Below are 57671 nucleotides of genomic sequence, written 5' to 3' on the forward strand. Positions count from 1 at the left end.
TCGGGGAGGGGGGTCAGGGTGGGGAAGTGGGCGGCGACGGTGGTGTGGAAGTGGCGGGCGAGGTTGAGGGCCTCGGTGTTGTCGGGGGTGTGCAGGAAGATGGTGGGGGAGCGGCCTTCGGTCAGCCATTGGATGGTGAGGGCGACCAGGTAGGCCCAGCCGTCGACGGTTTCGGTGACTGAGTCGCGGCCGATGTAGCGGACGATCGGGTGGGCGGTCAGGGCGCGGGTTCGGCGGGTGACGCGGGGTTTCTTCATCCAGGCGTCGCGTTCGGCGAAGCTGGTCGGGCGCTGGGCGAACAGGGTGCCGGTGTCGAACGGAATCCATTCCGCGTTGACGCGGGCGAGGACGCGTTCGAGGTTGGTGGCGGCCTGCTGGTCGTCGAAGAACGCCCGGTGCCGGACCTCGACGGCGTACTGGTGGTCGCGGGGTGCCTGGTGCAGGAACGCGGCGAGCGTACCGAGGTCGGTGGGGGCGAACGCGGCTGGGAGCTGAATCCACACCGCGTGGTTGCGCGGGCCGAGTGGTTCGATCGCGTGCAGGAAGTTGCGCAGCTCGCCGTCGGCGTTCGTCAGCCGGCGTTCGTGGGTGATCAGCTGTGGAAGTTTCACCACGAAACGGAAGTCGGGCGGCGTCTGCGCGGCCCAGTTCTCGACGGAGCCTCGTGACGGCGTCGCGTAGAAGGTCGTGTTGCTTTCCACCGCGTTGCACCACGAGGCGTACGCCCGAAGTTTGTCCCGGGACGGCTGCGGCCAAGCAGGATGCGTCCACTGCGCGCACCCCACGTGAAGAAGCATCTGCTCAACCTATAGAACAGCCCCGCAACCAGGACGGTTGCGGGGCTGCCGTGGATCAGCGGGGGATCAGTGGTCGATCTCGCCGCGGATGAACTTCTCCACCTGCTCGCGGGCGACGTCGTCCGCGTACTGCTCCGGCGGGGACTTCATGAAGTACGACGAGGCCGACAGGATCGGGCCGCCGATGCCGCGGTCCTTGGCGATCTTGGCGGCGCGGATCGCGTCGATGATGATGCCGGCCGAGTTCGGGGAGTCCCAGACCTCGAGCTTGTACTCGAGGGAGAGCGGGACGTCGCCGAAGTTGCGGCCCTCGAGGCGGATGAACGCCCACTTGCGGTCGTCCAGCCAGGCCACGTAGTCGGACGGGCCGATGTGTACGTTGCGGTCCTCGATCTCGTCGCGCAGCTGGGACGTGACGGACTGGGTCTTGCTGATCTTCTTGGACTCGAGCCGCTCGCGCTCGAGCATGTTCTTGAAGTCCATGTTGCCGCCGACGTTCAGCTGGTACGTACGGTCCACGGTGACGCCGCGGTCCTCGAACAGCTTGGTCAGGACGCGGTGGGTGATGGTCGCCCCGATCTGGGACTTGATGTCGTCACCGACGATCGGCAGGCCGGCCGCGGTGAACTTGTCCGCCCACTCCTTCGTACCGGCGATGAACACCGGCAGCGCGTTCACGAAGGCGACGCCGGCGTCGATGGCGCACTGCGCGTAGAACTTGGCGGCCTGCTCCGAACCCACCGGCAGGTAGCAGACGAGTACGTCGACGGCGGCCTCGCGCAGCGCGGCGACCACGTCGACCGGCGCGGCGTCGGACTCGGTGATGGTCTCGCGGTAGTACTTGCCGAGGCCGTCGAGGGTGTGACCGCGCTGCACCGTGATGCCGGTCGGCGGTACGTCGCAGATCTTGATCGTGTTGTTCTCGCTGGCGCCGATGGCGTCGGCGAGGTCCAGGCCGACCTTCTTGCCGTCGACGTCGAACGCGGCAACGAACTCCACGTCCCGGACGTGGTAGTCGCCGAACACGACGTGCATCAGACCGGGGACGCGTTCGTCGGCCTTCGCGTCCCGGTAGTAGTGCACGCCCTGGACGAGCGAGCTTGCGCAGTTGCCGACGCCGACGATCGCCACGCGGATCGAGGTCATCTGGAATCTCCTTGGGTAGGCGGTTGGTGCTGGTCAGGGGGCCGCTGCTGCCTCCGCTCGCCGTCGATCAGCTCGTTCAGCCAGCGGACCTCGCGCTCGGCCGACTCCAGGCCGTGCCGTTGCAGCTCGAGGGTGTAGGCGTCGACTCGTTCCGCCGTCCGGGTCATCGCGGCCCGGAAGTTGGCCAGCCGCTCCTCCATCCGGGCCTTGCGGCCCTCCAGGATGCGCAACCGGGTGGCCGGATCGGTCCGGCCGAAGAACGAGAAGCGGACGCCGAACGTGTCGTCCTCCCAGGCGGACGGCCCGGCTTCGTGCATCGCGTGCGCGAAGTAGTCCTTGCCGTCGGCGGTGATCGTGTAGACGATCTTGGGCCTGCGGCCGGCCTCCGGCGTCCCGGGGTCGGCCGTGATCAGGCCGTTGCGGAGCATCGCCTTCAGACACGGGTACAGCGAACCGAACGACAGCACGCGTCCCCAGCCGAACTGGGCGTTGACGCGCTTGCGGAGCTCGTAACCGTGCATCGGCGCTTCGTGCAGCAGACCGAGTACGGCGAGCTCCAGGACCCCACTGCGGTTTCCCATGAGCCACCTCCCTCGGTCCAGTTTGTCATGACCTGATGTATCGGTTCGATACATCGCACCGCCACTGTAAGCAGCCCACGTGCCTGTGGACAACTCCTGACAAAGGCGGACTTTGTCACCTAGGTCACACGGGCGCGCCGGGGAACCTGTTACGTCAGGCGCCGATCGGCGTTAATCGAATGACACGCAGAGTCGCGGTCGACGAGCGGAGGGTCATGACCGACACGCATGGGAAACACGCCAGGTCCGACGTCGAAGCCGAGGGTGTACTGGCCCGGCTGGCGCTGCGATTCACCGCGTTCACCGAGAAGTGGCTGCCGGATGCCTTCGGGTTCGTCCTGGTGGGTACGTTCGTGGTGCTGCTGTTCGGTCTGGTCACCGGCGAGCGGCTGCTGAAACGCCCCGACGACCCGGCCGCGACCAAGGGTTTCGGCCTGATCGATGCCTGGGGCATCGGTTTCTGGTCGTTGATCACCTTCACCCTGCAGATGGCGATGATCATCATCGGCGGATACGCCGTCGCGACCAGCCGGCCGGTCGCGCGTCTGATCGCGCGACTGGCGCGGATTCCGCGGACCCCACGGACGGCGGTCGCGTTCGTCGCCGCGGTCGCGATGCTCGCGTCGTACCTGAACTGGGCTTTCAGTCTGATCTTCGCGGCGATCCTGGCCCGGGAGGTGGCGCGCAACGTGCCGAAGGCGGACTACCGGGCGCTCGGCGCGATGGCGTTCCTCGGGCTCGGAACCGTTTGGGCGCAAGGACTGTCCGGCTCGGCGGCCCTGCAGGTGGCGAGTGCGAGCAGCAGTCCGCCGCCGGTGCAGGAGGTGATCAAAGCCGGCGGTCACGCCAGTGGGCTGATCCCGTTGAGCGACACGATCTTCACCTGGCAGGCGATCCTGGCGACGCTGATCGTGTATGCGGTCGGCGTGGCGATGGCGTGGTTCATCGCGCCGGGCGAAGCGAATGCGCGTACGGCGGACCAGCTCGGGATCGAACTCAAACCGTTGATCGGCCGCGGCTCGACGTACAACGGAAAGCAGGACAACGATCAGCGCCGGCCGGGTGACTGGCTCGAACACTCGCCGGTGTTCAGCCTGCTGATCGTTCTGCTCGGTACGGTCTATCTGGTCCGCTACTTCAGTGGGAAGAGCTTCTTCAACGCCCTCGACCTGAATACGGTCAACTTGATCTTGTTCCTGCTCGCGCTGTTGCTGCACTGGCGTCCGTGGCGAATGGCCCGGGCGGTACGGGACGGCGCGCCGGCCGCGTCCGGCGTTCTGCTCCAGTTCCCCTTGTACGGCGGGATCTTCGGCATGATCGCCTACACCGGGATCTCCGCACGGCTGGCCGGCTGGCTGGTGCAGGCGAGCAGTCAGTTCTTCTTTCCACCGCTGGTCGCGATCTACTCGTGCATCCTCGGCATCTTCGTACCGAGTGGTGGCAGCAAGTGGGTGATCGAGGCGCCGTACGTGTTGCAGGCGGCGAACGAACTCAAGGTGGACGCCGGCTGGATGGTGGTCGTGTACGACCTCGGTGAGGCGAGCGCCAACTTGCTGCAACCGTTCTGGATGCTGCCGACGCTCGCCATCCTCGGCCTGAAGGCCAGGGACATCATGGGCTACACGTTCACGATGTTTCTGGCCTGCTTCCCGGCCGCACTGATCGCAGTGACGCTACTCGCGCCGCACGTCACCTCGTAACGCGGAAGTAGTCGAACAGCGCGGTCGCCTTGCCGTACTGGGCATCTGTTTGGGCGGATGAGCCCTGTGACACGAGTCCGATTCGCGGCGTCGTACCAGCTGGCAGAGTCCAAGCGGCGCCCCAGACCCAGTGCTTGCCGTCGGTACTCGATGCTGCGCGGTACCGGTGCTCACCGGTCTGCGGTACGACGTCATGTGCGAGTCGCAGCCAGGTCGTTTCGGCCGGCGGACCGATCATCGCGCCGCCGAAGGTGACGACTGACGGAGCGCCGACGGGTGTGAACCGCATCCGCTTGCCGAACTCGATGAACCGACCGGTACCGCCCGCAACGTGGTCGAGCCGCATCCAGTTCTCGTCGTCGAGGTACACGAGCAGTCCGGCCTGCTGGTAGTTCCGCACGGTGTCAGTACCGACGTTGAGGTGCAGCTTGGTCTCCACGACGAAATTGCCTGTCGGCTGGTCGCGCAGCAGCAGCGATGCTTTGGCGGCTGTGTTGTTGTCGGTCAGGTCGTTCGCCTCGGTCTTCCACTGCAGTGCGCCGTTGGCGACCGTGGCGTCCGGACTGACGTTGCGCCAGGTCCACCCGGCGCCCAGTCCGCGAGTGAACTCGTCGGAGTAGCGCGAGTCCACCTTGCCGATCCGCGGTGTCGGTACGGCTCTGGTGACCGGCTTGTAGAGCGGTGCGATCGAGAAGTTGCCCGCACCGCCAACCGGAGCAGCGGAACCACTGCCGGCGGACATAGGTAGCTGGAGCGTCGCCAGCGGATCGCCCAGTCGGTCCTCACTGAACTCCGCCGTCGCCTGGTTGCCGCGGATCTCCAGTGCGATCGTGCCCGGTACGTTGAGCGGCAGCTGCACGGACCGGCTGAGTCCGAAGCGGTTGGTCAGTCGGAGCCGGCCGTTGTCGATGACCGCGCTGACCCGTCCGCCACGTGCCGATACGCCCTGACCCGTGCCGGTGACGTCAGCTTCGACTCGGACGTCTCCGGTGGCCGCGCTGGAGGTCGTGACCGGTGAGACCTTGCTGGACTCGCTCGGACCGGCTCCTGCGTTGACGACCGGCCAACCGTCGCTCCAGTCGAGGCGGTCGAGCAGCATCGGCCGTAGCAGCCAGCCGTTGCTGTTGGTCACGAACGGGTCGGTGCGGTCCACCGCGTGGTACGCGAACCACTGCTGACCACTCAGGTCCGTGACCATCGATGAGTGTCCGGTACCGACCCAACGGTTGCCGTTCGACGCGACGACCGGCGTGCCGCCAGTACGAGATGCATTCAGGTCGTTGCCGAGGCGGTCCACGAATGGGCCGAGCGGACTGCGCGAACGACCGGCGAAGACGGCGTACCCTGTGGTTGGGCCCGCGCAGCAGTTCGAGGACGAGCCGAACAAGTAGTAGTACCCGCCGTGCTTCACGACATACGGGCCTTCGAAGCGATCACGCGCGACGTTGGTGACCGCGCCGACCGTACGTAGTCCGTCAGCGGTGAGGCGGACGGCATGGATGCCGCCGTTGTAACTGCCCCAGTACAAGTACCGCGTACCGTCCGTATCGGTGAACTCGGCCGGATCAATGGTCCACTCGAATCCACCTCCAGCCGCTGGACGTGGCGCTACTACTGGTGCACCGGAGTCAGTCCATGGACCGGCCGGAGTCGGTGCAGTCGCCGCGCCGATCGCGTAGTCCCAGTTGTCCGGCGTCGTAGTGGTGTTGTGGACGGTGAAGTACAGGACGTACTTCCCGTTCAGGTAGCGAATGTCCGGCGCCCAGAAGCCACTGGCCGGGTCGGCCCAGGTGGGGCGGTTGTCCGCGCCGAAGACCGAGCCGACTTTCTCCCAGTGCGTCAGATCGCGGGAGCGGGCGATCTTGTACGAGTCGCCGTCGTGCCCGTCCTTCGCGTACGGGCCGCCGGTCGAGTACGCGTACCACCAACCGTCGCGGCCCTTGATCATCGACGGATCGGGGAAGTCGGCGGAGTACCCGGCGGTGACGGGGTTCGTGTAGCCGGCGGCCGGCGGGGCCGCGGCGTGGGTCAGTGCGGTCGTGAGCAGGGTCAGACCGGCGGCAAGCAGTGAGAGGCGGATCACATCGGTCAGCCAAGCCGAACTTTGCAACGTTGTAAATAGTCAGCCCGGAGATGTGTGTGGACCACTTTTCACCTGGCCGGCCCGAGGTTGCTAGCATCCGATGCGGATTCGGGCCTGTTACCACACCCACCGTAGTCTGTGGGGCAATGACTCCCGCGAGATCGTCGAGGATTGCACTGTGAGTGAAGCTCGTAGGAAGGCCGCCAAGCCTTCGCGCCGGAAGAAGCACTGGGCGCTGAGGTTGCTTGGCTGGCTGGCCGCGCTCATGTTCCTCGGCATCATCGGCGCGGTCGCGGCGTTCTTCGTCATGTACCAGACGACGAAGATCCCGGACATCAACAAGGAGTTCACCACCAACACGACCACGGTGACGTACGCCGACCAGCGCAACCCGCTGGGATCGTTCTACGAGCAGAACCGGAACACGGTTCCGCTGTCGCAGATCCCGAAGCGGGTGCAGGACGCGGTGATCGCGGCCGAGGACCGGTCGTTCTGGACGAACCCCGGCATCTCACCGTCCGGCATGGTCCGGGCGGCGGCGAACATCCTCCGCGGCGAGCAGTTGCAGGGTGGCTCGACGATCACCCAGCAGTACGTGAAGATCATGTACCTGACCCAGGAGCGGACCGTCTCCCGGAAGCTCAACGAGCTGTTCATCGCCACCAAGCTGGGCCGCTCGCAGGACAAGAGCAAGACACTCGAGGGGTACCTCAACACCATCTACTTCGGTGAGGGCGCGTACGGCATCTCCGCCGCGGGCGACGCCTACTTCGGGGTCAAGGACCCGAACAAGCTCACCGTCCAGCAGGCGGCGCTGCTCGCCACCGTGCTGAACAACCCGAGGCTCTTCGACGTCAACGACCCGGACCCGCGGACGAAGAAGCGGATCATCGAGCGCTACCACTACGTGCTTCTCGGCATGCAGCAGATGGGTACCATCACCGCGGCCCAGGAGACGCAGTACGGCAACAGCCTGCCGAGCCTCGCGAACATGAAGAAGAAGAGCAGCCGGTACGCCGGCGCGAAGGGCTTCCTGCTGGACATGGCGCGCAAGGAGTTGCTGCAGCGCGGGTTCACCGAGGAGCAGATCAGCGGCGGCGGCCTCAAGGTCACCACAACGTTCAACTACGGCCAGCAGAAGAAGATGCTCACCGCCGCGGAGAACGAGCTGCCGAAGAAGCGGGACAACTTGCACGTCGGAATGGCCGCGGTGCAGCCGGGCACCGGTCAGCTGCTGGCCATGTACGGCGGGCCGGACTATCTGAAGAGCCAGCTGAACTGGGCGACGAGCAAGGCCAGACCGGGTTCGTCCTTCAAGCCGTTCGCGCTGGCGGCGGCACTCGAGGACAAGAAGTCGATCTGGGACACCTTCCAGGGCGACAGCCCGATCGTGATTCAGGGCCTGAAGCTGAACAACGAGTTCAACCAGGACTACGGCGACGTCAGCCTGCTGAAGGCGACCGAGCAGTCGATCAACACCGCCTTCTACGACCTGGTCGACAAACAGATGGACGACGGTCCGAACAAGCTCGTCGACGTCGCCGAGGCGGTCGGTATCCCGAAGACCAAGTACCTGGAGGCGGGTCGGCACAACCCCTCCACGGTGCTCGGCCCGGACCCGTACGCGTCCGCGGTCGACATGGCGTCGGCGTACGCGACCTTCGCCGCTGAAGGCAAGTACGTGCCGCTGCACGTCATCAAGGAGGTACGCGGGCCGGACGGCAAGGTGCTGTTCTCGGATGCGAGCCTGATCAACAAGGCGGTGCAGGCGATTCCGGTCGAGACCGCCCAGATGGTCAACTACGTCCTTCAGGACGTGGTCCAGAAGGGCACCGGTAACGGCGCCAAGGATCTGGACCGCCCGGTGGCCGGCAAGACCGGCACGGCGGGTGGCGTCGCGGTCGAGGACCGGGCCAAGAACAAGGCGTGCGGCGGCTGTAAGGACGGCTCCGCGACGCTGACCTCGTGGTGGACCGGGTACACGCCGCAGCTGTCCACCTCGGTCGTGTACCGGGCCGGCAAGGACGGCGAGAGCAACCTGGACGACTACACGAACGAGAAGGCGTTCTTCGGTGGCACCTGGCCGCTGAAGACCTGGCTGGCGTACATGAAGGGCGCGCTCGACGGCATCGACGAAACCCCCTTCCCGGAGCCGACCGAGGACGCGCTCTCGAACGGCAGTCCGACGCCGGCGTACACCCCGCCGCCGAACACGCCGACGAACACGCCGGCCAGCACCCCGCCGCCGAACACGCCCGCCAGCACCCCGCCGCCGAACACGCCGACTCGCACGCCGCCGCCGGACACGCCGACGCCGCCGAAGCCGACCAAGACCAGGCCGACGAAGACGCCGGACTTCCCGACACTGCCGACCGGCGGTCCGGGAACACCGACGGATCAACCGACGGAACCCGCCGGCGGGCAGTAGTTCCGCTCGCCCGGTCCGGCCCCTGGTACCCGGATGGGAGACGATAGGGGCGTGACTCGGGCGGAGTTTGATGTGCGGTGCTGTCGTGTTTGAGCGCTCGGCTGCTGATCAGCCGGGCGCTGAGGCCCCGTCCGGGAAGGGGCGGGCGCGGCGGGCTCGGGTTGATGGAAGCTGGTGGCGGCGGTGGTCGCCGGGTACGCAAGCGCGCGAGGTGCTTGGGTGGTGGCTGGTCACGCGGGCCGCACTGTTCGTGCTGTCGGTGTCGGCGCCGCTGCTGCTCAACCGGGGTAACGACTACCCGAACGTCTGGCGGGCCTGGCTCCAGTGGGACGTCTGGCATCTGAAGGCGGTCGCTGAGTTCGGCTACAACCACGGGGAGCCGTCCGGGGCGCCGTTGGCGGCGTTCTTCCCGGGGTTCCCGTTGCTGATGCGACTGGTCAGCTACACCGGCATTGGGTACGTGGCCGCGGGCATCGTGGTGTCAGCAGTGGCCAGTGCGGTAGCGGGCGTGTACTTGGCGAGGCTGGCGCAGTACGAGTTCCCGGAGCTCAAGGGCATCGGTCCGAACGCAGCGGTGCTCTGGTACGGCGCACCGGTCGGCGTGTTCCTGGCAGCCGGGTACACGGAGGCGCTGTTCTGCGCATTCGCCTTCCCGGCCTGGCTGGCGGCGCGGCAGGGGCGCTGGGCCCGGGCGGCGGTTTTCGTTGCACTGGCGTCGACCGTGCGGGTGTCAGGGCTGTTCCTGATCTTCGCGCTGCTCGTGGAGTTCGTGACGTCGAAGAAGCGGGACTGGTTGTCGCTGCCGTGGCTGGCCCTGCCCGCGATACCAGTGCTCGGCTTCATGGCGTACCTGAAGCAGGTACACGGCTCCTGGTTCGCCTGGCAGGAGGCGCAGGAGAAGGGGTGGGCGCGGCAGTTCACCTGGCCGTGGACGTCGATCAAGCACACCGTCGAGGCCGCGAGCAAGGGGCACTTTCCAGCGGACCACAGTGACTGGACCTGGATGTTCCGGGCCGAGCTGGTCGCGCTGTTCATCGGATTGGCGCTACTGGTCTGGCTGTTCTGGCGGAGGTCCTGGGGCGAGGCTGCCTGGGTCGCGGCGACCATCGGCGCGTTCTGCACGTCGTTCTGGATCTACTCGCTCACCCGGGCCACGCTGCTCTGGTGGCCGCTCTGGATCGGTCTGGCCGTCCTGGCCAGGCGAAAACCATGGCTTGGCCGCCTGTACCTGGCCATAGCGATCCCGCTGGCCGCGCTGTGGGCCGCAGGGTTCTTCACCGGCCGCTGGTCAGGCTGAGCGGACCCAGTTTGTCCGGAATATGGACAGTTTTCGGTGGAGGCAACCCCTGGCCGAGTTCGCGCGTCGTTAGGGATGAAGGGGTGGCAGTCCGGGCGGGGACCGCCACCCCTCACATCGACTCCGGCGGAACCTTTCAGGGGCAGGCTCCGCCGGGTGGTCCACCGAGGGCGGCGATCGCGACGCCGCCCTCGTCATGTCCGCACCGAAAACCGCCGTGCAACCTCCGGCCGGGCTCACCCAGTAGTTCCAGGGTGGGAGATCACCGACCAGGGAGGGCAGATCGTGAGTGACCGGGACACGGAGTACCTCGAGTACGTGACCGCGCACCGCGGCCGGATGCTGCGGACCGCGCGCCTGCTCACCTCCGGCGACGCGCACTGGGCCGAGGACCTGGTCCAGGTCGCGCTGACGAAGCTGTACGTGCACTGGGCGAAAGTACGGCGTGAGGACGGCCCAGCCCGGTACGCGGACCGGATCCTGGTGAACGCCTTCCTGGACGAGCGCCGCCGGATGTGGCGCCACCGCGAGTCCACCACCGAGGTGATGCACGACGCGGAGCCGGTGCCAGGCCAGGACCAGGCCGAGCGGCTGACCGTCCTGGGTGCGCTCGCGAAGCTGCCGCGCCGGCAGCACGCGGTCGTCGTACTGCGCTACTTCCGCGATCTGGATGTCCAGACCACCGCCGAGCTGATGGGCTGCTCGGAAGGCACGGTCAAGTCGCAGACGTCGCGGGCCCTCGCGACGATGCGCGATCTCCTGCATGAGCCCCTCGAAACCATGGAGAGCGTGCGATGACCGATCTCAAGGATCTTCTGGACGACGCCGCCGGCCCCGAGCCCGCCGTCTCCACCGATGACCTCACCGCGGACCTGGCCCGCGGCCACCGGGCGGTGCGCCGCCGCCGGATCGCCGGTCTCGCTGGAGGCGCGCTGGCGACCGCGCTGGTGGCCGCAGTGGGCTGGTCGGTGCTACCCGGTGCCACGACAAGCAGCCCGGCCCCAGCGGTCAAACCCACCGTGATGCCGACGACCAGTGCGACACCCACGACCGGTGTGAAGAGCTCTCTTGAGCACCCGGTTCCGCCCAGTAGGCAGCAGGACCCGCGCCCCATCGCGCCCATGCCTGCCCAGCCGGTGCGACTGGTCAAGAACACAACGGCGTTCCCCGGGCCGATCACTTGCACCTTGATCCCGGAGGGCTGGGCCGTACGGACCAAAGGCAGCGCGCAGGAGCTCTACGATCCGAAGCTGAAGAACCCGAGCCCTTACCGCGACCTGACCTACACGATGCTCCTGCAGTCGACGGAGCTGACGCCGGGCCCCGGCGGCGGCCGCATCGATCGGGTCCCCGGCATTCCGTGGCATCAGGTGGGCATGGAAAGAGCCGGTAAGAACCGTGCTGCCATCTTCGCGATCAAGGACAGCAGCGGCGCGGGTCTTCCGTCGGAAGCGGACGTGTACGTACAACAAGGCGCCACCGATCGGCTGATCGTAGTCAGCAACTACGCCCAGCCGCTGGGTTGGAGGACCTATCCGACGCTGCTGCAGTTCGCCGATTCCTGCCACTACAAGTGACAGGAACCGGCGGAACCATCAGCCGTAGTTGCGGTCGATGGACTGCGACGGAGTCGGGCTCGGCTTCGTCTGGGCGACGCGCTTGTCGCTCGGATGCGTACCGGGCTCGACGCCCTTCAACGTGCCGAGCAGCTCGAGCTCAGCCAGCGTGACGCCGTCAGCTGACCCGGTGAACACGAGGCGGTACTGCGTGTACGCCTTCGGTGCGGCGACGCTGAAGGAGCGGGTGTACGACGCCCACGCCCACGTCTCGTTGGTACGCCGATCAACCGTGCTCCACGTCGTACCGTCGTTCGAACCCTCCAACGTCCACGCCGACGGCGCTGTACCGGTGGCGCCGCTGGTGAGCGTGTACATGCCGACCGGACGGCCTTGTGGCAGCGCGACCGTGACGGACGGCTGCGCTCCGGTCAGCGTGACCTGCGTCTTCGCGTCGTTGTCGATCAGCTTGGAGACGTCCGCGCCGCCGGCACCGATGACCGCACCGGTGTCGGACGTGGAGTCCCGCCAGGTCGTCGGGTCCTGACCGGGCGTGGTGATCGACGGCGGCGCGTCGTTGCGGCCGGTGCCCCACTTGGTCGGCTGATCGGTCATTTCGAACTCGATCTTGCCGCCGTTCGCGATCAGGTCGTGCGGTAGTGAGGTGGACGTCCACGCCCGCCCGTTCACTCGTACGCTCTTCACGTAGATGTTCTTCGCGGAGTTCTTCGGCGCACTGACGACCAGCTTCTTCCCGCCGGCCAGCCGGACAGTCGCCTTGGTGAACAGCGGTGAGCCGATCGCGTACGCCGGTGATCCGACCTGCAACGGGTAGAAGCCGAGTGCGCTGAACAAGTACCAGGCCGACATCTCGCCGTTGTCCTCGTCACCCGGGTACCCCTGGCCGATCTCCGAACCGGTGTACAACCGGGACAGCACTTCGCGGACCTTCTCCTGCGTCTTCCACGGCTGACCGGCCACGTCGTACATGTAGGTGATGTGGTGCGACGGCTGATTGCTGTGCCCGTACTGACCCATCCGGACGTCACGTGCTTCGAGCATCTCGTGGATCGTGCCGCCGTACCCGCCGGTGTGGGTCGCGTCCTCGGGCGTACTGAAGAACTCGTCGAGCTTCTTCGCCAGCCCGTCCCGCCCGCCGTAGATCGCGGCCAGGCCGGCACCGTCCTGCGGGGTCGAGAACGCCATGTTCCACGCGTTCGTCTCGGTGTAGTCATGGCCCCAGTCGCGCGGGTCGAACGTACTCGGCGAGTTGCCCCACACGCCGTCCGGTCCCTTGCCCTGGAAGAACCCGATCCCCGGGTCGAACAGCGTGACGTAGTTGCGGGCCCGGTTCAGGAAGTACTTGTAGTTGTCCAGGTACTCCTGTTTGCGCGGGTCGCTCTTCTTCGCCTTGTCGTACAGCGCCTTCGACAGGTTCGCGATGCCGAAGTCGTTGATGTACCCGTCCATCGACCAGCTGAAGCCCTCGCCGGTGGTGTTGGCGGTGTAGCCGTTGAACGTGGACAGGTCCATGCCCTTCCGGCCGACGTTCTGCGACGGTGGTACGACGGACGCGTTCTTCACCGCCGCGTCGTACATCGCCTGCACGTCGATTCCCTTGATGCCCTTCAGGTACGCGTCCGCGAAGGCCACATCGGACGACGTACCGACCATCAGGTTCGCGTACCCCGGTGACGACCAACGGGAGATCCAGCCGCCGTCCTTGTACTGCTGGACGAACCCGTTCACCAGTGCGGCCGCATCGTCGGAGGAGAACAGCGAGTAAGCCGGCCACACCGTCCGGTACGTGTCCCAGAAGCCGTTGTTCACGTACGTCTGCCCGGCGACGATCTTCGAGCCGGTCGTGGCCGGCGTGTCCGTACCCACCTTCGCGGAGGTCGGCGACGCGTACGTGATCACCGGCTTCGACGCGGTGCCGGTGTTCTCGGAGCCGTTGTTCGGGTAGAGGAACAGCCGGTAGAGGTTCGAGTACAGGGAAGTCAGCTGATCGGCCGTCGCGCCCTCGACCTCGATGGTCCGGAGCTTCTTGTCCCACTGCTCCTGCGCGGCGTCCTTCACCTTGTTGAACTTCGAGCCCGCGGGCAGTTCGAGTTCCAGGTTCTTGCGGGCTTGCGCGGTGCCGATCAGCGAGGTGGCGATCCGCAGCTGCACCTGGGTGGTCTTGGCGTCGAAGGTGAAGTATCCACCGACGTTCGCGCCACCGCCGTTCGACAGTTTGCCTGCGGCAAGTACCTTCTGGTCCACCACGCCGTACACGAACAGTCGGCCGGCGCCTGTGGACAACCCGCTCTTGACGTCGGAATAGCCGGTGACCACCCCGGTCTCCGGGTCGAGCGTCAGACCCCCGCTGTTGTTGACGTTGTCGAAGACCAGCGACGCCTTGCCGGCCGGGAAGCTGAAGCGCAGCATCGCGGCGTGGTCGGTCGGCGCGATCTCGGCCGCGTTGCCGTTGTCGAACGTGACACCGTAGTAGTACGGCCGGGCGATCTCGTTGTCATGACTGAACGACCAGGCGCGGGCCTTGCGATCAGCCGTCGGTGTGTCCGCCGTTGACGGCATCACCTGGAAGGTCTGCCGGTCACCCATCCACGGGCTCGGCTCGTGGCTGATCGACAGCGCCTGCATGGTCGGCCGGTTGGCCTCGTTGTTGCCCTTGGCATAGTCGTACAGCCAGGACGTCGAACCGGCGTTCGTCACCGGCGTCCAGAAGTTGAACCCGTGCGGTACGGCCGTCGCCGGGAAGTTGTTGCCACGCGAGAACCCGCCGGTCGCGTTCGTACCGCGCGTGGTCAGCGCGAGATCCGACGGGTGCTTGGCAGCGGTCTTCCGGGCCGCGCGATCCGGGTTGATCGCGGCGGCGATCCGGATGTCGTCGAGCCAGCCGCGGAAGTCGGCCGGTCCGGACGGCTTGTCGTACCCGACCAGAATCCGCTTGATCGTCTTGCCGGCGGCGACCTTGCCGAGATCGGCCTCGACGTTGTTCCACTGGTTCGTGTACAGCGCCTTCGAATCACCCTGGCCGCGCGGACTGAGCTCGAAACCGTGATGGTCCTTGGCCTTCAGATCACTCAGGTACGTGCCGTCGTCGAACGCGAGGTCGAGCGCGGCGTACGTACTCGGGTAGCTGAGATCACCCTCGACGTGCTCGGGGAAGATCTTGTACGACAGCCGGGTGTCCTTGCCGACCTTGAGGTCGACGTCGGAGATCTTGTTCCAGGTGTACCCGCGGCCGGCCGCGTCCTGGTGACCGGCGTACCGGAAGGACTTCACGCCGGTGAAGCCGACCCGGGCGCGGGCGTTGTACGCGCTGGTCGGGCCCGAGTCCAGACGCGACTCGGCGACCGGTCCGGGTGGCGGGAGCGGGTCGCCGTTCGACAGGTACCAGTCGGCGAGCTGGACGATGTTCTCGCCGTGGTTCAGCGTGATGTCCAGCTTGTAGTAGCCGTACGCCGTGGTGTTGGCGAAGCTGTACTCCTTGGTCTGGAACCGCTGCTCGAAGTTCTGACCGGTCTGGGTGTCCAGCGTGGTCCACGTGGTCCCGTCGTTCGACCCGGAAACGGTCCAGTTCTTCGGGTCGCGGCCGTCGGCGTCGTTCGCCGAGGTGAGCGCGTACTTCTTGATCACCACCGGGGCAGACGTCTGGTACGTCAGCCATCCGGCCGGTTCGAAAACCAGCCACTTGGTGAACTTGTCACCGTCGGCCGCGTTGGTGGCGATCTCACCACCACCGGTGTTCTCACCGTTCGCGGTCACCTTCGTGACCTTGTCCATCTCACTGCCACCGATCCCGGTCGGCGTCGGCCCACGCACCCCGTCGGCGCGCGGCTTCCCGTCCGTCCCGGTCTCGACGGCATCGGTGTACCCCGGCTGCGGCTGGCCGGGTTCGAACGAGGTGAAGTACGACGAACCGTTCACGACCTCCCGCGCGGCACTCCGCGCGGCGGCCGGGACGGCATTGGCTGGCGTCATGGCAGTAGACATTGTCACAACAAGCCCGAGCGACACGACGAGCGCTAGCGTCCGGTTCCGCAAAGCTTGTGGGCGGTGGAGATCCATCTACGCTCCCTGCACATCCGGCCGGTGGCCCCGATCCACCGGAATGGTGCGCGGCCCCGATGACAAGGTTGTCAGCCCGCGCCGGCCGGAATCGTCTCCCGCCCATCACTCCGCGTCAAGCCCTCGTCGCACTCGGTTCCGGCAGTGGTGGCGAGTTTTTCCACAAGCGGCACCGCGATCGGGGCTGAAAAGCTGATGCCGGAGTGGCAGGTGGGTAGGTTGAGGGCATGGACGGACGGGTGTTGGTGACTGGGGCCGCTGGGTTCGTGGGGCGGGCTTTGGTGGCGGGGCTGCGTGGGCGCGGGGTGCTGGTTACGGCGGTGGATCGGGAGGCGCCGGATTCCTCTTGGGATGACGGGGTGCACGTGGTGACGGGGGATCTTGCGGAGCAGGAGACCTGTGTGGCGGCGTTTGAGACGCGGCCGGATGCGGTGGTGCATTTGGCGGCGTTGACTTCGGTGTTGCGGTCGGTGGATGCGCCGATGCGGACGTTCGCGGAGAACGTGACGATTACGCAGGTGCTGCTCGAGCTGGCGCGGGGTAGTGGGGTGGATCGGTTCGTGCTTGCGTCGACCAACGCGGTGGTGGGGGACGTGGGGACGTCGACGATCACCGCCGACCTTCCATTGCGGCCGTTGACGCCGTACGGGGCGACGAAAGCGGCCGGCGAGATGTTGCTGTCGGCGTACTCGGGGAGCTACGGGTTGGCGACCGCAGCGCTCCGGTTCACCAACGTGTACGGGCCGGGGATGTCGCACAAGGACAGTTTCGTGCCCCGGATGATGCGGGCGGCGCTCGGCGGGACCGGCGTCAAGGTGTACGGGGACGGTACGCAGCGGCGGGATCTGGTGTACATCGATGATGTGGTGAACGGGGTGCTGCTGGCGCTCGACAGCAAGTACGACGGGCGGGCGATTCTCGGGTCCGGGCGGTCGGTGTCGGTGCTGGAGATGATCGACGCGGTACGTACCGTGACCGGGTGCGCGGTACCGGCGGAGCACGTCGAGGCGCCGGCGGGGGAGATGCCGGCCGTGGTCGTTGATATCACCAACGATCTTCGGTATCAGCCGACGGTGTCGCTCGAGGACGGTCTCGCCCGAACGTGGCAATACTTCAAGAGCCAGTGACTAGGTGGGTAGGCATTCCTCGCTTCGGGGTAGTGAGGAAACACTGGCTGCTCGCCATCTTCCTGGTGGTGGGGTTGCTGTTGCGTACGCTCGCAACCGTCGCCTACTGGCCGGCCATCATCTACACCGATTCCGTCCAATACCTCACCAACATGGGCAAGCTGAGCCCGGATCAGCTCAACCCGATCGGGTACGACTTCGTGCTCGGCCCACTGGTCTGGATCGGCGGTCTTCCGCTGGTTGTGATCGTGCAGCACCTGGTCGGGCTGTTCCTCGGTGTCGCGATCTACGCCCTCGCGCGTCGCCTGACCGTCTACCGCTGGCTAGCCGCGGTGGCCGCCGCGCCGATCCTGCTCGACGCGTACCAGGTGCAGATCGAGCAGAACATCATGGCCGAAACCACCTTCGACGTGATCCTGGTGGCGATCCTCTGGCTGCTGCTCGCGAAGGGCGTACCGGGTTGGCGCCGCGCGGGCGTGGTCGGCCTACTGGTCGGATCAGCCTTCGCGGTACGGGCAATCGGCATGGTCCTACTGATCGCGGTAGTGATCTACTTGGTTGTCGTCGGCAATGCATGGCGTACGCGGCGCATGGACGTCGTACGCCGCACGGTCGCCGCGATAGCGGGCTTCGGCATCGTCTTCGCGGCGTACGTCGGCTACTACCGCGCTGAAACCGGCCGATGGGGTTTCACCGGCGCCGAGAACCAGATCCTGTACGGGCGCACCGCGACGGTAGCCAACTGTGACAAGCTCCCGCTCAACGAGGGCACGCGGCTGTTCTGTCCGAAGGAACCGTTCGGTCAGCGATTGGGCGTCGACAAGTACGCGCACAACCACTACGGCGACCCGAACTGGCCAGGCCCGCTCCCACCCGGTACGACGAAGCGCCAGCTGGCTACTGAGTTCGCGCACCTGGTGATCACGCACCAGCCGCTCGACGTGACATGGGCAGCGTTGAAGGATTTCGCGAAGGGCTTCGCGCCTACTCGGACCAGTTCGCCGGATGACGTACCACTGAGCCGCTGGCAGTTCCAGACCGTCTACCCGAACCTCAGCGACCCCAACACAGCCAAGGCAGCAGTGAAATGGGGTGGGTCCGAGCCACACGTCGCCCACGTACCTGCGGTCGTTCTGCGCGCCTACCAACTCCACGGCGGCTACACGTCCGGTACCTACCTCGGTCTGTGCGTACTGATCGCACTGGCTGCAGTAGCAGGGCTAGGACGTGCCAGGACCTCACGACTCCGTTCAGCCGCACTGCTCCCCGCTGCGGCCGGTCTGATCCTCCTGCTCGGCTCAGCAGCGTTTGAGTTCTCCTGGCGCTACCAACTGCCCGGACTGGTGTTCTTCCCACTCGCAGGTGCGATCGGCTTGCGTGCAGTGCTTGGCAAGGACCAAGCACGACCTGCGATGGCCGACTATCCAGATGTCGTCGACAGCAAGGCGGTGCAGGCCTTCGGTACGCCGGACTTCGCGCCGATCGTCGTAGTGATCGCGGCGTACAACGAGGCCGGCGGAATCGGGCCCGTACTCACCAACATGCCCCGTGCTTGCGCAGGCATGTCCGTCGACGTACTGGTCGTAGTAGACGGAGCAACCGACGACACCGCCGACATCGCCCGTCAGCACGGGGCGTACGTGTGTGTTGCCCCCAGCAACCGTGGTCAGGGCGCGGCGCTCCGGCTCGGGTATCACCTTGCCGCACAAGGCGGAGCGGAGTACATCGTCACAACGGATGCCGACGGCCAGTACGACAACTCCGAGCTCGCTGTACTACTGGAGCCGATCCTGACCGACCGGGCCGACTTCGTCACCGGATCACGGCGGCTCGGCGCGGAGGACGCGGACAGCCGGCTGCGCTGGATCGGCGTCCGCGTATTCGCCGTCATCGCGTCGATCCTGACCCGGCGCAAACTCACCGACACGTCGTTCGGCTTCCGCGCGCTGCGCGCCGAGCTGGCGACCGCGGTGACCTTGCGTGAGCCGCAGTACCAGTCGTCGGAGCTGCTGGTCGGCGCGCTGGCGATCGGCGCGCGGGTGGTGGAGCTCCCGATGACGATGCGCCGCCGCGGCGACGGCACCAGCAAGAAGGGCCCGGGCCTGGTGTACGGCGCGAACTACGGGCGCGTGATGACGACTACGTGGCTACGGGAGTACGTGCTTCGGCCGCGTCGGCGGAAACAGCGGGCTTGGCGAACACCAGCCGATCGAACAGCCAGAACTTCACGATGAACAGCACCGCGTACGTCGCCAGGTAGGAACCGCTGACCAGAACCGTCTTCCAGGCATGTGATTCGAGCGGCTGGACGAAGTGGTCGGTGAGCGACGTGACCAGTGCGGCGGTCGCGGCCGAGCCGATCACGATGATTGTGTACGGCAACTTCTGCCCGCTGCGGCCCCAGGTCCAGCGGCGGTTCAGTACGTAGTTCGGCACCGCGCCGGCGATCCAGGCGACCAGGGTCGCGACCAGCGCCGGCGTACCGAACCAGTAACAGAGAGCGAACGCGACCTGACTCACCACGGTGGCGACCACGGAGGACGCCGAGTACCTCGCCCAGAGCAGCAAGCGGGCACGGGACAACCGGACCTTGGTAAGTGAGCGCATCGCAGCCCATTGTGCACCGCCACGCTCGCGGACGGCAGGGCGGCGCGAATTCTCAGTCGATTGCCAGCGAATAGATGAGGCTGGTCACGTTACTGCGGCGGGTACACGGGATAGGAAGGACTGTGACGACGTCCCCCGATTGGAAGGCGGCCGAGCCGTGCGAGTACTCGTTCTGGGCGGTGACGGTTACCTAGGGTGGCCAACAGCCCTACATCTCTCCGACCGCGGCCACGACACGGCCGTGCTCGACAACCTGGCCCGCCGCGGCTACGACCGTGAGCTCGGCGTCCAGAGTCTGGTACCGATCGAGGACCTCGACACCCGGGTCGCTGCCTGGGAAGAGGTCTCCGGCCGGACGATCCCGGCGTACACCGGGGATCTGCTGGACGCGGACTTCGTCTACCGGGTACTGCGCGAGTTCGCGCCGGACGCGATCGTGCACTTCGCCGAGCAGCGCGCCGCACCGTACTCGATGATCGACCGCGAACACGCTGTGTACACGCAGCACAACAACGTGGTCGGCACCCTGAACCTGATGTACGCGATCGCCGAGACCAACCCGGACATCCACCTGGTCAAGCTCGGCACGATGGGCGAGTACGGCACGCCGAACATCGACATCGAGGAAGGCTGGCTGGAGGTCGAGCACAACGGCCGCAAGGACCGGATGCTGTACCCGAAGAAGCCCGGCTCGTTCTACCACCTGAGCAAGGTGCACGACTCGCACAACCTGGAGTTCGGCTGCCGGATCTGGGGGATGCGCGTCACCGACCTCAACCAGGGCGTCGTGTACGGGCAGCAGACCGACCAGACCGTACGCGATGCCCGGCTGGCGACCCGGTTCGACTACGACGCGGTGTTCGGTACGGTGCTGAACCGCTTCGTCATCCAGGCCGTACTGGGCGAACCGCTGACCGTGTACGGAGCCGGTGGTCAGACACGTGGTTTCCTGGACATCCGGGACACCGTCGAGTGCATCCGGCTGGCTGTGGAAAACCCGGCTGATGCCGGTGAGTTCCGCGTGTTCAACCAGATGACCGAGAGCTATTCGGTGTCCCAGCTCGCTGCGCTGGTCGCGGAGTCGTTCGCCGGACCGGTCCAGGTGGAGCACCTGGAGAACCCACGGGTCGAGCAGGCGGAGCACTACTACAACGTCAAGCACACCGGCCTGGTCGGCCTGGGTCTGCAGCCGCATCTGCTGTCCGAGACGCTGATCGAGTCGATGTTCGACATCGTTTCGGCCAACAAGGACCGCGTCGACCCGGCCGCACTCCTGCCGACCGTCCGCTGGCAGGGCCCGCTCAAGCGCTAGCCCACTCGAACGCTTGGCCCGCTCAGGCGCTACGGCGACTCAAGCGTTGGCCGCGACGAGGAGCGTCGGGATCGCCGCCAGAAAGCGATCCCGGCGCCCGCGCCGTGCCTGGTCGGCCAGCCAACCGTCCGCGTCTTCCTGCGTGATCAGCGCCTTCTCCACCGCCGCCGCGGCCGCCGCCGAGAGCTGCGGTGCCAGCTGCCGATGATCGGTGACGACCTCGGTATGCACGACCACCTCCACGTCCCCGAACCCGTGGTCGATCAGCAACGCCCGAAGACCACGCGCGGCCCGCGGCGCCGCCGTACGCGACTCCAACCCGAGCAGCACGACATCGGTCAGATCCTGATCCGTCCCGTCGAGCATCAGGAACCCGTAGTCCTGCCCACCGACCACGATCCGCCCGCCGGGCCGCAGTACGCGCCGCGCCTCCGCCACGGTCGGCGCCGGGTCGTCGAGCAGATGGAACAGCCGCAGCGCGCGGTACCCGTCCATCGACTCGTCCTCGACCGGCAACTCGTCCGAGCGTGCCACGTGAAACATTGCCCCGGGCGCCCGGACCCGGGCCGCCTCGACCGCCTCCGGGTCCGCGTCGACCCCGGTCACCTTCAGGCCCTTCCGGCCCAGTTCCGCGACCGCGTGCCCGGCGCCGCAGCCGACATCCACGCAGGTCGCGCCGCGTTTCAGCGCCAGCAGCCGGTACGACGCCGCGCGAAGTTCCGCCGCACCGGGTTGTTCCTCGATCCGTTCCAGAAAACTCATGACTCCACGGTGAAACTTAAGGTCCACCTGAAGTCAACAGCGGCGCGGTCAGTCCATCGAGACTTTGTCGAAGTTCGTCGTGGTGTACCGGACGTCCAGGTCGATCTCGTCGCCGACGGCCGGCGGCGCCACCGCGGACGGCAGGAACAGCATGCTCGCCTGCATGTGCGGCGGCTCGGCGAACCAGCGCTGCTTGCCCTCGATCGTGAACGGCGACAGCGCCATCCCGGCCGCGTCCAGACTGCCCTTGGCCATCGCGATCGCGCGCTGCCGGACGGTCGCGGCCGCGGTCGGCGCCTCCAGGCCGACACCGTGCGCGGTGCCGCCGGACACGATCAGGATGTGCCCGTCGCCGCTCACCCGGCGCTGCCGGTAGCCGACCCGCTCGCCGCGCCGGACCGAGTGCACGTCCAGTACGGTCGCGCGCACCGTCAGCGCGCCACGGTCGCCGAGCCAGAGCCCGGTGCCCATCCGGAGCTTCACGTCGTCGCCGATGTCGGCCAGCTTCTGCGCCGGCACATGCGACACCCAGAGCGTGCTCTTGCGTACGTCGAGCGCCGCCTGTGCCAGCTGCTGCGCTTCCCGCAGGTTCGCCGACGTGCCGCCCGCGCCCATCGGGAAGTGCAGTGACCAGCCCTCGAAGCGGATCCGGTCCAGTGCGTTCAGCAGCATCGTGTGCCGCAGCTCGCGGGCACCGATCCCGTGCCGGCGCATCGACGTCATCACCTCGATCAGTACCCGGCTGCCGGCCGGAATCGAGACCAGATCGGCCAGCCGGCTGACCGTGTGGATCACGTTCCGGCTCTGCGGTACCTCCAGGAACGGCCGCCACGGCGACAGGACGACGATGTCCTCGCGCGGCTCCGCCGGTACCTCGAAATAGGTACCGACCGCGACCGTCCGGGCGCCGAGCGCGCGGGCCTCGGCCAGCAGCCGGTGATTGCCGAACCCGTACCCGTTGCCCTTGGCGACCGGGACGATGTCGGCGTTCCACGTGGAACGTAGGTGGTCACGCCAACGATCGGAATCGACGTGCAGGACTAGGGGCATGGTGTCAACGCCGTCTCATGTAGAGGTCGAATGCGGTGTACAGCGCCTTGTTCAACGGCAGATCCCACTCACCGACGTACTCGACGGCCTCGCCGCCGGTACCGGTCTTGAACTGGATCAACCCGACATGCGGGTCGTTCGGGTCCAAGGTGTCGGTGATGCCCCGTAGGTCGTACACGGACGCGCCCGCCGCGAGCGCGTCCGACATCATTCGCCACTGGATCGCGTTCGATCCGCGGACGTCCCGCTTGGCGGTCGAGCTGGCACCGTAGGAGTACCAGGAGTGACCGCCGACCCGGACCCAGATCGTCGACGCGACCAGGTCGCCCTCGTGATGGGCGTTGTAGATCCGGAAGTCGCAGCAGCCGGCCGGCTGATTGGCCATCGCCGCGTACATCTTCTCGAAGTACGGCAGCGGCCGCGGCGTGAAGTGATCGCGCTGCGCGGTCTCGACGTACAGCTGGTGGAAGGCCTTGATGTCCTCCGGCCCGCCCTGGCTGACCTCGACACCGGCCTTGTCGGCCTTCTTGATGTTCCGCCGCCAGAGCTGGTTCATGCCCTTCAGCAGGTCGTCCTGGCTACGGCCGGCCAGCGGGACCTGGAAGACGTACTGCGGCTGCCCGGCCGCGAACCCTTCGGCGAGCCGCGGCGGCTTCCAGCCGAGCTTGCGCAGCTGGTCCGCGACGGTCGCGCCGGACGGCTCGATCACATCCGGCCGGACGTCGCCGAGCCGTGGCTGCTGACCACCGGCGATCGCGTCCTTGATCGTCTTCGCGGTCCAGCGCCGGGTCGCCACCGGCGGACCCATCCGGATCCCGAACGCGCCGGCCTCGGACAGGTGCCCGGCCAGCGGCCGCAGGTACTGACCGAGATCGATCGCGTCCCAGTCGATCACCGGGCCCTCCGGGAGATACGCCAGGTAGCGCTTCACCTTCGGCATCTGCCGATACAGGACCAGACCGGCACCGACCAGCACGGCCGGGTTCGCCGGGTCGTACCAGCCGAGTGACTCCGCCTTCCACTCACTCTTCACCGCGGCCCAGCCGGGCGTCTGCAGGAAGCTCGCCGCCGGCTGCGCCGCGATGTACGCGGCATGCTCGTCGGCCGAGATGGTCCGAATGCTGAAGTCACTCACGGTCGGTCAGGTTACCGGCCCGGCCGACGGAACCGTAGCCGAGCCGGTTCCCTGATCAAACCCGCGCGACCGGTTCCCACAACCGAGTGGCCGACTCCGGATCCAGCGCGTACGGCGCGCCGCCGCCGTTCTGCCCGTCGACCGGCGCCTCCGCCTCGCGGTTAAGCGGAGGAGTCTCCGGTTATCGCCTCGTCCGCTAGGTTGGTCCGGGAGGAGGGGACATGACGAGTACCGGCGAGCGTCCGTTGCGGGCGGACGCGCAGCGCAACCGCGACCAGATCGTGGCCGCGGCCGGCCGTGCGTTCACCAAGTGCGGCCTGGAGGCGACGCTGGAGGGGATCGCGAAGGACGCCGGCGTCGGCATCGGCACCCTCTACCGGCACTTCCCGACCCGCGAGTCGCTGATCGAGGCCGCGTACCGGAACGAACTCGCCGCCGTCTGCGACGCCTCGGTCGAGCTGCGGGCCGAGCTGCCACCTGATCAGGCGCTGCGGGTCTGGATGGACCGGTTCATCGACTACATGACCCGGAAGCGCGGCATGGCTGACGCGTTGCGCGCGGTCTGTGCGTCCGGCGCGAACCCGTACGCACAGAGCTTCGAGCTGCTGGTCGGTGCGGTGCAACCACTCCTCGACGCCGGTGCGGCCGTCGGCCAGATCCGCTCGGACATCTCGGCCAGTGACCTGCTGGTCAGTATCAGTGGGGTCGGTGGCGCGGCGGCCGACGATCGTGAACAGGCCGGCCGGCTGCTGGACCTGCTGATGGACGGGCTTCGGTACCGAGCCTGATGAAGAAGGTTGCTCTGGTGACCGGGTCCGCTTCCGGGATCGGGGCTGCGACGGCGCGGCGGCTGGCGGCGGATGGGATGGCCATCGCAGTGCACTCGCGGACCAGCCGGGCCGCAGGCGAGTCGCTGGCCGCGGCGCTTGGTGGGTCGTACCACCAGGCGGATCTGTCTGACGACGCGGCGGCTCAGCAGTTGGTACCGGACGTGCTGGCCGAGCACGGGCGTCTCGACGTACTTGTGAACAACGCGGGCATCAGCTGGCCCGTACCGCATGCGGAGCTCGACGGACTGACCGCGGCAGACTGGCGGCAGGTGCTCGACGTCAACCTGATCGCGCCGTGGTTGCTGTGTACGGCGGCGCTTCCCGCACTGCGCGAGTCCGGCGGATGCATCGTCAACGTGACGAGTCATGCGGGCGTGCGGCCGAAGGGCAGTTCGGTCGCGTACGCGGCGTCGAAGGCTGCGCTGAATCACGTGACCAAGCTGTTGGCGGCGGCGCTCGGACCGGACGTACGGGTCAACGCGGTTGCTCCCGGTTTGGTCGACACGCCGATGACCGCGTCGTGGACGGAAGCTCAGGATCTGTGGAAAACCACGAGCCCGATGCGCCGGGCCGCGCAGCCCGCGGATGTCGCCGACCTGATCTCGGCAGTTATCCACAACCAATACCTGACCGGCGAAGTCATCCTCCTCGACGGCGGCCTGAACCTACGCTGAGCCGCGCCGGACCCACACTGCTCCTGCGCTGCACCTGCGCAGCAGCCGCCTGCACCGGCGCCGGACCAGCACTGCTCCTCCGCTGAAGCGCCGCACCCCGCGCCGCACCCCGCGCCGCACCCCGCGCCGCACCCCGCGCTGCACCCGCGCGGATTCTGTCCGTGCTCGCGCCTACGATCGCGGGATGTCTTTGGGGCCGGACTTCCGCCGGTTGTGGTTCGCGTTCACGGTCAGCGCGGTCGGATCGGCGGTCGGACTCGGCGCGTTGCCGCTGATCGCCGTACTGCTCCTCGACTCCAGCACCCTGCAGGTCTCGATGCTGGCCGCGCTGTCGGCGGTGGCCGGCGCGGCGCTCGCGTTACCGATGGGCGACTTCATCGAGCAGCGCCGGAAACGGCCGGTGATGATCGCGGCCGACCTGGTCCGGTTCGGCGCGCTCGTCACGGTTCCGATCGCCGGGGCGTTCGGCGTGCTCACGTACACGCACTTGTGCGTCGCCGGCGTACTTCAGGCAGCCGGAACGATCGCCTTCCAAGCGGCCAGCGGTGCGCATCTCAAGGCGCTGGTACCAGCCGCGGGGCGGGCCGAGGCGAACAGCCGGTTCGAGCAAACGAACTGGGTCTCGCTGAGCATCGGCCCGGCGGTTGGTGGCGCGCTGGTCAGTCTGGTCGGCGCTACCGTCACGCTGGCGGTTGACGCGGTTTCGTTCCTCGGCTCCGCGCTCGGCATCCGGCGCATCCAGACACCCGAGCCGGAGCCGGTGAAGCGCGCGGGCAGGGCCGACGTCACAGCCGGCTGGCGGTACATCTTCCGGCACCGAGGGCTACGCGTACTGTTCTGGAACTCACAGCTGTTCGGCGGACCGGTGATGATGACGTCGCCGTTGCTCGCGGTCTTCATGCTGCGCGACCTTGGCCTGAAGCCGTGGAGCTACGGGGTGATGCTCGGCGTCTCCTGCATCGGCGGGGTAGCCGGTGCACGCCTGGCACCACGGCTGACCAAGCGGTACGGGCTGCGGTGGATGCTGCTGGTGTTCGGCGTAGCACGAGCACCCTGGCTCCTGCTGTTCCCACTCGCACCGCACGGCATGGCCGGCTTCGTGCTACTCACCGCGGCAGAGACCGCGCTGCTCGTTGGCGCCGGCGCATTCAACCCGTCCTTCGTGACGTACCGCATGGAAGTCACCGAGGACGGCTACATGGCCCGCGTCCTGGGCTCGTGGTCCATCAGCTCCCGCTGTGTACAACCCGCCTTCATGGCCCTGGGCGGCGTACTGGCAACCGCCTTCGGCACCCGCGGCGCCCTCTGGACGGCAGCCATCTGCTGCACCCTCAGCACCGCCCTACTCCCATGGCGCACCCCTAAACCAACCCAACTCCCCGAGCCAGCCTGACCACCGGCCCCATCACCCCACCAGCCTGCCCGTTCAGCCAGTCGGCCGCCTCCTCCACCGGAAGTACCAACACCTCAGTAACCTGCTCACCGTCCGGAGGATTGGTCGGCTGCTGCTCGATCACGACATCCGCGACAACGTACGCCCAGTACGACCTTGGGTATGGCAGGTGCGGACGGTACGGCTCGGGGCGGCGGTGGTCGGCGCGGTGGGCGCCCAGCCAGGTCATCGGGCCCGTCAGGCGGGCACCGGCTTCCTCCAGCAGTTCGCGCTGGACCAGTTGCTCGATCGTCTCGGCTGGTTCGCGGGTCCCGCCGGGGAGGAAACGCCAGCCCAGGTCGTTGCCGCAGACAACGATTCCGCCTGGGGTGCGGCAGACCACGTGGACGTTGCTGATCAGCTCGTCGGGTGGCTCCTCGACGGTGAACTGGACGTCCAGGTCGGCGAACTCCCAGTGACTGGGCGCGAACAATTCGGGGAAGTGCTCCGGCCAGGGCTGCATAGCCTCATTCTGCGCTACCGTCGCTGGCATGGCGCAGTCAGACTCCGAGCCCGAACCGGCTCCCGCGGCGGAACCGGTACCCGCGACCGCGCCGACCCCGCACACGAGCAAGACGCCGGACGCTGCCAAGGCTCCGTCATCCGACAAGGCCTCGGATTCCGGCGAGGCCACGGATGCCGAGAAGGCTCCAGATGTGGATAAGGCGCGGCGGACGGTTACCAAGTTTTTGTGGTCCTGCGGCTGGCTGACCTTGCTGGTCGGGGTGTTTCTGCTGTCGGAGATCATCCAGTCCGACGGCAAGTACAACGGTCTCGCCTGGCTCGGCTCGGTTGTCGCGATGCTGTCGGTCCTCGCGGTGGCCGCCGCGTACGTCGCCTGCGCACTGGACCGGATCGCGCTTCGAACCCGCCTGTTCGGCCGGTTCGATCTCTTCCAACTCATCACCGTGGTGATGCTGCTCGCGGTGGTCACCGGCGTACTGATTCCCACCGAACACACCACCGCGCTCGCCCTGCTACTGCCCTGGGGCCTCAGCTACTGGCTGCACAACCTGAAGACGCCGCCTACCCCTTGAGGTGCGACCGCAGGTAGTCGAGGTCGGCCTTCTGGCCGTTGTTCGCGTTCGGCGTCTCGACCACGACCGGCGCGTCGGCCGCCTGCACGACCGCGACGATGTCGGCCGGGTCGATGTGCCCGTCCTCGAAGTTGCTGTGCCGGTCCGCGCCGGAGCCGAACTCGTCCCGTGACCCGTTGGCGTGCACGAGGTCGATCCGCCCGGTGATCGCCAGCACCCGCTCCACGATGCTCGGCAACTCCTCACCGGCCGCGTGGAAGTGGCAGGTGTCGAGGCAGAACCCGACGTTCTCCAGGCGGTCGTTGCCGGACGCCTGCACGGCCTCCCACAGCCGCTCGATCCGCTCCAGCTGCCGGGCCATCGCGTTCTCCCCGCCGGCAGTGTTCTCGATCAGCAGCGGCACCGGCAGCTCGGCCCGCTCGATGCACTTGCGCCAGTTGTCGAACCCCGCCTCCGGGTCGTCCTCGTCGCCGACGTGACCGCCGTGCACGATCACGCCCTTGACGTCGATCTCGGCCGCCTTGTCCAGCGTCTGCTGCAGCAGTTTGCGGCTCGGGATCCGAATCCGGTTGTTCGTGTTCGCCACGTTCAGCCGGTACGGCGCGTGCACGTACAGATCCACGTCGGCCGCGGTGGCGCGCTCCTTCAACGCGGCCTCGCCATCGGCGTACGCGAGCTTGGGCGCCTTGTAGTCCTGCGGGTTGCCCAGGAAGAACTGGACCAGGTCGGCCCCACGATCGGCCGCCTCGGCCAACGGGTCGTCCTGATCCACATGCGCGCCAAGCTTCACAGTCATGACCCCACCCTAGAACCGCCCACCGACACTTTCCGAACGCACCGCCAACCCACCCGTCGACGCCGCCGAGCAACTGCCCATCAGCCGCCCATCAGCCGCTCGTCAGCTCGCGTCGGCCGACCAGCCGGTCGAGCGGGTCACCGTCCGCCCGTCCTCGGCCGGCGGCTGCACCGGACGGCCTTCGTACTCGGTCGAGAGAACGATGTGGGTGTTCATCTCCCCGTGCTCGCCGAGCCGTTCGAAGAGGCCTTCCAGGTGGTGCATCGAGGTTACGCGGACCCGCAGCATCGAGCACGAGTTGCCGCTCAGCTTGTGGATCTCCAGCACCTCGGGGAAGTCCTCGGCGCGCGTGGTCTTCAGCAGGCAACGACCGGTCGTGCAGCGCATCTGGACGAACGCGGACAGCGGCTGGCCGGCCTTCGCCGCGTCGACTTCGGCGCGGTAGCCGGTGATCACGCCGGCCTCCTCCAGGCGCCGGACCCGGTCGGCGACGGCGGGCGGTGACAGGTTGACCCGCTTGCCCAGCTGGTTGAACGACAGCCGGCCGTCGGACTGCAGCGCGGCGAGGATCTGCCAGTCGGTCGAGTCCAGGTTTCGCTCTTGAAAGGCCATGTACCCAGAACACCTTCGAGACCGGCGCTCCGCAACCGCAAATCCCTTTGATCGTGCATTCTGCGCGGGCGCCAGGCTTTCTAACGTGTTGGGCGTGCTGATCCCCGTGGTACTCGCCGCTGCCCTGATGAACGCTGCTATGGTCGCCGCCAGCGCTGTCAGCGCGATCGTCATCGCCGACGACCTCGGTCCGGCGCTAGCAGGTCTGCCCAACACCGCTGGCGTACTCGGTACCGCTGTGGGCGCCATGGCGGTTGGCCGCTGGACCGTACGGTTCGGCCGAGCACAGGCATTGCGGACCGGGTACGGCGTAGGTGTCGTTGGTGGTGCGCTGACCGTAGTTGCGGCAGTTGGTGCACCGATCGCGCTGCTCTTCGTTGGCATGTTCCTGCTCGGCGTAGGCAATGCGGCGAGCCTCCTGTCCCGGTACGCCGCGGCTGACGCCGTACCGGTCGCACGGCGGGCTCGGGCGATGAGCACGGTGGTGTGGGCGAGTACGGCAGGTGCCGCGGGCGGACCGTTCTTGATGGCGCCGTCGCAGTCGTTCGCGACTCACGTCGGTCTACCCGCGTTTGCTGGACCGTTCCTGCTCGCGCTGACTGCTGTGTTCGCCGCACTGCTCGCATCCAGCGTCGTCCGTGGGGCTCCGGTAGTGCCCGCGGCCAGTAGTACGGGCAGCGCGCGTCGTACGCCGGTGTTTGCGGCTGCGGTGATGGTGGTGGGTCATCTGGTGATGGTTGCGCTGATGACTGCGGTGCCAGTCCACGTACACAGCCACGGTGGCGGACTGGGAGTTCTCGGGGCGATGCTGTCCGCGCATACGCTCGGGATGTTCGCGCTGTCGCCAGTCACCGGCTGGTGGATCGACCGACGTGGAGCACGACCCGTCGTACGTACAGGTCTCGGGCTGCTTGTTGTCTCGGGTCTACTGATCGCTCTGACCGGTCCGCTCTTCACACCGGCGCTGTTCCTGCTGGGGTACGCGTGGAACCTCTGCTACCTCGGTGGGAGTGCGCAGCTTGGTTCAGCGGAGCTGGAGAGCCGTGTGGAGTCTTCGATCTGGACAGTGGCCGCTCTGGCGACGGCCGCTTCGCCCTGGCTGTTCACGCTGGGCGGATTCCCCGTACTAGCGGTGGTGGCGGTCGTACTTGCAGTGCCCTTGCTGGTTGTGTCACTAGCCTTGGCGTGTGATCAGCCCCGAGTACTTTCGCGCACTGCGCCCCGGTCCGGTCCAGGTCGACGGACGGACCTGGTCGCTCACCGTTCACGACCTGGGCGTACTGCGCGTCCCGAGCGGCCGTCTGGAGGCCAGTGACCCGTTCGTGAGCCTTGGCGAGGCGGCCGTGGTCGACGTACCGCCGGGAGACTACCCAGTGCAGGTGACCGTCGCGGACGTGTCGGAGGAGCAGGACGGGAGCCACCTGCGGGAAGCGTTCCTATCGGTGCGGCTGGCCGACGGTGAGGTCGCGCGGGTCGAGGCCGCGACCACCGCGGAGCAGGAGCTCGGTGAAGAAGAGTTCTGGATGGTCGGCGTGGACGCCGGGACGGTCGGCTTCGCGGACGCCGAGGCGACGCGGTCGAAGATGCCGGCGGGGGACTGGTACGAGGACCTGTTCGACAACGGCGCGGACGACAGCTGGTTCGCGTTGATGGATTCGCCCGACCACCTCCGCGAAGGCAGCGCGAACATCGTCCTGCCGCTGGCCACGGAGGGTGAGAATATCGTGCTCACCCACTCCGGCTGGGGTGACGGTGCGTATCCGATCGTCCGGACCGTCGACGCCTCCGGACGAATTCTCGCGGTGCACATCGACCTGCTCGTAGTGGGTCCGGAGAGTGACGACTGATCGGCAGCCAGTGACCGTACGGGCCGGAATTGGCCTGTGGATATGGTCAGGGCGGGGTCCGGACGCTGGTATTCTTTTTGATGTGGCCCGGTCCATCGACCGGGCTCATTGCTTGGCGCCGGTGGCAATTGCCGGCGTGCAGCACCCCGCATCGCCCTCCTGCCACGGAGAGACCGTGGCCGCCAAGTCCGAAGGAGGTGGAGTTCGCGCATGCGTCGTTATGAAGTCATGGTGATCCTCGACCCGGAGCTCGATGAGCGCACCGTTGAGCCGTCCATCGACCAGTACCTGAACATCGTCCGCAAGGAAGGTGGCACGGTCGAGAAGCTCGACATCTGGGGTCGTCGGAAGCTCGCCTACGACGTCAAGAAGAAGTCCGAAGGCATCTATGCCGTCGTCGACCTGACCGCCGAGCCGGCGGTCGTGAAGGAGCTCGACCGTCAGCTCACGCTGAACGAGTCGATCCTGCGCACCAAGGTCATCCGGCCGGACCAGCACTGAACCTGGGGTCGTCAGCAGCCATCGGTAGCGCAACGGTCGACGGCGGTACTGTCGGTTCCAGCCGCTACTGATAGCTGTAGACACAGTCACACCCGATAGCAGGAGGAACGGCAATGGCAGGCGAAACCGTCGTCACACTGGTCGGCAACCTTGTCGACGACCCTGAGCTCCGGTTCACGCCGTCCGGTGCCGCCGTCGCGAACTTCAGGATCGCGTCGACGCCGCGGACGTACGACCGGCAGTCAGGTGAATGGAAGGACGGCGAGTCGCTGTTCCTGAGTTGTTCCGTCTGGCGGCAGGCCGCGGAGAACGTGGCCGAGTCGCTGCAGCGCGGCATGCGCGTGATCGTGCAGGGCCGGCTGAAATCCCGTTCGTACGACGACCGTGACGGCAACAAGCGCACGGTCTTCGAGATCGACGTGGACGAGGTCGGTCCCAGCCTGCGCAGCGCCACCGCGAAGGTGACCCGGGCGATGCGCTCCGGGCCCGGCGGCGGTGACGGCGGCAACTTCGGTGGTGGCGGTGGCAACCAGAACCAGGGTGGAGGCTACGGCGGCGGCCAGGGTGGCGCCCCGCAGAACGACCCCTGGGCGACCCCGCAGCAAGGCGGTGGCGGTCAGTCCGCGCCGCAGAACGACCCCTGGGCCAGCCAGGGCGGCGGCTCGATGGAGGAGCCCCCGTTCTGATCTGCCCGCAATTTCGTCAGTGACCATTCCGGCATTCGTGCCGGGCTCTGGAAGTAGGAAGAGAGCACCACAATGGCCAAGATCATTCGGAAGCCGAAGAAGAAGGTCTGCGGCTTCTGCAAGGACAAGGCAACGTACGTCGACTACAAGGACACCGCGCTGCTGCGCAAGTTCATCTCGGACCGCGGCAAGATCCGCGCCCGCCGGGTGACCGGGAACTGCGTGCAGCACCAGCGCGATGTCGCTACCGCTATCAAGAACGCTCGTGAGGTGGCCCTGCTGCCGTACACGAGCACGGCTCGCTGAGGGAGGCACGGACCATGAAGCTCATCCTGTCTCAGGAGGTCGAGGGCCTCGGGGCTCCCGGCGACATCGTCGAGGTGAAGGACGGCTACGGCCGCAACTACCTGGTTCCGCGCGGCCTGGCCATCGGCTGGACCCGTGGCGCCGAGAAGCAGATCCAGACGATCAAGCGGGCGCGCGACGCCCGGGCGATCCAGGGCAAGGAGCACGCGAGCGAGGTCAAGAACCAGCTCGAGCAGCTCGCCGTGACCCTGGCCGTCAAGGCCGGTGACACCGGTCGCCTGTTCGGTTCGGTCACCCCGGCGGACATCGCCGGCGCGATCAAGGCCGCCGGCGGCCCGCTGGTCGAGAAGCGCGCGATCGCCGTCGGATCGCCGATCAAGACCACCGGCAAGCACCAGGTCTCGGTCCAGCTACACCCAGAGGTGGCCGCCACAGTCCGCCTCGAGGTAGCCGCAAACTAACACCCGCCCCACCACAAGGCCCGTGCCCCCGAGGGAGCACGGGCCTTCGTGCATCCACGCCTCTCCCACAGCCCCTCCCACAGCCCCTCCCACAGTCCTCCTACGCGCCCGACCCCACCCGCCCTGCCCGACAACCGGGACCGGCCACGGCACGCCCGGGTACACCGAGTACGCCCGGCAGGCACAGCAGGAACGGCAGTCACGGCGGGGCGGCACGCCCGGCTGTACGGCAGGCGCAGCAGGCACGGTGGGGCCGCACGCTCGGCACGCACGTCAAGGCACGGCGGCACGCACGGCAAGCGGCGCACGGCGGCAGGCGCGGGCATGCACGCGACGCGGCAGGCACGCGGCACAGCAGGCACGGGCACGCACGCGCCACGGCATGGGGCAGGTACGCGGCACGGCAGGGGGCACGTACGCGGCACGACAGGCGCGGCGGCGCGGCGGGCACAGCCGCAGACTGCAGCGCCGACCCGGGCGTGTCCTCTGCGTTTCGCCAGGCCCTAGCCGAGCTAGTTGTCGGTCGAGGCTTGCCCCCTCAAATGGACGGTTGCCCCGTGGAAATTCGAGAGGGCAACCCTCCACCCAAGGGGATGCCCCTCCAACCGGAGGGTTCGCCCGAACCGACCCGTGCGGACACCTACATCCCACCAGCCACACCGCACCGATCACGCCGCCGCGCCGGGTACAGCGCCGGGGGGTACGGCGCGGGGTGCAGCAGGGTTCGACGGCGGGTACGGAAGGGTGCAGCGGGGTGCGGTGCAGCGGTGGAGGTGCGGCGCGGGGTGCGGCCTGTCACGGCGGGGTACGGCGTCGCGGGGTGCGGCCGGGGGTACGGCGTCGCGGGGTGCGGCGGGGGTGCGGCGTGGCGGGGTGCGGTGTGTGGCGTGCGGCGGGGGTGCGGCGGGATGCCGTGTGGCGGCGGTGTGCGGTGGCGGGGTGCAGCAGGGTACGGCGGGTGGTGGCGGGTGGTGGCGGGCGCGGTGGGGGAGCAGCGGGGTGGTGGCGGGTGTGGTGGGTTCGGATGGAGCTGGGTCTGGTCCGGGGTGCGGTGCTGGTGGGGTTGGTCAGCCGGAGCGTTGGACTTCGGGCCAGGCGGTGGGTTTCGGGTCGGAGCTGGAGCCGCCGACGTCGGGTTTCTGTACCTCGAGCCATTTGACCGGCGCCGGGTCGGCCGCGTTCCCCGGCCCGGACCTCTCCACCGTCGGCCAGTTCACCGGCCCCGGATCGTCAACCGCCAACACCCGCCCGGCCGGCGCCACCAACACCATCACCACCCCAACCACCAAAACCCGAGCCACCCGCACGACCCGAGCCGGTTGCACCACCGGAGCCACCTGAGCCGGTTGCACCACCTGAGACGCCTGCTCACGCTGAGCCGGTTGCGCCGCCTGGGCTACTCGCTCTGTCTGAGGGGCTTGTGGTGGTTGGGGTGAGGGTGCAGTGGTAGGGAACTGCTGTGGTTGGGGGTTTTGGTGTCCTGGGGGCGTTGGGGCGGGTGGTTTTGCGGTCATGAGCTGGCCTTGTTCAGGGCGTAGAGGTAGGAGCCCTGGACGACGATTGCGTGGTTGCCGACGATGCCCCAGGGGCGGGCGGTGTTGTCGGGGATCTGGTGGGCGGCGCTGCCCGGGATGGTTGTCACCATCTCGCTGCCGTTCATCCCGTACACCGTGGTTCCGCTGATCGAGAGCGGCTGGAAGCCGGGCATCGTCACTGATGTCTTGGTGGTGAAGTTGATCAGGCAGGCGCCCCACGCGGCGACCTTGCGGGCGTTGTCCGGGACCCATTGCCAGCGTTCCGCGTCCTGAATCCGCGCCGCCTTGCAACTCGCTACCACCGCGCCGGTCGCGGACGAGTGCACCACCGGGATCACGGTGTCGGCGACACCGGTTTTCCACAGCGCCAGAACAAGTCCTGGGCTGGCCGCGACGATGTGATCCAGACCCTTGTTGTCCTTCGGTCCGGCCAGGTTGACCGGCTTCTGGTCCTTGCCTGGCTGATCCCAGTACAGCGGGCCGCCGTACCGGGCCGAGAGCACCCGGTCGCCCTCCGCGAGCAGTACCGTCGAGTCACGGCGCTTCGGTTGTACGGACTTGAGCTGACCGCCCGAGATCACGCTGTTCCCGGCGTCGGCGGCCAGGGTGATGAGTGGTGACGTACCGAAGAACTGAACCGCCGACGAGTTCGGCAGCTCGATCGCGGTCGGAAGGGCGCCGTGGCCGGGCCAGTAATAGAGCGTGTCCTCGGTGGTGACGACCAGCGCCGGCTTGGAGTCGATCGTGGTGTACACCGGGTTGCTGGTGCGGGAGGGCAGCGTGTCCTGCCAGAGCACCTTGCCGTTGGCGTCGAACACGGCCAGCTTCTGGTCGACGGTCAGGATCGCGACCTCGGTGCCGTCCGGTGAAACGGCGGGTGTCGTGTTCGGCATGATGTCGACAGTCCAGCCGGCCTCCTTGGACCAGCCCGGCGGCACCGGACGGGCCACGAACTGATCCGGCGTGACGATCGGTGCGGGCAGCGACGGCAGCGTCGGGGAGACGCTCGGTTTCGGCGGACCGGACGGCTTACGGAGCACCAACAGGTACACCGCCGTACCGGCGATCAGCGCGAGTGCTACCACCGCCGCCACGATGATCGGCCAGATCGGCTTGCTCCCACCGCCGCCGCGCCCACCGCGCCCCCGGCCGCCCTCGGCCTCGACCGCCTCGACCGAGCCGTCCGGGTTGATGATCAGCGGCCAGGAGGCACCGTCGGCCTCGACTGCGGTCGCCTTGACCGCGCGGCCGAGTTGCGCGGCCCGTTCGCTGACCAGTTGGATGGCGGCCTGGCGGGGATCGTGGTGATTGACCGGGTGACTGCGCCCGGCGATCTTCACCTCGGCGTTGTGGTCGTCGTACAGCCGAATCGTGACCTTTGGCCAGGAGGGGATCTTCTCAGCCACGATGACCTCTCATTCCCGCCACAGAACTCCCTCGTTCACCGGACTCGGACGTCCTCGTTCTAGCATGGCCACCGCACGAGGCATGCCACGGAATCCGGGCACGCAGAAACCACGCGAGCCCGGCGGCTCGACTGACCCCGACAAGGGGGTAGAAACATCCTCGCCTGTGGATGGGTCACGAAAGTACACCTGGAAAGCGAGAGAATACGGTGGGCGACTGCCTGTGACGCACCGCGAGAGGAGGGGCCATGACGCAGAATCCGTGGACACGGGAGCAGACTCCGGGTCCGCAACAGCCGTCGCCTGGCCCCGCGCCTCAGCCGGACCTCACCCCGCGTGGGCCGTCCGCCCCGCAGCACGGGGTGCCGGCGCCCGCGGAGGACCAGCGCCTGCCCAAGTTCGCGATTCCGGTCGCCGACACCCTTTGGTGGGTCGGGGTGCACGGCGGTGCCGGCGAGACCACCATGTCGCAGCTGCTGCCCGGCACCCGGGCAGCCGCCCATCGGTGGCCGATTCCGCCGCCGCCGGTGCCGACCCCGGTGATCCTGGTCGCCCGGACGCACGGGTCCGGCCTGCGGGCCGCCCAGCGGGCCGCGATCGAATGGGCCTCGGGTGTCGTCCAGGGCGTCGCCGTGCTCGGCCTGGTGCTGATCGCGGACGCGCCGGGCCGGTTGCCGCGGGTGCTGGACGACTTCGCCGACATCGTCGGTGGCGGGGTGCCCCGGGTCTGGGACATCCCCTGGATCGAGGAGTGGCGCCGAGGGGAGGCTCCCACCCCTGACAACACACCGGACGAGGTTTTCGAAGTACTTGAATCCATCTACGCACTTCGCGCGTCAAACCCAGCGGACTACCCCGCCCCGTACTGAAAGGCTTGAACCCCAATGATGTTGGCACATGTGATCTCGGAAGCAATGAGCCAGATCCCGCTCGTGGACGACCCGGGCACGGGTACGGCCCCGCCAGGTGACATGGGCACTCAGCTGAACAAGGTGATCGGCTGGGTGACCTGGATCGCGTTCAGTATCTGTCTGGTCGGCATCGTGATCGCCGGCGCGATGATGGCCGTCGGTCAGCGTCGCGGTGAGGGTGGCGAACACGCGGCCCGGCTCGGCTGGGTACTCGCTGCGTGCATCGTGATCGGGTCCGCGTCGATGCTCGTGAACGCCCTGACCTGATCCCCGCCCCGCACCGCCTCGAGAACCCGGAGACTGATAGGCCGTGAGTCTGTTCAGGAAGGACCCCGATTCCGGCCGCGGTGACCACGATGCCGGCGAGAACGGAAGCTTCTGGCAACAGCGCGGCTTCATCGCCGCGGTGATCGTGGTCGGCGCGGTCGTCGTCTGCGGGGTGGTGTGGGTCCTGGCGGGCCGTACAGGTCAGCCGGGTGCCCAGCCGAGCACTTCGCCGAGCGTGGTCGTACCTTCCGGGCAGCCCACCCGCGAGCCGTCGGTGCCACCCGCCACACCGACGGAGCTGCCGTCCAGCTCGAACTCGTCCCGGCCGACCCCACCACCACCTCCGAACAACAGCACCGGCGGCTGCAACAACCCGAAGCCGGACCAGGCGATCCCGCGGCTGCTCGCGCCGCCGGCCGTCAGCTGGACGTTCGAGGGTGACATCCTGATCCCGCTGCAGGCGGCCGGTGGGCCGGCGACGACCTCGTCGACCGGCGTCCGATCCTGCTTCGCGCACTCGCCGACCGGGGCGGTGCTCGCGGCGATGGTGATGCTCGGTCAGGTCAGCAACCAGCAGATCGGCATCGAGGTACTCGAGACCCGCACGATGCCGGGTCCGGGCCGGGCCAAGGCGATCGCCGGGCTCAAGCAGGAGATGGCCACCCCGCAGGCACAGGTCAACGTGCAGTTCGCGGGCTTCAAGGTGCTCGACTACACCCCCGGCCGCGCTCTCATCCAGATCGCCGCCGAGCTCGAGAACAAGGGCATCGGCGCGCTGCCGATCACCATGGTGTGGTCGCACGGCGACTGGCGGGTGCAGCTGCAGGAGGACGGCTCCTTCAACGGACAGGTGAGTCCGGACATCCTGTCCGGACTGAACGGCTACGTCAGGTTCAGTGGTGCCTCGTGATCGCCCTCAACTGCTGGCTCCCGACGGAGTGGAAGGGCTGCATCGAGCGGGCCCTCGGCGAGGCCGTCAACCAGGCCTTCGGCGGCTTCTTCAAGCTCATCTTCGACGCCATCACCGCGGTCGTGGTGGCGGCGGTCGAGGACGTGCTGAAGGCGGTCGGCCTGCTCTGGGTTTACATCAAGACGCCGGACATCGCGCAGAGCGGCCCGGTCGACTTCATCCAGGTACACACCAACTACATCCTCGGCGTGGTCGCGTTCATCGCGGTGATCGTCGGCGCGGTCCAGATGGCGATCTCGCACCGGGGTGAGCCGCTGAAGGAGATCCTCAAGTCGCTGCTGACGATGGTGGTGGTGTCGTTCTCCGGCGCGCTCTTCGCCGGCACGCTGATCGCGGCCGCGGACGACTTCTCGGCCTGGATCATCGGTCAGTCGCTGAACACCAACGGCCACTCGTTCGCGAAGTCGCTGGCCGAGAAGATGGTGGATCCGCTGAAGGATCCGGGCAACCTGATGGGCTTCATGCTGGTGATCTGCGTCGGCGTGCTGATGGTCATCACCGCCATCATCCAGCTGGCGCTGATGATCGTCCGGTACGGGATGCTCGTGCTGCTGGTCGGCGTACTGCCGCTGACCGCCGCGGCGACGAACACCGAGATGGGCATGATGTGGTTCAAGAAGGCGATCGGCTGGCTGGCCGGATTCATCATCTACAAACCGGTCGCGGCGCTGATCTACGCCACCGCGATCTATCTGATGTCACCGCCGGACCCGGCCGGCGGGACGGCGCCGGACGGTACCTCGCAGACCCTCAAGATCGTCATGGGTATCACGATGATGATCATGGCAGTCGTCGCGCTGCCGGCCCTGCTCCGGTTCGTCTCGCCAAGGACATCCTGACATGATTCCGCTCAGCTGGGTCTCGACGCTCTTCAAGTACATCTCGGAAGTGCTCGCTCCCTTTGTCGCGAAGGTGATCCAATTGATCTTCCAGCCGATCCTCGACGCTGTCGGCACGGCGGTCGGGACGATCATGAGCACGATCGCGACGTTCTGGATCTACGTGCCGACGCCGGCCGTCGCGGGTGCCGACGACACCAAGACCGGTTCGGTGGCCTGGATCTGGGAGCACACCAGCTTCATCGTCGGTTTCGTCGCCATGATCGGCCTGCTGGTCGCCGGTATCCAGATGGCCTGGAGTCATCGTGGTGAAGCGGCTCGCGACATCCTCCGGTCGCTGATCACGCTCGCGATCGCGTCGGCCTTCACCATCGCGGTCGCGCAGGCGCTGATCGCGGCCGGTGACAAGTTCTCCGACTGCCTGGTCACCACGGCGCTGACGACGTCCGGTAACGGCTGGACCTGCGGGATCGGCGCGGGCGGCGCGACGCAGTTCGGCAAGGTGATGACGACCCTGCTCGGCTTCGCCGCGGTGGCCGCGATCGCGGGCTCACCGATCGGGATCGGGATCATGCTCACGATCGGCATCCTCTGCATCGTCGCCGGGGTGATCCAGATCGTGCTGATGGTGGTCCGCAGCGCGATGCTGATCCTGCTGCTCGGCGTACTGCCGATCGCGGCCGCGGCGACGAACACCGAGATGGGCCGAAGCTGGTTCAAGCGAATACTCTCCTGGATCTTCGCGTTCATCCTGTACAAACCGGTGGCCGCGATCGTGTACGCCACCGCGATCCGGCTGACCACCAACAACGGTGACCTGTCCTTCGACCTCTCCGATCCCTCGAAGGTCGGCAATCAGCTGATGAACATGGTCACCGGTCTGACCATGCTGGTGCTGGCGTTGTTCGCGTTGCCGGCGCTGATGCGGTTCATCGTGCCGATGGTGGCGGCCACCGCCGGCGGTGCCGGGGCCGGCATGATCGCGGCGCAGATGGCCGGTCCGCTGGTGAGCAAGATGGGCGACATGGCCAACAAGGCCGGCCAGGAGGGTGGCGACGACGGTGGCGGGCCGGACGGCGCCCAGAACGTCGGCCGCGCGCCGCAACAGTCCCAGGGCGGCGGCGGTGGCGGCGGAGGCGGCGGAGGTGGAGGCGGCGGTGGTGGCGGTGGTGGCGGTGGTGAAGCCACTGGCGCCGGTGGCGGTGAAGCCGCGGCCGGTGGTGAAGGTGCCGGTGCCGCCGCGGGTGGCGAAGGCGCGGCCGCCGGCGCGGGTGCGGGTGCGGGTGGTGCGGGCGCCGGTGCCGCGGCGGCCGGCCCGGCAGCCGCGGTAGCCGCTCCGGTCGCTGCCTTCGTGGCCGTCGAGAAGGGCCTCCAGAAGGCCGGCCGGACGGCGGCGTCCGAGGGCGCCGACAACAACGCCATGGACGCCGGCTCCGAAAGCGGCGGCCCGGGTGGCGGTAGCCAGGGCCCGACCGGCAGCGCCGACGAGGTCCGCGACCGTGGTCGCGACAACCAGAGATTCAACGACAACCAACCACCTCCACCACCACCGGACGGACCAAGTGGCAGCGGCTGACAACGTACGACGCGCACCTCGCACCTACGGCAACTGGCGCCAGCCCGCCTCCGCGGGCATCGCCGGCCTGGGAACGCTCGGCACCATGCTGATGATGGGCGGCCTGGTGATGACCATCATCATGATGATGGCGGCCGGGCTGATCGCGGCGATCGTGACCATCTTCATCGTCGCGATCCTGCTGCTGATGCTGATGACCAAGGACAAGCACGGACAGTCCGCGCTGCAGCGGCTCTCGACCAGCATTGGATGGCAACGGGCAAAGATGGCGAAGCACAACAACTACCGCTCCGGACCGCTCGGCCGGACCCCCTGGGGCAAGTTCCAGCTTCCAGGTCTGGCCGCCGCCTCCCAGCTGAGCGAGTACCAGGACTCGTACGGGCGCCCGTTCGCGCTGCTGTACTACCCCAGCACCCGGCACTTCACGGTGGTCATCAACGCCGAGCCGGACGGTGCCTCGCTGGTCGATGAGGACCAGGTCGACGTCTGGGTCGCGCACTGGGGCCAGTGGCTCGCGTCGCTCGGTCACGAGCCCGGCGTGGTGGCGGCATCGGTGACGGTGGAGAGCGCTCCGGACACCGGCATCCGGCTGCGCCGCGAGGTCAGCAACAACATGCAGGACGGGACGCCGGCGATCGCCCGGGCGATGCTCACCGAGGTGGTGCAGAGCTACCCGGTGGGATCCGCGCTGGTGTCGGCCCGGGTCGCGCTGACCTTCAAGGGCACTGACCGCAGCGGCAAGCGCCGCAAGGAAGACGACATGGGCCGAGAGCTCGCCGCCCGGCTGCCCGCGCTGACCCAGAGCCTCAACGCCACCGGAGCCGGTGCGGCCCGTCCCGTCACCGCGCAGGAGCTGTGTGAGGCGGTCCGGATCGCGTACGACCCCGCGTCCGCCGTACTGATCGACGAGGCCCGGAGCCAGGGCATGGCGCCGGAGCTGCAGTGGACCGACGTCGGCCCGTCCGGCGCGCAGGCGTTCTGGGACAAGTACCGGCACGACTCTGCCTGGTCGGTGACCTGGCAGATGTCGCAGGCACCGCGTGGTGAGGTGTTCTCGTCGGTGCTGTCCCAGCTGGTCGCGCCGCACCCGGACATCGACCGCAAGCGCGTCACACTGCTGTACCGCCCGCTGGACGCTGCCACCTCGGCCCGGATGGTCGAGGCCGACAAGCGCAACGCGTCGTTCCGCGCCACCACGTCGAGCCGGCCGTCGGCACGCAACATGGCCGAGGCCCGCGCTGCCGACCGGACCGCGCAGGAAGAGGCCCGCGGCGCGGGGCTGGTCAACTTCGGCATGGTCGTGACCGGCACGGTGATGTCGGCCGAGCAGATTCCGGACATGATTGCTGCCATCGACAACCTCGGCGCCACGGCGCGAGTTCTGCTCCGGCAGTCGTACGGTTCGCAGGACTCCGCGTTCGTGGCCGCGTTGCCGCTGGGTGTCGTACTGCAGAGCCACCTGGCCGTTCCGGCCGGGCTGCGGGAAGCCCTGTGACCAGCCTTGTGACAAGCCCCGTGATCCGAATTCGCTCAGTGACTTCTGGGGAGGCACGGTGAGCAAGAAGGAGAAGAAGCCGGTCGATCCGAGCCGGCGGGGCAAGCGCCCGATGCCGCGCGGCTGGCCGGGTCCGGGCGGTGGCTACTCGACGTACCTGCAGGCACCGGCGGAGTGGCGCGGTACGACGGTGCAGGTCTGCGGTATGTGGCCGTTCGGCGCCGGTACCGGCAGCCCGATGGTCGGTGTACCGATCGGGCGGAACATCCTGTCCGGCGCGACCATGTGCTGTGACCCGATCAGCTGGTTCATGCGGGCCAAACTGATCTCGAACCCGTCGATGTTCGTGCTCGGCAAGCCAGGTCTGGGCAAGTCCACCATCACCCGGCGGATGGCGCTCGGCCTGGCCGGGTACGGCGTGATGCCGCTGGTGCTCGGTGACCTGAAACCCGACTACAAGGACCTGATCGAGGCGCTCGGTGGTCAGGTGATCCAGCTCGGTCGCGGGCGTGGGCACCTGAACGTACTCGACCCGGGCGAGTCGCGGGAGGCGGCGCTGCGGCTGACCGGCAAGGCCCGCGAGGCGATCCAGGCGGACGCGCACGGCCGCCGGCAGACGATGGTGTCGGCGCTGATCTCGATCATGCGCTCGCAGCCGCCGAACGACCGCGAGGAGACCATCCTCGACGAGGCGCTGAAGGTCCTGGACGAGCGGTTCCAAGGGACGCCGGTGCTGCGCGACCTGCTCCAGGTCGTCCAGGACGCACCGGACCGGGTCCGCAACGTGGCGCTGGACCGCGGCAGCCTGGACCGGTACCGGCAGATCACCGAAGGTCTGGAGGCCTCGCTGATCGGTCTGGTCGGCGGTGGCCGGCTCGGTGAGATCTTCTCCGAGCAGACCGACAACCCGATGCAGATGGACCGTCCGGTCGTGTTCGACGTGTCCAACATCGACGACTCCGAGACCAACCTGCAGGCCGCGGTGCTGCTGGCCTGCTGGTCGTACGGGTTCGGCGCGGTCGCGGTCGCGCAAGCACTGGCCGACGCGGGCCTGGAGCCGCGGCGGCACTACTTCGTCATCCTGGACGAGCTCTGGCGGGTGCTGCGCGCCGGCCGTGGTCTGGTCGACCGCGTCGACGCGCTGACCCGGCTGAACCGGCAGCGTGGTGTCGGGATGGCGATGATCTCGCACACCATGTCCGACCTGCTGGCGCTGGAGGCGCCGGAGGACCGGATGAAGGCGAAGGGATTCGTCGAGCGGTCCGGCATGGTCATCTGCGGTGGTCTGCCGCGGGCCGAGATGGACAACCTGACCGAGGTCGTGCCGATGTCCCAGGAGGAGCAGAACATGCTCATCGGCTGGCAGGACCCGCCGGCCTGGGATCCGGCCACCGGTCAGGAGACGGCACCACCTGGACGAGGCAACTTCCTGGTCAAGGTCGGTGGCCGGCCGGGCATCCCCGTACACGTCGGCCTCACTTCGGTCGAGCGCGAGATCAACGACACCAACAAGCTGTGGACGACCGGCGACGACGGCAAGCCGCTCAAGGTGGAGGTCGCGCCGGACGGTACCGAAGAGGTCGTCGGTCAGTACAGCCTGGACGACCCGGCGCTGTTGCCGCCGCCCGATCCGACCACCCGGCTGGCCGCCCGAACGGGAGTTGACGAGTAATGGCACAAGGGAAGAAGAGCACCGGTCCGGGCGGGTTGTCCGCCGAGTCGATCCTGGTCTTCATCGGCGTCGGCCTGTTCGGCCTGGTGATGCTGTCGGTCTGGGGCGCGTTGAAGGTCGCCGCCGCGGTCAACAACACCCGCCCGGTGCCACAGCCGTTCATGGCGCTGGCCGAGCTGATCAAGGGCCGCCTCGTCTGGTCCGGCGCGGCTACCGGGATGCTGCTGCTCGAGCTGATCGTCGTGGCCGGTCTGGGTGTCGGTGGCTGGATGCTGGTCCGCAAGAAGCAGCAGTCCATCGGCCGGGTCGACCGGCAGGCGCACCTGATGTCGAAGCGGTCCGAGATCTACAAGCTGACCCGCGAAGGCGCGCAGGAGAAGGCGAACCAGCTCGGCGCCGGGCATGCCGGTCCGGGCATCATGATCGGCCGGACCGTCCGGGACAATGTGGATGTCTTCGGCAACTGGGAGGACATGCACGTCGACATCTGGGGTCCGCGTACCGGTAAGACCACGTCCCGCGCCGTGCCGGCGATCCTGGACGCGCCGGGCTGTGTCATCGCCACCTCGAACAAGCGGGACATCGTCGACGCCACCCGCGGACCGCGCCTGGAGAAGGGCCCGGTCTGGGTGTTCGACCCGCAGGAAGTCTGCGAGGAGCCGAACACCTGGTGGTGGAACCCGCTGACCTACATCACCGACGAGACCAAGGCCCGTGAGCTCGCCGAACACTTCGTCGCCTCGCAGCGTGACCTGACCGCCCAGACCGACGCCTTCTTCGACGCCGCCGGTACGGACCTGCTGTCTGGTCTGCTGCTCGCCGCCGCGGTGGCGAAGCGGCCGATCACCCAGGTGTACAGCTGGCTGGCCGACCAGCGCAACGACGAGCCGGAGCGCATCCTGCGCAACACCCCGGGTCTGCAGCTCTCCGCGGACGCCCTGTCCGGTGTCATCAACGCGCCGGACAAGCAGCGCGCGGGTGTGTACGGTACGGCGCAGCAGAGCGCCCAGTTCCTGGTCAACCGCAAGGTCACCCGCTGGGTCGTCCCGAACGGGCCGAACGACAACCGGCCGCAGTTCAACCCGCACGAGTTCGTCCGCAACGGCGGCACCCTGTACAGCCTCTCCAAGGAGGGCGCCGGTACGGCCGGTCCGCTGGTCACCGCGCTGACGGTCGCCGTCGTCGAGGCAGCCGAGCAGTACGCGCGCGGCTGTCCGATGGGCCGGATGCCGAGCCCGCTGGTCGGCGTACTGGACGAGGCCGCGAACGTGTGCCGGTGGAAGAACCTCCCCGACCTGTACTCGCACTTCGGTTCCCGCGGCATCGTGCTGATGACGATCCTGCAGTCCTGGGCGCAGGGCCAGGAGTGCTGGGGCGACCACGGCATGCAGAAGCTGTGGGGTTCGGCGAACATCCGCGTGTACGGCGGTGGTGCCGCGGACTCCAGCTTCCTGGAGAACCTGAGCAAGATGATCGGTGACTACGACATCAGCTCGAACTCGGTTTCGTACAACGAGGGCAAGCGCGGTACCAGCAAGCAGATGCAGCGGCACAACATCATGGAGGTCTCGGACCTGGCCGCGATGCCACCGGGGCGTGCGGTCGTGTTCCCGTCCGGTATCCCGGCCACGCTGGTGAAGACGGTGCCGTGGTTCACCCGTCCGGACGCCGGTGCGGTGAAGGCGTCGCTGGCGAAGTACGATCCGGGAGCGGCGTCGAAGGTGCCGGTCAGCAACAACCCGTGGGTGTCCGCGGGTAGCCAGCAACAGCCGCCGGCGCAGCGTGGCCCGGAGCGGCCGGTCTGGGAGCAGAACGAGGGAGACAACCGCGGTGGATGGTGAACAGGAGCTCTTCTACCCGCACGTCGCGGCGTTCGTCGAAGACCGGTTGATCTACCTGTACACGCGCCGGCTCGGGCAGCAGTTCATCTGGTGCCCGGAGTGGTACCGGCATGCGGAGGCACTGAGCCGGCTGGACTCGATCTGGCGGGCCTGGGAGCACCTGCGGCTCGACCCGGCGACCGGCATGTCGGTCTGGTGGCGTGACCACGCCGACCCGCACATGATGGCGCTGCTGGACCCGGACGGCCCGTTCGCGGCCTGCCGGAACAACACGCACACGGACTACCCGATCCCGCCGCTTCCGGTGCAGGAGCCGCCGGCGGGTCTGTTCTTCGACCAGCGCCAGCCCAGCGTCGGCATCTGACCATGTGCGGCCTCTGATCATGTGGCGGTGGGGCAACCTGCTACTGGCTTTCCTGGTCGAGCTGGTTGCCCTGGGCGTCTTCGCCTGGTGGGGCTGGGAGACCGGGGGTACGACGGCCACCCGCTGGCTGCTCGCACTCGGACTGCCGCTGGTTGCCGCGATCGGCTGGGGACTGTTCGCGGCGCCGACGGCCCGGCGCACCACGCCGGCGCTGCGCTGGACGGTAAAGGTCCTGGTCTTCGGCCTGGCGGGTGCGGCCCTGTGGAGCTTGAGGCACCCGCTGCTCGGCGTCGCGTTCGTCGTGGTGGTCGCGGCGAACCTGCTGATCATCCACACCCAGAACCTGCAGCCCGCACCGTCGAAGCCGGCGGGATAGCGGTCCGGCCGGATCACCAGCAGCCGTCTGGAGCGCTGTTAGAGGTCCAGGTCCCACTCGCTGGCGGGGTTCCGTGGCTTGTTCTTCTGCTGGTTGCGTTTGCCGCGGGCCGTGAGGTGCCTGCGGTCCTGTGGGAGCTGTGCCTCGGGCGCGTCGCCCGGTAGGTTCCGGACCGCTTCGTGGGCAGGCCGCTGGGCCTCGTCGACCTCCCGGCGCTGGTCCTCGGCAGCGGCGCGGTGGTCTGCCTCGTCGGCGCCCGCCCGCGCGGCGCGGCCGTACGCCTCCTCGGATCGGTAGTACTCGTCCCGGCCGGCCCGCATGTGGGCACGGCCCTCCGCGGCGAGCGCGTCGGCGCCGGGCGCATCCGGCTCGGCGGCGGCCCGGTCGAGCTCGTCGTGGCCACGGTGCCAGTCGACCCGCTCCCGGGCCTGACCGGCCGCGCCGAGCTTCTCATTGTCGACCCGCTCCTCGGCGGCGCGGTTCGCGAAGGCGATCTCCTGGGCCCGCGTGGACTCGTCGATGAGCGCCTCACGGCGGCGCCGCTCGGCCAGCTCCGCCTCTTCGCCGGCGATCAGCTCGAGCTCGTCCTCCCGCGATTCATCGGCCTCCTCGTCCAGGCGCTCCTGCTCTTCCTCGGCGTCCAGTCTGGTCCGGTCGGCGGCCGGGCGCTGGTTGGCTTCGGCCCGCGCCCGCGCGGCCTGCCGCTCACGAGTGGCCCGCCGCTCACTGGCGGCCTCAGTGTCGTCGTCGCCCTGCTCCTGCTGCGCGGGGTCGAGCGAAACGAACTGGTCGTCGTCGGTGTCAGGCATGCCGCTCCCTTCCTTACCGGCTAAAGATGCCGTACCGCAGGGTCAGCGGACAGCGCCTGTGACCAGCCAATTGTCGCGCCGTTCGCGGGTGGTCAGGGTCAGGAAGCGCAGCAGCATGTACCCGCCGAATGCCCACCACAGCGCGACGATTCCGCCGCCGAACCAGAGCACCAGAAGCGCGAGCGGCACGTACAGCACCAAGGCGATCACCCCGGCCAGGGCCAGATACCGGCCGTCGCCCGCGCCGATCAGTACGCCGTCCAGGACGAAGACGACACCGTTCACCGGCTGCCAAAGCGCGGCCACGATCAGTACGGCGGCGAGCGTACGGCGTACGTCCGGATCGCTCGTGAACCACGGGACGTACACATCGCGCAGACCCCACAGCGCGAGGCCACCGATCAGGCCGGAGAACAGGCCCCACCACATCATCCGGCGGGTGATGGCCCGCGTACCGGCCACGTCGCCGGCGCCGAGCGCGCGGCCGGTGAGCGCCTGCGCGGCGATCGCGATCGCGTCCAGCGCCAGCGCCAGGAACGACCAGAGCGTGAACGCGACCTGGTGCGCCGCGACCGAGGTGGTCCCGAGCGCGGTGGCGACGAAGGTGAGCAGGATGATCGCGGCCCGCAGCGTCAGCGTACGGACGATCAGCGGTACGCCCAGCTGCGCCGACGCGAGGATGCCCGCGCGGTCGGGGCGCAGCTTGGCGCCGTCCCGGCGGGCGCCGCGGACCACGACCACGACGAGCGCGATGCCGGCGCCGGTCTGGGCCAGCGCGGTGCCTAGGGCGGAGCCGGCGATGTTCAGGTGGAGGCCGTACACGAGCAGCACGTTCAGCCCGATGTTGGCGAGGTTGGCGGTGATCGCGACGACCATCGGGGTCCGGGTGTCCTGGAGGCCGCGGAGTACGCCGGTGGCGGCCAGCAGGAGCAGCATCGACGGGATGCCGATGCAGGAGATCCGCAGGTACGTGACCGCGTAGTCCGCGACGTCCGGTGACGGTTCGAACGCGGCGATCGCGTGCGGCGCGAGGAGCACGCCGAGCAGCGCCAGTACGACGCCGAGGACCAGCGCCAGCCACAGCCCGTCGATGCCCTGGGCGAGTGCGCCCTTGTGGTCGCCGGCGCCGATCCGGCGGGCGACCGCGGAGGTGGTGCCGTAGGCGAGGAAGACACAGACGCCGACGAGGGTCTGCAGGATGGTGCCGGCGACGCCGAGCGCGGCCAGCTGCGGCGTACCGAGATGGCCGACGATCGCGGAGTCCGCGAGCAGCATCAACGGTTCCGAGACCAGGGCGAAGAATGCCGGAACGGCCAGCCGGAGGATCTCCCGGTCCTGCGCCGGCACCCATCGTCGAGGTCTCACCGAGGCAGGTTACCCAGAGGCTCCGGGGAACGGCGGTCCGGTGACCAAGCCGTGGCTCCCGCCACGATGCGGTGCCGCTGATGAACTGGCCGTCAAGAACAAGCCGGCCCCCGTCGAGAGTGGGGGCAGTTCGGCAGCAGCATCTGGTGCGCCCAGTACTACGCCCTCAGCCGGCAAGAACGACTCCGGAGGGACCAAGGCGGTGGCCCTGCTGATCCGGGTGGAGGCCGACCCGCCGAACCGCCGAGGACAACTGCATCCCGATCGGGCCGATCACACCCAAGTCCTGACGCCCTGGCCCAGGCTGGCGGCGGGTCTTGGAAATTCGTCTCGTACTTTTTCTTCTCCACAGTTGTGAACTGGAGAAACCGCAGGTCAGGGCCAGGTTATTAGTTGTTGTCCCCAGTTATCCACAGGGTTGTGCCCAACCTGTGCACAGCCTGGTCCGGGGTTATCCACGGTTCGTACACACCCCCTGTGGACGTCCAAGTGGCCAGCGGCGACGGGACCGGCGTACGGTCGCGAGGCTGGTGCCGGAGTCAGCGCCGGAAACTGTCGGCGGGCCTGACTATGGTTCGAGCAGGTGTTCGAACCCGGCTCGCGGGTGGTCGGCTTGCGAGTGACCGGGCTTGCGGGTGGTTTCGGCTCGCGGGTGGTCTGGGGCAGCGGCGAACGAGGAGGTCGGGCGAAGTGAGCGTGGCGGAGTTCCGCGGGGGCCAGGACGACGGCCACGAAGAGCGCGGCCCGGCGATGGGCTTCGACCGCACCCCACCGCAGGACCTGGCCGCCGAGCAGTGCGTGCTCGGCGCGATGATGCTCAGCAAGGACGCGATCGCGGACGTGATCGAGACCCTGCGCGGCACCGACTTCTACCGGCCGGCGCACGAGAGCGTCTTCGACGCGATCACCGACCTGTACGCGCGGGGTGAGCCGGCCGACGCGATCACCGTCGCCGCCGAGCTGACCAAGCGCGGCGACATGGCCCGGATCGGCGGCGCGCCGTACGTACACACCCTGGTCGCCTCGGTCCCGCTCGCGGCAAACGCCAGCTACTACTCCCACATCGTCCGGGAGAAGGCGATCCTGCGCCGCCTGGTCGAGGCCGGCACCAAGATCGTCCAGCTCGGGTACGCGGGTGAGGGCGAGGTCGACGATGTCGTCGACGAGGCGCAGGCGGAGATCTACTCGGTTACCGAGAAGCGCACCGCCGAGGACTACGCGCCGCTGAAGGACATCATGGAGGGCACCCTCGACGAGATCGAGGCGATCGACTCCCGTGGTGACGCGATGGTCGGCGTACCGACCGGGTTCACCGACCTGGACGAGCTGACCAACGGGCTGCACCCCGGCCAGATGATCATCGTCGCGGCCCGGCCCGCGATGGGCAAGGCGCTCGCGCTCGACACCGCGCTGCCGACGCCGACCGGCTGGACCACGATGGCCGAGGTGGCGGTCGGCGACCAGCTGCTGGACGCCGACGGGCTGCCGACCACGGTGGTCGCCGCGACCGAGGTGATGGTGGACCGGCCGTGCTTCCGGCTGTCGTTCTCCGACGGCAGCGCGATCGTCGCCGACGCCGAGCACCAGTGGCGGGTCGAGGACGGTGGCCGCCCGGTCATCTGCACCACCGCCGACCTTTACACGGCGATGTCGGCCAGCCCCGGTCTGACCCCGTCGATTCCCGGCTCGGCGCCGCGGCAGATCGCCGGCCACGGCTTCCCGGCCGCGCTGACCGGTGAGGGTGAGCGCCGGCTCGAGTGGGTCGACCCGGTGGACAGCGTGCCGGTGCGCTGCGTCGAGGTGGACAACCCCGATCACCTGTACCTGGCCGGCAAGACGATGATCCCGACCCACAACTCCACCCTCGGCCTGGACTTCGCCCGCTCCTGCTCGATCCGGCACGGCCTGACCTCGTGCATCTTCTCGCTGGAGATGAGCCGCAACGAGATCACCATGCGTCTGCTCTCGGCCGAGGCGAAGGTCCCGCTGCACCACATGCGCAACGGCAAGATGACCGACGAGGACTGGGCCCGGCTGGCCCGCAAGATGGGCGAGGTCTCCGAGGCCCCCCTCTTCATCGACGACTCGCCGAACCTGACCATGATGGAGATCCGCGCCAAGGCCCGCCGCCTGAAACAGCGGCACGACCTCAAGCTGATCATCATCGACTACCTCCAGCTGATGACCTCGGGCAAAAAGGTGGAGTCCCGCCAACTCGAAGTCTCCGAGTTCTCCCGCTCCATCAAACTCCTCGCCAAAGAACTCGAACTCCCCGTAGTAGCCATCTGCCAGCTGAACCGAGGCTCCGAACAACGCTCCGACAAACGCCCCATGGCCTCCGACCTCCGCGAATCCGGCTGCCTGACCGCGGACACCCGGTTGCTGCGGGCGGACACCGGCGCGGAGATCTCGCTGGGGGAGTTGCTGGCGACGGACACTCGCGACATCCCGGTCTGGTCGCTCGACGACCGGTTGAAGCTGGTGCCGCGTACGCTCACGCATGCCTTCCCCAGCGGGGTGAAGGAGGTTTTCCGGCTGAAGCTCGCCTCCGGCCGGGAGATCAAAGCGACCGCGAACCATCCGTTCCTTACCTACGACGGGTGGAAGCCGCTCGGCGAGCTGGCGCCCGGTGCCCGGCTCGGATCGCTTCGGCATGTCCCGGCGCCGCTTCAGGCGCAGCCGTGGGACGAGGACGAGTTGACGATCCTGGCGCATCTGCTGGGGGACGGTTCGTTCGTCAAGCGTCAGCCGATCCGGTACGCGAGCATCGACGAGGCGAATCTGACCGCGGTCGCCGAGGCGGCGCAGCGGCGTTTCGGCATCACCGCGATCCGCGACGAGTACGCCGCCGCCCGCGTGACCACGCTCCGCCTGCCGGCGCCGTACCGGCTGGCCCGCGGTAAGCGGAACCCGATCGCGGCCTGGCTGGACGAGCTCGGACTGTTCGGCCTGCGCAGCCACGAGAAGTTCGTCCCGGATGGCGTCTTCGGGCTTCCCAAGGAGCAGACCGCCCACTTCATCCGCCACCTGTGGGCAACCGACGGCTCGATCCGCTGGGACGCGAAGGTGGGTCAGGCCCGCATCTATTACGCCAGCACCAGCCGCCGCCTGATCGACGACCTCGCTCGCCTCCTCCTCCGCCACAACATCTTCAGCCGGATACATCTGGCTCGGAAATCGGGCTATCGGGATTGTTACCACTTGACAATCGATGGCGTGCAGAACCAGCAGCGTTTCTGCAATGAGATTGGTGTTCACGGCTTGCGTGGCGCAAAGGTGCGAGAAGTGCAGGTCCACCTGCGGCAGATCAAAGCTGCACCAAAGCTTGATACGGTGCCAATTGCTGTCTGGGATCAGGTGAAGGCTGCGATGCATGCTCGTGCAATGACGAAGACGGCACTGGCGACCGCGCTCGGCCGGAGGAACGCGGGTCGACTGTTTGCAGGCGCGCCGACACGGCAGCGCCTTGCCGATATCGCCAGTATCTTGGATGTTTCCGACCTCGAATTGATGGCGACTAACGACGTCTTCTGGGATTCGATTGTCTCCATTGAGAGCATCGGCGAGCAAGAAGTATTCGATGCGACGGTTATGGGAACGCACAATTTCGTCGCTAATGGAATCGCTCTACATAATTCGCTCGAGCAGGATGCCGACATGGTGATTCTGTTGCATCGGGAGGATGCGTACGAGCGGGAGTCGACGCGGCCGGGGGAAGCTGACTTCATCGTGGCCAAGCACCGTAACGGCCCGACGGCCGACGTCGTCGTCGCCTTCCAGGGCCACTACTCCCGCTTCGTAGACATGGCCCACGACGGCTGAGTCACCGGGGTTTCCACAGGGTGGCTGAGGTTGATTCTTGGGATAGTAGGCGTAGGGACGCGATCAGGGTTTCGCCGAGGATGGTGCCGATGATTACGGACTCGGCTAGTTGGTCGCGGGTGGGGTTGGTGGTTACGGATGCGACTTCTAGTTGGGTGAAGGTTTCGACGGCGTCGGCGTAGGCGTCGAGGTGGTCGGCGAGGTTGGTTTGGCCGAGGGTTTCCATTGCGGCGAGCGTGTCGATCAGGGTGGCCAGGGCGGGGGCGTCGGGTTCGACCGACCACTGGCGGTCGTGGATCAGGGCCTGGACGCGGGCGGTCGCGGCGGCGCGGGCCTCGGGGGTGGTGGTGACGCGGCGGGGCGGGGTGAGGGCGCGGTGCGCGCGGCCGATCTGGTCGTGCAGGGATTCGGTGTCGTTGTCGAGTGACCTGAGGATCTCCTTCACCTGCGCCACCGGGACCTGAGCCAGGTCGATCAGCGCGCGGATCAGGCGCAGCCGGCGGACGTGCGCCGCGCCGTACGCCGCCTGGTTCGGGCTGCTCAGCTCGCCCGCGGGCAGCAGGCCTTCGCGCAGGTAGTACTTGATCGTCGGCACCGGGACGTCCGTCGCCTTGCTGAGTTCCCCGATTCGCATCCGCTTGCCTTCCTGTTGTCTCTGATGGATAGTATCAGTATCCATAAGCGGATACCTTCGCTATCCATTAAGGAGATGACACGGATGATCCCCCTGGTGCTGATCCTCGCGACGCTGGGGTTCCGCGGGCTGGGCGTACTCGGCGTCCGCCGGTTCGCGACCTGGCCGGGGAGCGCGGCGTACGGGATGGCGCTGATGCTCCTGTTCACCGCGAGCGCGCATTTCGTCCCGTCCACCGTGACGGTGGTGCCGAACCACGCCGACATGGTCCGAATGGTCCCGCCTTTCCTCCCGTACGCCGGTGCGCTCGTCTACCTCACTGGCGTACTCGAACTACTCGGTGCCGTCGGACTGTTGCGCGCTGCAACCCGCAGACCGGCCGGGTACGCGTTGGCGGCGCTCTTCGTTTCCCTGCTTCCGGCCAACATCCATGCCGCCGTCGCCGACGTGCCGTTCGCGGGTGGCGCGGCGACACCGCTCTGGCAGCGCATCCCGGAGCAGATCCTCTACCTGGCCGTAGCACTCTGGATAGCGCGGACGGCGAACACCCGCACCACCACACCAGTCGAAGAGAGCGTGTACTCATGAGCGACGCATCCCGGATTCTTGCCGGCGTCATCCTGCTCACCGTCGTGACGATCCAGTTCGGCGGCTACTTCATGACCAAGATCGTCCGCGGCCAGGTGCCGATGACCGATTTCCAGAAGAACTTCGCCCGGGCCGGGCACGCGCATGCCGGCGTGCTGGTCATCCTCAGCCTGGTCGGCCTGCTCTGCGTCGACCAGACGAACCTGGGCGGTTTCCTGCTCTGGGTCGCGCGGCTGGCGATACCGATCGCGGCGATCCTGATGTCCGGCGGCTTCTTCGCGTCGTCGGCCGGCAAGGACCGGACCCAGCCGAACCAGTTCATCTGGGTGCTCTGGCTCGGCGCCGCGTCACTGGCGGTCGGCGTGCTCACCCTCGGCATCGGCCTGATCGTGGCCTAAGGCAACAAAGGCGTGTTCGAGCTGACCGCCGATCCGGGCGATCAGCGCGGCCGTCTCCGCCGTCGCCTGCTCCACGACGAACGGCCCGAGCACCGCGATCGCGGCCACCTGCGTCAGCAGCATCGCGGGTGTGTCCGCGCTGAACCGCACCACGCACGACGACTGCCCAGTCGGCTCGACCACGCCACGCACGACACCCTCGAAAGCCGAGGTAACCGCTGACGCCGGCGCTTCGACCGCAAGCCGGACACTGTGCCGGTACTGCGCCGACAGGAACGATTCGACCAGGTACGACGGCGCGTCAGCCGCTGGCAGCACGCGTGGGGTGAACCGATGCAGCACCGGTGTCACCGCATCGATCCGATCGGCCCGGAAGATCCGCCAATCGTCTCGTTCCGGATCGAACGCGAGCAGGTACCACCGCCAGGCGAGCGTGAGCAGCTGATGCGGTTCGACTCGTCGGCGCGTGGTCGCGCGCTGCCGCCCGTGGTAGTCGAAGGCAACGAGCTCGTGGTTCCGGCAACACCGCGCCAGGACCGCGAGTACGCCCGGATCGACCTGCGGTACGCCGGGCCGGGGCACGGCTTCGGCGGCCGAACCGACCGCGGCGAGCTGGGGCCGGAGTCGCGCGGGCAGCACCTGTTCCAGCTTCGCCAGCGCGCTCATCGAGCTCTCGGCCATCCCGGTCACGCCGCCGCCGGCCGCGCTGACCAGGCCGAGTGCGACCGCGATCGCTTCGTCGTCATCCAGCTGCAGCGGCGGCAGCCGGGTACCCGGGCCGAGCCGGTACCCGCCCGCGGTCCCGGTCGTGCCGGTGACCGGGTAGTCGAGCCCGCGCAGCCGATCGACGTCCCGGCGTACGGTCCGCTCGGTGACACCAAGCCGTTCGGCGAGCTCACGACCCGACCACTCCGGCCGGCTCTGCAGCAACGACAGCAACCGGAACAGGCGACCAGGCAGCTCACTCACCCAGCCAATGTTGCTTGCGGACAGGACCTGTCCGCAAGGGCTCATAGCGTGAGCTACATGCTGACAACGACAAGCACTGAGTACGACGAGGCGCGACTCGGCTTCCAGCGCCGCGACCCGCACCGTCCGCAGGTGATCTTCCAGGTGACGAGCGCCGCCGAGATCGAGGAGGCGGTTCGGTACGCGATCGATCACGATCTGAAGCTCGCTGTCCAAGCGGCCGGCCATGGTCTGACCGCGGGCATCGACGGCGGCGTACTGATCGCGACCAGTGGCTTCAACGGCGTGACGGTCGACGCCGAGCGGAAGACAGCCTGGATCGAGGCCGGTGCGACCTGGCGCGCGGTCATCGCCGCGACCGCGCCGCATGGCCTGGCGCCGTTGTCGGGTAGTTCGCCCGCGGTCGGCGCGATCTCGTACACGCTCGGTGGTGGTCTCGGATTGATGGCCCGCCGGTACGGGTACGCGGCGGATCACGTGCGGCGGATCGAGGTCGTGACTCCGGACGGCGTACGCCGGAACGCCGAGGACGACCCGGACCTGTTCTGGGCGCTGCGTGGCGGCGGTGGGAACTTCGGCGTCGTCACGGGCATCGAGGTCGAGCTGTTCGACGTACCCACGTTGTACGGCGGCAGCCTGTACTTCGACCTGGCCGAGCACCCATCCGTACCGGAAGCGTGGCGGGCGTGGACCGCGACCGTGCCGGAAGAGGTCACCTCCGCGATCGCGATCCTGCCGATCCCGGACCTCCCGCAGGTGCCGGAGCAGGTTCGCGGGAAGTACGTCGCGCAGGTACAGCTCGCGATTCTCGGTGACCGCGGCGCGGAGCTGATCGAGCCGCTGCGCGCGATCGGTACGCCGGCGATCGACACGGTCGGCGAGCTGCCGTACGCCGAGTCCGGCGCGATCTTCGCCGAGCCGGATCATCCCGACAGCTACAGCTCACGCAACGTACTGCTCAGCAGCCTCGATCCGGACGCGCTGGCGACCCTGCCCAAGCTCGCCGGCCCGGGCGCGGCCGGGATGTGCATCATCGGCATCCGGCACCTCGGCGGCGCGCTCGAGCGCGATCCGGAGCTCCCGAACGCGATCGGTCACCGCGACGCCGCGTACTCGCTGACCGTGCTGACACCGCGCCAAGCCGATGCAACCCCACTGCACCGACGGGTGCTGGAGCCGTGGCGCGCCGAGGTCGTTGGCCTCTCCCTCAACTTCAGCGTCGGTAACCTGACCGCCGACGAGGTGGCGGAGGCGTACGACCCCGGCGACCACAAGCGCCTCACCGACCTCAGGCGCCGGTACGACCCGAGTCGCCGGCTGTGGGCGAACCACCAGCTTTAATGCACTTCCAACTCAGGGCACTAGCAATCAGCTCCTCCACCAACGCGCCTTTCGCGTCGACGTACGCGGGCCGATCGGTGCGGAGCAGGTACGCCAGCTCGCGTTTCCGCGCGGCGTACCGCTCCCGATCGGCCGCGTTCGTCCGCAGGTGATCGCGGAGCAGTACGTGGTCCCGATGCGCTTTGTTGCCATCAACAACGACATACAGATGGTGGTAATGGACCGCGTCAGGCGGCAACGCGAACGCTTCGCGCCCAGGGATGCCCTGATCGCCTTCGTGCCGGTAACCGGCGGCGGCCAACCGCTCGATCGCGGCCGGGACCACCTCGGCCGACGGTACGACGACGTCGAGGTCGATGATCGGCTTGGCCGCGAGACCAGGCACCGACGTACTCCCGACGTGCTCCACCCGGTGTGGAAGACCGGTCAGGTACGGCATCAGCCGGGTGTGGATCTCGGTGAACCACAGCGGCCACCGCGGGTCGTACTCGACGACTTCCGCGGGTGAGTTCACAGCGCCGCGGTCACGTCGATTTCGACCAACTGTCCCGGGAACCCGAGCTGCGCGACGCCGAGCAGGGTGCTCGCGGTCGTGAAGGCCGGCGCGAGTGGGGAGTCGTTGAGCTGCGTCCAGACGTCGGCGAGCTCGGGCTGGTTCGAGCTGGCCACGTAGATCACCGTGCGGACGACGTCCTCGGGGGTGGCGCCGGCTGATTCGAGGGCGGTCAGGATGTTCGAGATCACCTGGGCGGTCTGCCCGGTGAGGCCGCCGTCGGCCAGGTCACCGGAAGGTTGCAGCGGGCACTGCCCGGCCAGGTAGATCAGGGTGTCGGCCTGGACGCGGGTCACGTGGTGGTAGCCAGGCGTCGGATGCAGTCGGTCGGGGTTGCTCCGCTCGATCGTCACCCTCTGACCCAACGCGATCCCTCAGCTCCGGGTCAACAGATTTACCACGTACCGCTTCTGCCAGGGCGTCTCGACGGCGTGCTTGTCGTAGTGCTTCCGCACGTAGTCCACCGCCTGGTCGGACGGCACACCGTCAAGTACGGCGAGGCAGGCGAGCGCGGTACCCGTACGCCCCCGACCGCCGCCGCAGGCGAGCTCTACCCGGCCGGTCCCGGTTCGCTCGAGTGCTGCGCGGAAGATCGTCAGCGCCTGCGCGCGATCCGCCGGCAGCCGGAAATCCGGCCACTTCAGCCAGTGCGTCTCCCACGGCACGTCCGGTGGCTCGCTGCCGAGCAGATAGACGCCGTACGTCGGGAACGGCTCCGCCGCCGGACCGCGCCGCAATCCACGCCCGCGCACCAGCCGGCCCGACGGCAACTCCATCACTCCTGGCGCGTCCTTCTCCCAATGACCCACGCGCCCCAAACTACCTGCCTAGAAGTACAGCCTTTCGGTGCGGATCGAGTCGCCGATCAGGTCGAGCAAGGCGGTCACGGCTCTGCTCGGCCGGCGCTCGGCGGTCACCACCGACAGCGTCCAGACCAGCTCGGTGCCGGTGATCCGCAGCTTGGCGACGCCCGGCTCGGCGTCCAGTTGCACGTCGGGAAGCACGGCCACGCCAAGGCCGGCCCGTACGTACTCGGGGACCGTGATCAGTTCCGGGATCTCGACCTGAATCCGGCGCGGCCGTCCGATCGCGTCGAACGC

At 67.9% G+C, this 57671-nt stretch carries 54 protein-coding genes (2 of these 54 running past the window's edge); 32 read left to right on the plus strand and 22 right to left on the minus strand.

The genetic code is table 11. From position 1 onward, the window contains the following. From HDA44_RS26545 to HDA44_RS26555, 3 genes are all read right to left on the minus strand, one after another. A protein-coding gene (locus HDA44_RS26545) for a DUF72 domain-containing protein (RefSeq protein WP_184838936.1) crosses the window boundary here: on the minus strand, positions 1-797 show its 5' portion. Its footprint begins 34 nt before the window's first position; 797 of the gene's 831 nt are visible here — the first part of the coding sequence; its start codon is at positions 795-797; its stop codon lies beyond the left edge, outside the window. 66 nt (positions 798-863) lie between these two features. After that, positions 864-1943 (minus strand): inositol-3-phosphate synthase, encoded by a 1080-nt coding sequence (locus HDA44_RS26550; RefSeq protein WP_184838937.1) that lies wholly within the window; start codon positions 1941-1943, stop codon positions 864-866. After that, positions 1940-2524 carry a PadR family transcriptional regulator gene (locus HDA44_RS26555; RefSeq protein ID WP_184838939.1) on the minus strand — a complete coding sequence of 195 codons (585 nt, stop codon included), beginning with the start codon at positions 2522-2524 and terminating at the stop codon, positions 1940-1942. Before HDA44_RS26555 ends, HDA44_RS26550 begins: the two co-directional genes overlap by 4 nt. Positions 2525-2739: 215 nt before the next feature. On the opposite strand from HDA44_RS26555, the gene HDA44_RS26560 reads away from it, so the two are divergent. Then, a complete protein-coding gene (locus HDA44_RS26560) occupies positions 2740-4224 on the plus strand; it encodes a short-chain fatty acid transporter (protein WP_184838941.1) in 1485 nt (494 codons plus the stop codon). On the opposite strand, the gene HDA44_RS26565 is transcribed toward HDA44_RS26560, so the two are convergent. After that, positions 4214-6334 (minus strand): glycoside hydrolase family 43 protein, encoded by a 2121-nt coding sequence (locus HDA44_RS26565; protein ID WP_184838943.1) that lies wholly within the window; start codon positions 6332-6334, stop codon positions 4214-4216. The two genes, HDA44_RS26560 and HDA44_RS26565, sit on opposite strands and share 11 nt — an antisense overlap. A gap of 151 nt (positions 6335-6485) precedes the next feature. On the opposite strand from HDA44_RS26565, the gene HDA44_RS26570 reads away from it, so the two are divergent. From HDA44_RS26570 to HDA44_RS26585, 4 genes are all read left to right on the plus strand, one after another. After that, positions 6486-8735: a transglycosylase domain-containing protein gene (locus tag HDA44_RS26570; RefSeq protein ID WP_337906445.1), complete on the plus strand. Its 2250-nt coding sequence runs from the start codon at positions 6486-6488 to the stop codon at positions 8733-8735. An 85-nt stretch (positions 8736-8820) separates the two neighbouring features. After that, a complete protein-coding gene (locus tag HDA44_RS26575; protein ID WP_319036481.1) occupies positions 8821-10032 on the plus strand; it encodes a mannosyltransferase family protein in 1212 nt (403 codons plus the stop codon). 285 nt (positions 10033-10317) lie between these two features. Then, positions 10318-10830, plus strand: coding sequence for a SigE family RNA polymerase sigma factor (locus HDA44_RS37575; RefSeq protein WP_319036480.1), 513 nt, complete (start codon positions 10318-10320; stop codon positions 10828-10830). Continuing rightward, positions 10827-11609, plus strand: coding sequence for a hypothetical protein (locus HDA44_RS26585; RefSeq protein WP_184838949.1), 783 nt, complete (start codon positions 10827-10829; stop codon positions 11607-11609). The genes HDA44_RS37575 and HDA44_RS26585 overlap by 4 nt, the downstream gene beginning before the upstream one ends. An 18-nt stretch (positions 11610-11627) precedes the next feature. Here the strand turns inward: HDA44_RS26585 and HDA44_RS26590 are convergent, their stop codons facing one another. Then, positions 11628-15578: a GH92 family glycosyl hydrolase gene (locus tag HDA44_RS26590; RefSeq protein ID WP_238352556.1), complete on the minus strand. Its 3951-nt coding sequence runs from the start codon at positions 15576-15578 to the stop codon at positions 11628-11630. Between the two features lie 314 nt (positions 15579-15892). On the opposite strand from HDA44_RS26590, the gene HDA44_RS26595 reads away from it, so the two are divergent. Together HDA44_RS26595 and HDA44_RS26600 are read left to right on the plus strand one after the other, a co-directional pair. After that, positions 15893-16792 (plus strand): NAD-dependent epimerase/dehydratase family protein, encoded by a 900-nt coding sequence (locus tag HDA44_RS26595; RefSeq protein ID WP_184838953.1) that lies wholly within the window; start codon positions 15893-15895, stop codon positions 16790-16792. A 32-nt stretch (positions 16793-16824) separates the two neighbouring features. Continuing rightward, entirely contained in the window at positions 16825-19026 is a 2202-nt protein-coding gene (locus tag HDA44_RS26600; protein WP_337906448.1) for a glycosyltransferase family 2 protein, read from the plus strand. Here the strand turns inward: HDA44_RS26600 and HDA44_RS26605 are convergent. Next, on the minus strand, positions 18932-19399 hold the full coding sequence (locus HDA44_RS26605) for a GtrA family protein (protein ID WP_184838955.1): 468 nt from the start codon (positions 19397-19399) through the stop codon (positions 18932-18934). The genes HDA44_RS26600 and HDA44_RS26605 overlap by 95 nt on opposite strands. 157 nt (positions 19400-19556) lie before the next feature. Here HDA44_RS26605 and HDA44_RS26610 point away from each other — a divergent pair, with 157 nt between their 5' ends. Beyond that, positions 19557-20711 (plus strand): NAD-dependent epimerase/dehydratase family protein, encoded by a 1155-nt coding sequence (locus tag HDA44_RS26610; protein WP_184838957.1) that lies wholly within the window; start codon positions 19557-19559, stop codon positions 20709-20711. Positions 20712-20750: 39 nt separating this feature from the next. On the opposite strand, the gene HDA44_RS26615 is transcribed toward HDA44_RS26610, so the two are convergent. From HDA44_RS26615 to HDA44_RS26625, 3 genes are read right to left on the minus strand one after another with little or no spacing between them, the layout of a single operon-like run. Beyond that, entirely contained in the window at positions 20751-21473 is a 723-nt protein-coding gene (locus HDA44_RS26615) for a methyltransferase domain-containing protein (protein WP_184838959.1), read from the minus strand. Positions 21474-21521: 48 nt separating this feature from the next. After that, positions 21522-22523 (minus strand): alanine racemase, encoded by a 1002-nt coding sequence (locus tag HDA44_RS26620; RefSeq protein ID WP_184838962.1) that lies wholly within the window; start codon positions 22521-22523, stop codon positions 21522-21524. 4 nt (positions 22524-22527) lie between these two features. After that, the gene (locus HDA44_RS26625; RefSeq protein WP_184838964.1) at positions 22528-23658 is read right to left on the minus strand and encodes a peptidoglycan bridge formation glycyltransferase FemA/FemB family protein; all 1131 of its coding nucleotides are present in this window, start codon (positions 23656-23658) and stop codon (positions 22528-22530) included. Between the two features lie 221 nt (positions 23659-23879). Between HDA44_RS26625 and HDA44_RS26630 the strand changes: the two genes are divergently transcribed. The 3 genes from HDA44_RS26630 (at position 23880) to HDA44_RS26640 (ending at position 26555) form a co-directional block, all read left to right on the plus strand. Continuing rightward, the gene (locus HDA44_RS26630) at positions 23880-24446 is read left to right on the plus strand and encodes a TetR/AcrR family transcriptional regulator (RefSeq protein ID WP_184838967.1); all 567 of its coding nucleotides are present in this window, start codon (positions 23880-23882) and stop codon (positions 24444-24446) included. Beyond that, on the plus strand, positions 24446-25162 hold the full coding sequence (locus HDA44_RS26635; RefSeq protein WP_184838969.1) for an SDR family NAD(P)-dependent oxidoreductase: 717 nt from the start codon (positions 24446-24448) through the stop codon (positions 25160-25162). Before HDA44_RS26630 ends, HDA44_RS26635 begins: the two co-directional genes overlap by 1 nt. A gap of 184 nt (positions 25163-25346) precedes the next feature. Next, positions 25347-26555 (plus strand): MFS transporter, encoded by a 1209-nt coding sequence (locus HDA44_RS26640; RefSeq protein WP_184838971.1) that lies wholly within the window; start codon positions 25347-25349, stop codon positions 26553-26555. Here the strand turns inward: HDA44_RS26640 and HDA44_RS26645 are convergent. Next, positions 26524-27057 (minus strand): NUDIX hydrolase, encoded by a 534-nt coding sequence (locus HDA44_RS26645; protein ID WP_184838974.1) that lies wholly within the window; start codon positions 27055-27057, stop codon positions 26524-26526. The genes HDA44_RS26640 and HDA44_RS26645 overlap by 32 nt on opposite strands. A gap of 28 nt (positions 27058-27085) precedes the next feature. On the opposite strand from HDA44_RS26645, the gene HDA44_RS26650 reads away from it, so the two are divergent. Continuing rightward, positions 27086-27631, plus strand: a complete 546-nt coding sequence (locus HDA44_RS26650) for a hypothetical protein (protein ID WP_184838975.1) — start codon at positions 27086-27088, stop codon at positions 27629-27631. Here HDA44_RS26650 and HDA44_RS26655 read toward each other — a convergent pair. Continuing rightward, positions 27621-28427: a deoxyribonuclease IV gene (locus HDA44_RS26655; RefSeq protein ID WP_184838977.1), complete on the minus strand. Its 807-nt coding sequence runs from the start codon at positions 28425-28427 to the stop codon at positions 27621-27623. The genes HDA44_RS26650 and HDA44_RS26655 overlap by 11 nt on opposite strands. Before the next feature lie 102 nt (positions 28428-28529). Further along, complete coding sequence (locus HDA44_RS26660; protein ID WP_184838979.1) at positions 28530-29039, minus strand: Lrp/AsnC family transcriptional regulator; 510 nt, start codon at positions 29037-29039, stop codon at positions 28530-28532. A 94-nt stretch (positions 29040-29133) separates the two neighbouring features. Here HDA44_RS26660 and HDA44_RS26665 point away from each other — a divergent pair, with 94 nt between their 5' ends. The 6 genes from HDA44_RS26665 (at position 29134) to rplI (ending at position 32840) form a co-directional block, all read left to right on the plus strand. After that, the gene (locus HDA44_RS26665; protein ID WP_184838981.1) at positions 29134-30354 is read left to right on the plus strand and encodes an MFS transporter; all 1221 of its coding nucleotides are present in this window, start codon (positions 29134-29136) and stop codon (positions 30352-30354) included. Between the two features lie 7 nt (positions 30355-30361). Next, on the plus strand, positions 30362-30886 hold the full coding sequence (locus tag HDA44_RS26670; protein WP_184844930.1) for a DUF4241 domain-containing protein: 525 nt from the start codon (positions 30362-30364) through the stop codon (positions 30884-30886). A 210-nt stretch (positions 30887-31096) separates the two neighbouring features. Beyond that, complete coding sequence (gene rpsF, locus HDA44_RS26675) at positions 31097-31387, plus strand: 30S ribosomal protein S6 (protein WP_130386399.1); 291 nt, start codon at positions 31097-31099, stop codon at positions 31385-31387. Positions 31388-31500: 113 nt separating this feature from the next. Further along, on the plus strand, positions 31501-32073 hold the full coding sequence (locus HDA44_RS26680; RefSeq protein WP_184838983.1) for a single-stranded DNA-binding protein: 573 nt from the start codon (positions 31501-31503) through the stop codon (positions 32071-32073). Positions 32074-32145: 72 nt separating this feature from the next. Then, positions 32146-32379 carry a 30S ribosomal protein S18 gene (gene rpsR / locus HDA44_RS26685; RefSeq protein WP_012924539.1) on the plus strand — a complete coding sequence of 78 codons (234 nt, stop codon included), beginning with the start codon at positions 32146-32148 and terminating at the stop codon, positions 32377-32379. A gap of 14 nt (positions 32380-32393) precedes the next feature. Further along, the gene (gene rplI, locus HDA44_RS26690; protein ID WP_184838985.1) at positions 32394-32840 is read left to right on the plus strand and encodes a 50S ribosomal protein L9; all 447 of its coding nucleotides are present in this window, start codon (positions 32394-32396) and stop codon (positions 32838-32840) included. 1067 nt (positions 32841-33907) lie between these two features. Here the strand turns inward: rplI and HDA44_RS26695 are convergent. Continuing rightward, positions 33908-34114, minus strand: coding sequence for a hypothetical protein (locus HDA44_RS26695; RefSeq protein ID WP_184838987.1), 207 nt, complete (start codon positions 34112-34114; stop codon positions 33908-33910). 236 nt (positions 34115-34350) lie between these two features. Then, on the minus strand, positions 34351-35781 hold the full coding sequence (locus tag HDA44_RS26700) for a hypothetical protein (protein ID WP_184838989.1): 1431 nt from the start codon (positions 35779-35781) through the stop codon (positions 34351-34353). Positions 35782-36029: 248 nt separating this feature from the next. Here HDA44_RS26700 and HDA44_RS26705 point away from each other — a divergent pair, with 248 nt between their 5' ends. From HDA44_RS26705 to HDA44_RS26750, 10 genes are read left to right on the plus strand one after another with little or no spacing between them, the layout of a single operon-like run. Then, positions 36030-36650, plus strand: a complete 621-nt coding sequence (locus HDA44_RS26705; RefSeq protein ID WP_184838991.1) for a DUF6668 family protein — start codon at positions 36030-36032, stop codon at positions 36648-36650. A gap of 30 nt (positions 36651-36680) precedes the next feature. After that, positions 36681-36959: a TrbC/VirB2 family protein gene (locus tag HDA44_RS26710; RefSeq protein ID WP_319041080.1), complete on the plus strand. Its 279-nt coding sequence runs from the start codon at positions 36681-36683 to the stop codon at positions 36957-36959. Between the two features lie 43 nt (positions 36960-37002). Beyond that, positions 37003-37869: a DUF8175 domain-containg protein gene (locus HDA44_RS26715; protein ID WP_184838995.1), complete on the plus strand. Its 867-nt coding sequence runs from the start codon at positions 37003-37005 to the stop codon at positions 37867-37869. Further along, the gene (locus HDA44_RS26720) at positions 37866-38768 is read left to right on the plus strand and encodes a TrbL/VirB6 family protein (protein ID WP_184838998.1); all 903 of its coding nucleotides are present in this window, start codon (positions 37866-37868) and stop codon (positions 38766-38768) included. The genes HDA44_RS26715 and HDA44_RS26720 overlap by 4 nt, the downstream gene beginning before the upstream one ends. A gap of 1 nt (position 38769) precedes the next feature. Continuing rightward, positions 38770-40344: a TrbL/VirB6 family protein gene (locus HDA44_RS26725; RefSeq protein ID WP_184839000.1), complete on the plus strand. Its 1575-nt coding sequence runs from the start codon at positions 38770-38772 to the stop codon at positions 40342-40344. Next, positions 40331-41839 carry an SCO6880 family protein gene (locus tag HDA44_RS26730; protein ID WP_184839002.1) on the plus strand — a complete coding sequence of 503 codons (1509 nt, stop codon included), beginning with the start codon at positions 40331-40333 and terminating at the stop codon, positions 41837-41839. The genes HDA44_RS26725 and HDA44_RS26730 overlap by 14 nt, the downstream gene beginning before the upstream one ends. 58 nt (positions 41840-41897) lie before the next feature. Continuing rightward, positions 41898-43511: an ATP/GTP-binding protein gene (locus HDA44_RS26735; RefSeq protein WP_337906449.1), complete on the plus strand. Its 1614-nt coding sequence runs from the start codon at positions 41898-41900 to the stop codon at positions 43509-43511. After that, the gene (locus HDA44_RS26740; RefSeq protein ID WP_184839004.1) at positions 43511-45352 is read left to right on the plus strand and encodes a type IV secretory system conjugative DNA transfer family protein; all 1842 of its coding nucleotides are present in this window, start codon (positions 43511-43513) and stop codon (positions 45350-45352) included. Before HDA44_RS26735 ends, HDA44_RS26740 begins: the two co-directional genes overlap by 1 nt. After that, positions 45342-45716 carry a DUF4913 domain-containing protein gene (locus tag HDA44_RS26745; RefSeq protein WP_184839006.1) on the plus strand — a complete coding sequence of 125 codons (375 nt, stop codon included), beginning with the start codon at positions 45342-45344 and terminating at the stop codon, positions 45714-45716. The genes HDA44_RS26740 and HDA44_RS26745 overlap by 11 nt, the downstream gene beginning before the upstream one ends. Before the next feature lie 4 nt (positions 45717-45720). Continuing rightward, positions 45721-46092, plus strand: a complete 372-nt coding sequence (locus HDA44_RS26750) for a DUF2568 domain-containing protein (RefSeq protein WP_184839008.1) — start codon at positions 45721-45723, stop codon at positions 46090-46092. Between the two features lie 38 nt (positions 46093-46130). On the opposite strand, the gene HDA44_RS26755 is transcribed toward HDA44_RS26750, so the two are convergent. Beyond that, positions 46131-46901 (minus strand): hypothetical protein, encoded by a 771-nt coding sequence (locus HDA44_RS26755; RefSeq protein WP_184839010.1) that lies wholly within the window; start codon positions 46899-46901, stop codon positions 46131-46133. A 42-nt stretch (positions 46902-46943) separates the two neighbouring features. Further along, positions 46944-48266: an MATE family efflux transporter gene (locus HDA44_RS26760; RefSeq protein WP_337906450.1), complete on the minus strand. Its 1323-nt coding sequence runs from the start codon at positions 48264-48266 to the stop codon at positions 46944-46946. Positions 48267-48956: 690 nt separating this feature from the next. On the opposite strand from HDA44_RS26760, the gene HDA44_RS26765 reads away from it, so the two are divergent. Then, positions 48957-52088 (plus strand): replicative DNA helicase, encoded by a 3132-nt coding sequence (locus HDA44_RS26765; RefSeq protein WP_420488545.1) that lies wholly within the window; start codon positions 48957-48959, stop codon positions 52086-52088. Position 52089: 1 nt separating this feature from the next. Here the strand turns inward: HDA44_RS26765 and HDA44_RS26770 are convergent, their stop codons facing one another. Continuing rightward, the gene (locus tag HDA44_RS26770) at positions 52090-52722 is read right to left on the minus strand and encodes a MerR family transcriptional regulator (protein ID WP_184839012.1); all 633 of its coding nucleotides are present in this window, start codon (positions 52720-52722) and stop codon (positions 52090-52092) included. 84 nt (positions 52723-52806) lie between these two features. Here HDA44_RS26770 and HDA44_RS26775 point away from each other — a divergent pair, with 84 nt between their 5' ends. Next, positions 52807-53310, plus strand: coding sequence for a DoxX family protein (locus HDA44_RS26775; RefSeq protein ID WP_184839014.1), 504 nt, complete (start codon positions 52807-52809; stop codon positions 53308-53310). Then, complete coding sequence (locus HDA44_RS26780) at positions 53307-53708, plus strand: hypothetical protein (RefSeq protein WP_184839016.1); 402 nt, start codon at positions 53307-53309, stop codon at positions 53706-53708. Before HDA44_RS26775 ends, HDA44_RS26780 begins: the two co-directional genes overlap by 4 nt. On the opposite strand, the gene HDA44_RS26785 is transcribed toward HDA44_RS26780, so the two are convergent. Then, on the minus strand, positions 53658-54677 hold the full coding sequence (locus HDA44_RS26785) for a helix-turn-helix transcriptional regulator (protein ID WP_337906451.1): 1020 nt from the start codon (positions 54675-54677) through the stop codon (positions 53658-53660). The two genes, HDA44_RS26780 and HDA44_RS26785, sit on opposite strands and share 51 nt — an antisense overlap. A gap of 57 nt (positions 54678-54734) precedes the next feature. On the opposite strand from HDA44_RS26785, the gene HDA44_RS26790 reads away from it, so the two are divergent. Further along, a complete protein-coding gene (locus HDA44_RS26790) occupies positions 54735-56018 on the plus strand; it encodes an FAD-binding oxidoreductase (RefSeq protein ID WP_184839020.1) in 1284 nt (427 codons plus the stop codon). Here the strand turns inward: HDA44_RS26790 and HDA44_RS26795 are convergent. The 4 genes in view from HDA44_RS26795 to HDA44_RS26810 are tightly spaced (at most 21 nt apart) and all read right to left on the minus strand, a layout consistent with a single transcriptional unit that may run on beyond the window. Next, positions 55966-56532 (minus strand): GrpB family protein, encoded by a 567-nt coding sequence (locus HDA44_RS26795; RefSeq protein WP_184839022.1) that lies wholly within the window; start codon positions 56530-56532, stop codon positions 55966-55968. The genes HDA44_RS26790 and HDA44_RS26795 overlap by 53 nt on opposite strands. Next, positions 56529-56924, minus strand: a complete 396-nt coding sequence (locus HDA44_RS26800; protein WP_184839024.1) for a Rid family hydrolase — start codon at positions 56922-56924, stop codon at positions 56529-56531. The genes HDA44_RS26795 and HDA44_RS26800 overlap by 4 nt, the downstream gene beginning before the upstream one ends. Positions 56925-56945: 21 nt before the next feature. Next, on the minus strand, positions 56946-57380 hold the full coding sequence (locus HDA44_RS26805) for a phosphatase domain-containing protein (protein ID WP_337906453.1): 435 nt from the start codon (positions 57378-57380) through the stop codon (positions 56946-56948). Between the two features lie 18 nt (positions 57381-57398). Beyond that, on the minus strand, positions 57399-57671 hold the end of the coding sequence (locus tag HDA44_RS26810; RefSeq protein ID WP_184839026.1) for a LysR substrate-binding domain-containing protein. The gene runs 627 nt beyond the window's last position; the window shows 273 of its 900 coding nt (coding positions 628-900); its start codon lies beyond the right edge, outside the window — the gene reads right to left on this strand; the stop codon is at positions 57399-57401.

The organism is Kribbella solani (assembly GCF_014205295.1).
GTDB classification, from domain to species: Bacteria; Actinomycetota; Actinomycetes; order Propionibacteriales; family Kribbellaceae; genus Kribbella; species Kribbella solani.

What these genes read in the sequence shown, in the direction of transcription:
- HDA44_RS26590 (WP_238352556.1), bottom strand. Translation starts at nt 15,578, where the DNA reads ATGACGCCAGCCAATGCCGTCCCGGCCGCCGCGCGGAGTGCCGCGCGG.
- HDA44_RS26755 (WP_184839010.1), bottom strand. Translation starts at nt 46,901, where the DNA reads ATGCCTGACACCGACGACGACCAGTTCGTTTCGCTCGACCCCGCGCAG.
- HDA44_RS26560 (WP_184838941.1), top strand. Translation starts at nt 2,740, where the DNA reads ATGACCGACACGCATGGGAAACACGCCAGGTCCGACGTCGAAGCCGAG.
- HDA44_RS26620 (WP_184838962.1), bottom strand. Translation starts at nt 22,523, where the DNA reads ATGCCCCTAGTCCTGCACGTCGATTCCGATCGTTGGCGTGACCACCTA.
- HDA44_RS26555 (WP_184838939.1), bottom strand. Translation starts at nt 2,524, where the DNA reads ATGGGAAACCGCAGTGGGGTCCTGGAGCTCGCCGTACTCGGTCTGCTG.
- HDA44_RS26615 (WP_184838959.1), bottom strand. Translation starts at nt 21,473, where the DNA reads ATGAGTTTTCTGGAACGGATCGAGGAACAACCCGGTGCGGCGGAACTT.
- HDA44_RS26780 (WP_184839016.1), top strand. Translation starts at nt 53,307, where the DNA reads ATGAGCGACGCATCCCGGATTCTTGCCGGCGTCATCCTGCTCACCGTC.
- HDA44_RS26655 (WP_184838977.1), bottom strand. Translation starts at nt 28,427, where the DNA reads ATGACTGTGAAGCTTGGCGCGCATGTGGATCAGGACGACCCGTTGGCC.
- HDA44_RS26585 (WP_184838949.1), top strand. Translation starts at nt 10,827, where the DNA reads ATGACCGATCTCAAGGATCTTCTGGACGACGCCGCCGGCCCCGAGCCC.
- HDA44_RS26725 (WP_184839000.1), top strand. Translation starts at nt 38,770, where the DNA reads ATGATTCCGCTCAGCTGGGTCTCGACGCTCTTCAAGTACATCTCGGAA.
- HDA44_RS26650 (WP_184838975.1), top strand. Translation starts at nt 27,086, where the DNA reads ATGGCGCAGTCAGACTCCGAGCCCGAACCGGCTCCCGCGGCGGAACCG.
- HDA44_RS26680 (WP_184838983.1), top strand. Translation starts at nt 31,501, where the DNA reads ATGGCAGGCGAAACCGTCGTCACACTGGTCGGCAACCTTGTCGACGAC.
- rpsR (WP_012924539.1), top strand. Translation starts at nt 32,146, where the DNA reads ATGGCCAAGATCATTCGGAAGCCGAAGAAGAAGGTCTGCGGCTTCTGC.
- HDA44_RS26705 (WP_184838991.1), top strand. Translation starts at nt 36,030, where the DNA reads ATGACGCAGAATCCGTGGACACGGGAGCAGACTCCGGGTCCGCAACAG.
- HDA44_RS26550 (WP_184838937.1), bottom strand. Translation starts at nt 1,943, where the DNA reads ATGACCTCGATCCGCGTGGCGATCGTCGGCGTCGGCAACTGCGCAAGC.
- HDA44_RS26770 (WP_184839012.1), bottom strand. Translation starts at nt 52,722, where the DNA reads ATGCGAATCGGGGAACTCAGCAAGGCGACGGACGTCCCGGTGCCGACG.
- HDA44_RS26635 (WP_184838969.1), top strand. Translation starts at nt 24,446, where the DNA reads ATGAAGAAGGTTGCTCTGGTGACCGGGTCCGCTTCCGGGATCGGGGCT.
- HDA44_RS26775 (WP_184839014.1), top strand. Translation starts at nt 52,807, where the DNA reads ATGATCCCCCTGGTGCTGATCCTCGCGACGCTGGGGTTCCGCGGGCTG.
- HDA44_RS26660 (WP_184838979.1), bottom strand. Translation starts at nt 29,039, where the DNA reads ATGGCCTTTCAAGAGCGAAACCTGGACTCGACCGACTGGCAGATCCTC.
- HDA44_RS26630 (WP_184838967.1), top strand. Translation starts at nt 23,880, where the DNA reads ATGACGAGTACCGGCGAGCGTCCGTTGCGGGCGGACGCGCAGCGCAAC.
- HDA44_RS26740 (WP_184839004.1), top strand. Translation starts at nt 43,511, where the DNA reads ATGGCACAAGGGAAGAAGAGCACCGGTCCGGGCGGGTTGTCCGCCGAG.
- HDA44_RS26595 (WP_184838953.1), top strand. Translation starts at nt 15,893, where the DNA reads ATGGACGGACGGGTGTTGGTGACTGGGGCCGCTGGGTTCGTGGGGCGG.
- HDA44_RS26645 (WP_184838974.1), bottom strand. Translation starts at nt 27,057, where the DNA reads ATGCAGCCCTGGCCGGAGCACTTCCCCGAATTGTTCGCGCCCAGTCAC.
- rplI (WP_184838985.1), top strand. Translation starts at nt 32,394, where the DNA reads ATGAAGCTCATCCTGTCTCAGGAGGTCGAGGGCCTCGGGGCTCCCGGC.
- HDA44_RS26640 (WP_184838971.1), top strand. Translation starts at nt 25,347, where the DNA reads ATGTCTTTGGGGCCGGACTTCCGCCGGTTGTGGTTCGCGTTCACGGTC.
- rpsF (WP_130386399.1), top strand. Translation starts at nt 31,097, where the DNA reads ATGCGTCGTTATGAAGTCATGGTGATCCTCGACCCGGAGCTCGATGAG.
- HDA44_RS26790 (WP_184839020.1), top strand. Translation starts at nt 54,735, where the DNA reads ATGCTGACAACGACAAGCACTGAGTACGACGAGGCGCGACTCGGCTTC.
- HDA44_RS26605 (WP_184838955.1), bottom strand. Translation starts at nt 19,399, where the DNA reads ATGCGCTCACTTACCAAGGTCCGGTTGTCCCGTGCCCGCTTGCTGCTC.